Genomic DNA, 56953 nt, shown 5'->3' with positions numbered 1-56953 from the left:
CGCTGGTGGAAGGCAAGCGCAGTACCGGGCTGAATGCCAACACCGGCATCGATGAGGGATTGCGCAGCCTGCTGCGCGGTAGCGGGCTAAATGCGGTCGCCTCCGGGGACGGCTCCTACACGCTGTATCCATTGGGAGATGGGTCAAGCATTGAGCTGGGGGCCACCAGTATCACCGGCCAACAACTGGGCCAGACCACCGAAAACTCCGGCTCCTACACCACGGGCAGCACCAGCACGGCAACCAAATTGCCCATGTCCCTGCGCGAGACTCCCCAGTCGGTGACCGTCATCACCCGCCAGCACATGACTGACCAGGGCCTGGGTTCCATCGCCGAAGTCCTCGGGCAAACCCCTGGCGTGACGGTGATGCACGACGACAGTGAGCGTTACAACTTCTACTCCCGCGGTTTTGCCTTGGACAGTTTTCAGTACGACGGTGTGCCGACGTCAGACTTCACCACCAATACCAACGGCCTGGGCGTGCGCGACATGGCCATCTACGACCGCGTCGAAGTGGTACGCGGCGCCACGGGGTTGATGAGTGGCGTCGGCAGCCCGGCGGGGGTGGTCAACCTGGTCCGCAAACGTCCGACCAAAGACTTCCAGGGCTATGTCTCCGGCAGTGGTGGCACCTGGGATCGCTACCGCACGGAAATGGACCTGTCCGGGCCGTTGTCCGAAAACGGCGCGCTGCGTGGGCGCGTGGTGGCAGCTCATCAGGACAACCATTCATTTATTGATTACTACACGCAGAAAAAGGACGTGTTCTACGCCATCGGCGAGGCCGATATCACGCCGGACACCACGCTGTACGCCGGCATCGACTATCAGAAAATCGACGCCGACGGCTCCAGTTTTGGCCAGCTGCCGCTGTACAACGCCGATGGCAACCGCGCCAACTTCAAACGCTCGACCAACCCGGCGGCCAAATGGACCTATGCCGACAGCCAAAGCACCAAATACTTTGCCGGCATCGAGCAGCGCTTCGACAATGACTGGCTGTTGCGCGTAGAAGCCAGCCACTGGAAAGGCACCACCGATCAGTTGCAAGGCAACATCGTCGGCTGGGGGCCGTTCCCCGACGAGACGACCCACCTTGCCGAACTGCAGCGCAGCCGCGTGACCTACACGATCAACGCCGACTCCGCGGATGCCTACGCGACGGGGCCTTTTTCGCTGCTGGGGCGTACCCATGAGTTGGTGGTGGGTTTGAATGCGAGTAACCGCCGCTCGGACTATCAGTCACTGGACGGTGGCAGCCTCAACGTGAACTACGAGACCTGGGGCAACAACCCGCCTCAGCCGGATGCGTTCACCTTCCAACAGAGCCAGGGCTACAAGATCAAGGAGTCCGGTGGGTACGCGGCATTGCGCCTGAACCCGCTGGACGACTGGCATGTGATCCTCGGCAGCCGGGTCGTCAACTATGAGCGTGAAGGCACCCTGACCTACGGATGGAAGCCCAATGATCCGTCGGACGACAGCGCCAGGAAAACCGGCAAGCTGGTGCCTTATGCTGGCATCGTCTACGACCTCAATGACATCCACTCGCTCTACGTCAGCTACACCGACATCTTCACGCCGCAGTCGTTGTTCGACAAAAACGACAAGGCGCTGGAACCGCTGACGGGGCAAAGCTATGAAGCGGGCCTGAAGTCGGAATATTTCGACGGTGCGCTCAACACCAGTGTCGCCGTGTTCACCATCAAGCAGGACAACCTGGGGGTGGACGACGGCGTTCGCACGGGAGGCCTTACGGCCTACAAGGCCGTCAGCGGCACCACCACCAAAGGGTTTGAAATGCAGCTGTCCGGCCAACTGACGCCGGGTTGGCAGATGCTTGCCGGCTTCACCTACGCCCAACCCCGGGACAAGGACGGCAACCGCATCAACACCAACCTGCCGGAGCGCCAGTTCAAACTGTCCACGGCCTACAAGCTTGAAGGTGCCCTGCGTGACCTGACAGTGGGCGGCAATGTGACGTGGCAGAGTTCAACCTATTCGGCCATCACCTACCCGATGGATGCGCGCGCCGACGAAGGCAGTTTCGCCGTGGTGGGGTTGATGGCGCGCTATGATGTGAGCAAGAACCTCAGCGCGTCGCTGAACCTGAACAACCTCTTCGACCGCGAGTACTACGCCGGCTACGGTCTGTATAGCAGCGCATTCTACGGTGACCCGCGCAATATGACGGTGGGCCTCAAGTACCAGTTCTGAACCTGATACGTCGTGGCGAGGGAGCTTGCTCCCGCTGGAGTGCGAAGCGCTCCCAAGATTTTTGGGGCCGCTACGCAGCCCAGCGGGAGCAAGCTCCCTCGCCACAACAGGTTTGTTCCTGCAAAAATCGCAGACGAAAAAAAGCCCGCTCAATGAGCGGGCTTTCTTGTGGTGACCTGGCGTTCAGTGTTCCAGGTTACCGAATATGGCGCAGCGGACGGGACTCGAACCCGCGACCCCCGGCGTGACAGGCCGGTATTCTAACCGACTGAACTACCGCTGCGCGTAACACTTGAAGCGAATGGTGGGTGATGACGGGATCGAACCGCCGACCCTCTGCTTGTAAGGCAGATGCTCTCCCAGCTGAGCTAATCACCCTTCGTTTCGGTGTGGGCGCATCTTACACCAAAAATCCGCAATGTCTTGTTTTATATGCAATTTATTTGAAATATTTTTCAAAGGGGGACGCAAAGCCCGTAAATACGGGCTTTTCACCCCACAAACGCGAGTCTATTGCGTTTACCCGACACTTGGCCGCACAATTAAAAACCATTCTCAATAACGCTTGAGCCACGCCTATGTCTGTGGGTGAACCGCCCTTCCAACGGGAAATAACCGCGCTCTACAGTGAGCATCACGGCTGGCTGCTGGCGTGGCTGCGGCGCAAATTGGGCTGCCGGCAGAACGCGGCGGACCTGGCGCAGGACACGTTCGCGCGTATCCTCAACGCCCGCGAGTCGGTGGCAAGCATTCGCGAACCGCGGGCGTACTTGAGCACCACGGCGCGGCGCCTGCTTATCGACCAGGCCCGGCGCAAGCAGATCGAAAACGCCTACCTGCAAGAGTTGGCGCTGACGGTGGACGTCCTGGAAGGGTTCCAGTCGCCGGAGCAGATCCACACCACCCTTGAGGCCCTGGAGCAGATCGCGTTTATTCTCGAAGGCATGCACGTCTATTCGCGCGAGGCCTTCGTGCTGTATTACCTCGAAGAACTGACCCAGCAACAGATCGCCCGCCAGCTCAAGCTGTCGGAACGCACCGTGCGCAAGTACCTGATCCAGGCGCTCGTGCATTGCGGCCACAGCCTGGACACCTGAGCGCACATGCACGACGCCCGCCAACAGATCGAAGAACAAGCCGCCGAATGGCTGCTGCGCCTGCACGAAGGTGAGCTGAGCGAAGCCCAGCGCCTGGCGTTCGAATGCTGGAAACAACAAGGCCCGCACTACGCCGCAGCCGCCGCGCGCATGGAAGAAGTGATTGCGCGCATGCAGGCCCTGCGCGGTAAAAAAGCACCGGCGCGGGCCGCCTTGAATGCCGCGTTTGCCCAGCAGAAATCCCACCGTCGCAAGCGCGCCGTACGCGCCCTGCTGCTGGCGTGCAGCCTGGCGATTCCGGCCGCGGCGCTGCTCGTCAGCCCTTACCCGCAACAATGGATGGCCGATGTGCGCAATGGCCCTGGCCAATGGCAAACCCTGCAATTGGCGGACGGCTCGACATTGACTCTCAACGGCATCAGCGCGGCGAACCTGCATTTCGACGCCAAACAGCGCCGCATCGAATTGCTGCAAGGCGAGATCCTCGTGGAAGTGGCCCACGACAGCACGCGGCCGTTTATCGTGCAGACCGCCCAAGGCACTTTGCGCGCACTGGGCACGCGGTTTGTAGTCAAGCGTGAAGGCGATGTCACCGTGCTGAGCATGTTGCAGTCGCGCGTGGCGGCACAGAGCGCGAATGCCCAGCAGACCCTGGAAGTCGATGCCGGCTCCCGGGCGCTGGTCTCTGCCCACAGCGTGCAGCTGAGCGGCAGCATCGACCCCGCCAGCATCAACGAAGCCTGGCGCCGCCATCAGTTGGTGGTGGAAAACCGGCCATTGCCCGAGGTGCTGGATGAAATCTCCCGCCATCGAACCGGGCGAGTGCAGTTCGATCGTGCGGCACTGCAAAGCCTGCGTGTATCGGCCGTCATCCCCTTGGACGACAGCGATCACGCCCTGCAATTACTCGCGCAAACCTTACCGATCAAGGTCAGAAGTTTTACGCCCTGGCTGATCCTCGTGGACCCAGACGACAGCGCCAATAAATAATTATTCGCATTTGCTTCCGGTTTTCTCGCAGTTGCCCGTCAAGAGAGGTAATTCGACACGTAAAGGATTGCCTTCACCATGCACACCCCTTCCTACCCGCGTGGGCGCTTTGGCCTACTGAAACTCGCGCCGCTGTCCCTGGCCATGCTCAGCGCCTCGGTGCTGAGCATCAGCCCGGCACACGCGGACAGCGTCAACGTGGCCGCCCAGGCCTACGACATCCCGGCCGGGCCGCTGGGCAGCTCGCTCAATCGCTTTGCGCAACAAGCCGGCGTGGCCATCGTGTTCCAGTCCCACGAACTGGAAGGCCTCAACGGCCCTGGCCTCAAGGGCAGCTACGGCATCCAGGACGGTTTCGACCGGTTGCTGCTGGGCAGCGGTTATCGCGCGGTAAAAGGTGATCAGGTCTACGCCCTGCAACCGGCGCCCATCGCCAGCGATGGCAGCATGGAACTGAGCCCGACCCAAGTCAGCGCCACCCAACTGGGCAATATCACCGAAGGCACGGGCTCCTACACCCCTGGCACGCTCGCGACTTCGACGCGCCTGGTGCTGACGCCCAAGGAAACCCCGCAATCGGTCTCCGTGGTCACCCGCCAGCACATGGATGACTTCGGCCTGACCAACGTCGACGACGTGATGCGCCACACGCCCGGCATCACCGTGTCGGCCTTCGACACCGAGCGCAGCAACTACTATGCGCGCGGCTTCTCGATCAATAATTTCCAGTACGACGGCATCCCTTCCACTGCGCGCAACGTCGCCTATTCGGCGGGCAACACCCTGAGCGACATGGCGATCTACGACCGCGTCGAAGTGCTCAAGGGCGCCACCGGCCTGCTCACTGGCGCCGGCTCCCTCGGCGCGACGATCAACCTGGTGCGCAAGAAACCCACCGCCGACTTCCAGGGCCACGCCACCCTCGGCGCCGGTTCGTGGGACAACTACCGCAGCGAACTGGACGTCAGCGGCCCGCTGAACGACAGCGGCAACGTACGCGGCCGTGCGGTGGCGGCCTACCAAGACAAGCATTCGTTCATGGACCACTACTCGCGCAAGAGCCCGACGTACTACGGCATCATGGAGTTCGACCTGTCGCCCGATACCCTGCTGACCGTAGGCGGCGACTACCAGGACACGTTGCCAAAAGGCTCGTCCTGGTCGGGCAGCTTTCCGCTGATCAACTCCCAGGGCAATCGCAACAGCGTCAAGCGCTCGTTCAACGACGCCGCCGAGTGGAGCAGTTGGGAGCAATACACCCGCACCGTGTTCGCCATGCTCGAACATGACCTGGGCAATGGCTGGGTGAGCAAGCTGCAACTGGACCACAAGATCAACGGCTACCACGCCTTGATGGGCTCGATCCAGGGCGACCAGCCGCAGCCGGATGGCACCGCGCAACTGACCTCGGGCAAATACACCGGGGAAACCGTCAGCGACTCCGCCGACCTGTATGTCAGCGGCCCGTTCAGCCTCGGCGGGCGTGAACATGAGCTGGTGCTGGGCGGCTCGATCAGCGCCTCGGAGTGGAAAGGCAAAGGCTATTGGAACCTCGACCCCAATATCGTCGACTTCAATAACTGGCACGGCCACGCAACCATGCCGGACTGGGGCAAGGCGCAATCGCTGATCGACGATACCGTGCGCCAGACCGGCGCGTACGCGACCACACGCCTGAACCTCGCCGACGACCTCAAGGTGCTGCTCGGCGCGCGCCTGGTCAACTATCAGGTCACCGGTTACAACCCCAGTTACCGCGAGTCCGGGCGCGTCGTGCCGTATATCGGCGCGGTCTACGACCTGAACGACACCTACGCGCTCTACGCCAGCTACACCGATATCTTCATGCCGCAGGAAAACTACAACCGCGACCGCGACAACAAGCTGCTGGAACCGGATGAAGGCCAGAACTGGGAGCTGGGGATCAAGGCCGACTATCTCGACGGTCGAGTGAATGCCAGCGCCGCCTACTTTGAAATCCACGAGTCCAACCGTGCGCTGTCCGACGACGAGTACAACAACCTCAAGCCCACACCGAACAACTATGCCTATAAAAGCAGCAAGGCGGTGACAAAGGGTTATGAAGTGGAGATGTCCGGCGAAATCGCCCCTGGCTGGCAGCTGCAGGCCGGCTACACCCACAAGATCGTGCGCGACGACAAGGGCGTGAAGATCTCCACCTTTGAACCGGAAGACCAGGTCAAGCTGTACACCACCTACAAACTCAAGGGCAACCTGGACAAGTTGACCGTCGGCGGCGGCGTGCGCTGGCAGAGCGTGGGTTGGCAGGACATCTATAACAGCCCGCGTGGCGGCTATGAGGAGTTTTCCCAAGAGGCGTATTGGCTGGTGGACCTGATGAGCAAATATCAGATCAGCAAGAACCTGTCGGCGACGTTGAACGTCAACAATATCTTCGACAAGAGCTACTACACCAATATCGGCTTCTATAACTCCGCCGCCTACGGTGAGCCACGCAACGTCATGGTGACCACCCGCTGGGATTTCTAAAGGCCAACAAACCTTGTGCTGATGGAGCTTCCTCCCTCAGCACAAGGTTGCTCCTACACAAATCGCAGACGAAAAAAAACCCGCTCAATGAGCGGGCTTTCTGTGGTGACCTGGCGTTCAGTGTTCCAGGTTTCCGAATATGGCGCAGCGGACGGGACTCGAACCCGCGACCCCCGGCGTGACAGGCCGGTATTCTAACCGACTGAACTACCGCTGCGCGTAACACATGAAGCGAATGGTGGGTGATGACGGGATCGAACCGCCGACCCTCTGCTTGTAAGGCAGATGCTCTCCCAGCTGAGCTAATCACCCTTCGTCTCGGTGTGGCGCGCATTCTACGGAGCGACCCAAGGTCTGGCAAGCACTTTCTTAAATCTTTTTTTTGAGGCCTTCCAATGGCTTAGGCAGGGTTGGCCTCAGACGCTATCAAGACAATAATGCCCGCCTTTGTATAAAGGAGAGACTCACCCCATGTGGTTCAAGAACCTGCTTATCTATCGCCTGACCCAAGATCTGCCTGTTGATGCCGAGGCGTTGGAAACTGCAATGGCCACCAAACTGGCGCGCCCTTGTGCAAGCCAGGAGTTGACCACTTACGGTTTCGTCGCACCTTTTGGTAAAGGTGAAGACGCTCCCCTGGTTCACGTCAGCGGTGACTTCCTGCTGATCGCCGCGCGCAAGGAAGAACGTATCCTGCCGGGCAGCGTGGTGCGTGATGCACTGAAAGAGAAAGTCGAAGAGATCGAGGCCGAGCAAATGCGCAAGGTCTATAAGAAGGAACGCGACCAGCTCAAGGATGAAATCATCCAGGCCTTCCTGCCGCGTGCCTTTATTCGTCGCTCGTCGACCTTCGCCGCCATCGCGCCGAAACAAGGCCTGATCCTGGTGAACTCGGCCAGCCCGAAACGCGCCGAAGACCTGCTCTCCACCCTGCGTGAAGTGATCGGCACCCTGCCGGTGCGTCCGCTCACCGTGAAAACCGCGCCAACCGCGATCATGACCGACTGGGTCACCACCCAGAAACCGGCCGATGACTTCTTCGTCCTCGACGAATGCGAACTGCGCGACACCCACGAAGACGGCGGCATTGTGCGCTGCAAGCGCCAGGACCTGACCGGCGAAGAGATCCAGCTGCACCTGACCACCGGCAAAGTCGTGACCCAGCTGTCCCTGGCCTGGCAGGACAAACTGTCCTTCATGCTCGACGACAAGATGACCGTCAAGCGCCTGAAGTTCGAAGACCTGCTGCAAGACCAGGCCGAGCAAGACGGTGGCGACGAAGCCCTGGGCCAACTGGATGCGAGCTTCACCCTGATGATGCTGACATTCGGCGAGTTCATCCCGGCGCTGGTTGAAGCGCTCGGCGGTGAAGAGACCCCGCAGGGCATCTAACAACACCGTTCCCAAGTGGGCACAGTCAGTGTGGGAGCTGGCTTGCCTGCGATGCAGGCACCTCGGTCTTCAGTCAGGCCGCGGTGATGCTATCGCAGGCAAGCCAGCTCCCACACAAGCCCGGCTCCCACATTGATCTCATTGCCACTTCAAAAATCCAATAACAAGGACACCCCATGCGCGCACTCGCCGCCCTGAGCCGCTTCGTCGGCAACACCTTCGCCTACTGGGGTGCTGATTTTCGCGGTGCTCGCGTTCCTCGAACCCAGCTGGTTCATCGGCCTGAAAACCGCCATCGTGCCGCTGCTGGGCCTGGTGATGTTCGGCATGGGGCTGACCCTCAAGATGGATGACTTCGCCGAAGTCGCCCGCCATCCGTGGCGCGTGGCATTGGGCGTGGTCGCGCACTTCGTAATCATGCCCGGCGTGGCGTGGCTTCTGTGCCAGGCCTTCCACCTGCCACCGGAAATCGCCGTCGGCGTAATCCTCGTCGGTTGCTGCCCAAGCGGCACCTCGTCCAACGTCATGACCTGGCTGGCCCGTGGCGACCTGGCGCTGTCGGTGGCCATCGCCGCCGTCACCACCCTCCTCGCCCCGCTGCTCACGCCGGCGCTGATCTGGCTACTGGCCTCGGCCTGGTTGCCGGTGTCGTTCATGGAGCTGTTCTGGTCGATCCTGCAAGTGGTGCTGCTGCCGATCGTGCTCGGCGTAGTGGCGCAGCGTGTGCTCGGCGAGCGCGTGCGCCATGCGGTGGACGTACTGCCGCTGGTGTCGGTGGTGAGCATCGTAATCATCGTCGCGGCGGTGGTTGCCGCGAGCCAGGCGAAGATCGCCGAATCGGGCCTGCTGATCATGGCCGTGGTCATGCTGCATAACAGCTTCGGCTACCTGCTGGGCTACTTCACTGGCCGCGTGTTCAAGCTGCCGCTGGCACAGCGCAAATCGCTGGCGCTGGAAGTCGGCATGCAGAACTCCGGGCTGGGCGCCGCACTGGCCAGTGCGCACTTCTCGCCATTGGCGGCGGTGCCGAGTGCGCTGTTCAGCGTGTGGCACAACATTTCCGGGGCGTTGCTGTCGACTTACTTCCGCCGCATGAGCGAAAAGGAAGACCGTCGCATTCTGGAAAACACCCCGCAAACTTGATCGCCGGATGATTGTTCGGCACTCTAGCGAGCTTCGCGGGGACGACCCCGCGAAGCGCTCAAGCGCCTAATCCGGGGACGACCCCACGTCTATAGAGAGAGGGTCAGCATGTCCTGGATCATTCTGTTTTTTGCCGGATTGTTTGAAGTGGGCTGGGCCGTCGGCCTGAAATACACCGACGGTTTCAGCAAGCCACTGCCCACTGCGCTGACCATTGCGGCCATGGCGGTGAGCCTTGGGTTGCTGGGGCTGGCCATGAAGGAACTGCCGCTGGGCACTGCCTATGCGATCTGGACTGGAGTGGGTGCCGTGGGCACGGTGATTGCCGGGATTATCCTGTTTGGAGAATCCATGGCGTTGGTTCGGTTGGCCAGTGTGGCGTTGATTATCTGTGGGCTGGTTGGGCTCAAGATCAGCACCTAGGCCACTACCGCTATCGCAGGCAAGCCAGCTCCCACACCAGACCGCGCTCGACAGAACAACTCGGTCAACTGTGGGAGCTGGCTTGCCTGCGATGGCGCCAGCCCACTCAACACAACCCTACCTGACACTCCCCCGCAACCCACCCACAACCTCCTGCAACCTTGCCGGCGTCGGCTCTTGCACTGGCTCCCCCGCCACCAACACCACCCGCGACCAAATCCGGTGAAACAACCCTTTCTTCGGATCGCGACTGAAAAAACTCCCCCACAACCCCTGCAACGCCAGCGGAATCACCGGCACCGGCGTCTCCTCCAGAATCCGCGTCACCCCAACGCGGAACTCGTTCATCTCGCCATCGGCCGTCAACTTGCCCTCCGGGAAGATGCACACAAACTCGCCGTCCTTCAGGTACTGCGCAATCCGCGTGAAGGCCTTTTCGTAGATCTGGATATCTTCATGGCGCCCGGCAATCGGAATCGCCCCGGCCGTGCGGAAGATAAAGTTCAGCACCGGCAAGTGGTAGATCTTGTAGTACATGACAAAGCGAATCGGCCGACGCACCGCGCCGCCGATCAATAGCGCATCGACAAACGACACATGGTTGCACACCAGCAACGCCGCGCCTTCGTCCGGGATCGCCTCCAGGTTGCGATGCTCCACGCGGTACATGGAATGGCTGAGCAGCCAGATCATGAAGCGCATGGTGAACTCGGGGACGATGCGGAAAATGTAGGGGTTCACGGCGATGTTGAGCAGCGACACCACCAGGAACAACTCGGGGATCGACAGCTTGGCCACGCTGAGCAGCAGGATCGAGACGATGGCCGACACCACCATGAACAGCGCGTTGAGGATGTTGTTGGCGGCGATGACCCGCGCACGCTCGTTCTCGGCGGTACGCGACTGGATCAGCGCATACAGCGGCACGATATAGAAGCCGCCAAACACCCCCAGCCCGAGGATATCGAACAACACCCACCAGGCCTGGCCGTAACTGAGCACCGCCAGCCAATCGTTGGCCTGCACGTTTTGCGGGAAGCCGCCGGAGTGCCACCAGAGCAACAGGCCGAACACGGTCAAACCGAACGAACCGAACGGCACCAGGCCGATTTCCACCTTACGCCCGGACAGTTTCTCGCAGAGCATCGAGCCGAGGGCGATGCCCACCGAGAACACGGTAAGAATCAGCGTCACCACGGTTTCGTCGCCGTACAACCATTCCTTGGCGTAGGCCGGGATCTGCGTCAGATAAATCGCCCCGACAAACCAGAACCACGAGTTGCCGACAATGGAACGCGATACGGCCGGCGTCTGCCCCAGGCCCAGGCGCAAGGTGGCCCAGGATTCGCTGAAGATATTCCAGTTCAACCGCAGCCCCGGGGTCGACGCCGCCGCCCGCGGAATACTGCGGCTGGCGAGGTAGCCGAGCACGGCCACGCCGACAATCGCCACCGCCACCACCGGCGCGTAATGGGTGGACGACATCATGATCCCAGCGCCAATGGTACCGGCCAAAATCGCCAGGAACGTGCCCATTTCCACCAGGCCGTTGCCGCCCACCAGCTCATCTTCGTGCAGGGCCTGGGGCATGATCGAGTACTTCACCGGGCCGAACAGCGCGGAGTGGGTGCCCATGGCAAACAGCGCCAGCAGCATCAGTTCCAGGTGGTTGGTGAGGAAACCCGTGGCGCCCACGGCCATGATCACGATCTCGCCGATCTTGATCGCGCGGATCAATGCGTCCTTGTTGAATTTCTCGCCAAACTGCCCGGCCAGCGCCGAGAACAGGAAGAACGGCAGGATAAACAGCAATGCGCACAGGTTGACCCAGATCGAGCGGTCACCGTCGATGGTCAGCTTGTAGAGAATGGCGAGGATCAGCGATTGCTTGAAGATGTTGTCGTTGAAGGCGCCCAGCAACTGGGTAATGAAAAACGGCAGGAAGCGCCGTGTGCGCAGCAAGGTGAATTGCGAGGGGTGGCTCATCGTCCGTGTTCCTGCGTGGCCTGTTTTTTTGTAAAAGCATTCAGGCCACGACTTTACCTAATCCGGCTTACTTATTCGCTAGTCCTGCAATACACGGCGAAACAAAAAGCTCGCCTTTATAGGCACCCTGCACGGTGCGCTTGGCGACGATCGCCCACATCAGCGCCAATGCCAGCACCAACATGCTGCCAAACATGCTGAAGAACCCCAGGTGCAACAGGCTCGCCAGCTTCAACGTCGCCAAGGCATACACCCCCAGCGGAAAAGTAAAACCCCACCAACCAAGATTGAACGGGATGCCGGCGCGCAGGTAACGCAGGGTGATCAGCACCGCGATCAGCATCCACCACAAGCCAAAACCCCACAGGGTAATGCCGGCCACCAGGCCCAGGCCGTTGGCCATCTCGCCGACGCCGGGCAAGCCGTTGGCGGCGAAGATCGCGGGCGCGTCGCCGCCGAGCAGCAACATGCCGAGGGCACCGGTGCCGATGGGGCCAAGGGCCAGCCAGCTCGACGCGGCCATGTTGGCGTGGGGCAGTTTATGCAGGGCCATGCGCAACATCAGGATGGTCAGGATGCTGAACGCCACCGGCAGGGAAAACGCCCACAGCACATAGCTGGTCACCAGCATGATCAGTTGCGCGTGGGCATCCGCCAGATGGGGCGCCAGCAAACCACCACTGGCAGCGGCGACTTCGGCGGCCACCACCGGCAACAGCCACACGGCGGTCATCTGGTCGATGCTGTGTTCCTGGCGGGTGAACATCATGAACGGGATCAGCACGCCGCAGGCCAGGGCCATCGCCACGTCCAGCCACCACAGGGCTTCGGCCAGCGGGATCACATCGCTGCCCCAGCGCGGCAAGCCGAACAGCAGCAAGCCATTGAGAATGGTCGCCAACCCCATGGGGATGGTGCCGAAAAACATCGACACCGTGGAGTGCCCGAAGATCCGCCGCGCCTCATGGAAGAACATCACCCAACGGGCCGCGTACAACACGCTGAACAGCACAAACAGGCCGATGGTGAAAAACCACAGAGCCTCGGCGATGGCCTGCACGCCCGGCAGGTTGACCGGCAATTGCGCGAGGGCCAGCGCCAGCACGCCGGTGCCCATGGTCGCGGCAAACCAGTTGGGGGTGAACTGGCGAATCACTTCCCGGGGCCGGGTCAGGTGGCTGAAGGGTTTGTAGCTGATGGTATTCGAGCAAGTCATGATGGCAATCCTCCTCCTCGCATGAGGTTGAGACCATGGTAGAACCGAATCGAATATCTATATAACGGGTAATTTCTCTAACTGTTATCTGTTTTACCTATAAGCGGGTCGCGCGAGCCCTGCATCAGCAAACCGGCCAGGGCACTCAGGGCCAGCACGATCAGCACAACGCCGTAGCCGTCGGTGGTGGCGATCAGGCCGAAACTGCGGATCAGGTTGCCCGCCAGCAGCGACGGCAGGCAGAAGGCCAGGTAACTCAACACATAAAACGCCGACATCAAACCCGCCCGTTCGTGGGGCAGCGCCAGGGGCACCACACTGCGCAGTGCACCGAGGAAACCCGCGCCAAAACCACTGCCCGCAATCAGCGTGGCGATGAAAAACAGCGGCAGGCTGGCGCTGTGTACGGCAGTGAGGATCAGCGCTACGCCGACTGCCAGCAGGCCAGCGCCCAGCCGCAGAACCTTGTCGGCCGGGCGATTGCGCAGGCTGAAAATCATCAGCGCGCCGCTCAAGGTCAGCACCGCCACCAGCCCGCCACCGATCAGGTTCGAGGTGGAACCGGTCGCCGCCCGCACCAGCGACGGCGCCAGCGACAGATAGAACCCGCCCATTGCCCACACCGCCACGTCCACCGGCAACGACAGCCATAATGCCCGCCGCGCTTGAGGCGGTACATGCAAGGTCGGGCGCAACGAGGCCAGTGCGCCTGGGATGCGGCTGACGGTTTCCGGCAAGCGCCACACGTATATCGCCTGTAAGAACATCAGCGCGAACAGCGTCCAGTAGATCATCTGGGTCGGCAGCGGCGCGAACTCCACCAGCAGGCTGCTACCCATCGCCCCACACGCCATGCCCAGCAACGGCGCGACGCTGTTGACCAGCGGGCCTTGCTGGCGGTCGGTGTCGAGCAACGCCGCGCCGAGCACGGCAGTGGCCATGCCGGTGGCGAAACCTTGCAGCGTACGCGCAGCGATCAGCCAGGCCACGCTGCCTTCATTGATAAACAGCAACATCGCCAGCATATCCAGGACCAGCGCGGCGAAAATCACCGGCTTGCGCCCCAGGTGGTCCGACAGCGAACCCACGGTCAACAGCGCCGCCAGCAGGCTGATGGCGTAGACACCAAAGATCAGCGTGAGCATGCCTGCGGAAAAATGCAGGCCTTCCTGATACAGGTGATACAACGGCGTCGGCGCGCTGGAAGCGGCGAGAAACGTCAGCAAGGTGATCGCCAGGAACACCAGGCTGGAACGATGAGTAGTGTGGCTGGACATGGGCACGCTCCGCTAAAGCTAATATTTTGCTTTTGCGCAGTGTGCGACTGGCCAGCGCTTAAAGCAAATTCTTTGTGTTAAGGTCGCAAACATGGCGATAAAAGAAGGCCTCCGCCCGGGGGGCCGTAGTGCCCGGGTGCAAGAATCCGTCCATTCGGCGGTGCGCGAACTGCTGGAAGCCCACGAGCGTTCCAGCGTGACCGTGCCCATGATTGCCGCGCGCGCAGGCGTCACGCCATCCACCATTTACCGGCGCTGGGGCGACCTGTCCGCCCTGCTGGCCGACGTGGCCTTGGCGCGCATGCGCCCCGACAGCGAGCCGGCCACTACCGGCAGCCTGCGCGGCGACCTGCAAGCCTGGGCCGAGCAGTATCTGGATGAGATGAGTTCAGAACCGGGGCGCAACATGATGCGCGACGTGCAATGCAGCCAGACGCCGGGGTATTGCGTGGCGCTGATTGGCGGGCAGTTGCAGGTGATTGTGGAGCGTTACCCCGACAGCCCGGCGCCCAGCGTGGAGCGGCTGATCAACCTGCTGGCGGCGCCGACGGTGTTCAGGATTCTGTTTGCGGATGCGCCGTTGCAGGTCGGAGAGTTGCATGCGCTGATCGAGTTGGCGCTGAAGCAATAACAGCCCCGCACAAAACCCAATGTGGGAGCGGGCTTGCCCGCGATAGCGGTGTATCAGTCAACCTTTTGCTAACTGACACATCGCTATCGCGGGCAAGCCCGCTCTCACATTTTTTACTGCATGCGTTCAGTAAGTTAAGTACGCATCCCACGCCCACTCACCAGCAGCTTCGCGCAACCGATATACAACACCACCGTTGCCACCAGCATGAAGGTGATCGCCACGCTGATCTTGATATCCGACACACCCAGAATGCCGTAGCGGAACGCGTTGACCATGTGCAACACCGGGTTGGCCAGGGACACGGTCTGCCAGAACGGTGGCAGCAGCGTGATGGAGTAGAACACCCCGCCCAGGTAGGTCAGCGGTGTCAGCACGAAGGTCGGAATGATCGAGATGTCATCGAAGTTGCGCGCAAACACGGCGTTGATAAACCCCAGCAGCGAGAAGATCGTCGCCGTCAGCACCACCACCAGGATGGTGACCCCGAGGTGATGCACCTGCAGGTGGGTGAAGAACAGCGACAGCAACGTCACGATCACCCCGACCATCAGGCCACGCAGTACGCCGCCCACGGTGTAGCCGATCAGGATGGTGTGCGGCGACACCGGCGAGACCATCAGTTCTTCAATCGAACGCTGGAACTTGCTGCCGAAGAAACTCGACACCACGTTGCCGTAGGCGTTGGTGATCACCGACATCATGATCAGCCCCGGCACGATGTACTCCATGTAGGTGAAGCCACCCATGTCGCCGATCTGCCGGCCGATCAGGTTACCGAAGATCACGAAGTACAGGACCATGGTGATCGCCGGCGGCAGCAGGGTTTGCGGCCAGATCCGGGTAAAGCGCTTCACTTCGCGATAGATGATGGTTTGCAGCGCGACGAGGTTGGGTTGCAGTTCGGAACTCATACCGCCACCTTCGCCAGATTTTTCTCCACCAGGGACACGAACAACTCCTCAAGGCGATTGGTTTTATTACGCAGGCTCAACACTTCGATGTTCTGCGTCGCCAACTGGGTGAACAACGCGGTGATGCCCATGGCCTTGTCCACCTGCACTTCCAGGGTGTGGCTATCCACCAGGCGGCTCGGGTAGCCGAGCAATTGCGGCGGCGCCGACAGATTGTTCTTCAAGTCGAGCAAGAAGGTTTCCACATGCAACTGGCCCAGCAGGTTACGCATGCTGGTGTTCTCGACGATGGTGCCGTGGTCGATGATGCCGATGTTGCGGCACAGCTGCTCAGCCTCTTCCAGGTAATGGGTGGTGAGGATGATGGTGATGCCCTTCTCGTTCAGCTCGGTGAGGAAGGTCCACATCGAGCGACGCAGCTCGATGTCCACGCCAGCGGTAGGCTCATCGAGGATCAGCAGGCGCGGCTCATGCACCAGCGCGCGGGCGATCATCAGCCGGCGCTTCATGCCGCCGGACAGCGAGCGCGACGGCACGTCGCGCTTGTCCCACAGGCCCAGCTGGGTCAGGTACTGCTCGGCGCGTTCCTTGGCGATCTTCGCCGGGATGCCGTAGTAACCGGCCTGGGTCACGACAATGTCGAACGTCTTTTCAAACTGATTGAAGTTGAATTCCTGGGGCACCACGCCGATGGAGCGCTTGAGCGCCGCCGGGGATTTGTCCAAGTCATGCCCGAAGATATTCACCGTGCCGCTGGTCTTGTTGACCAGGGTCGAGAGGATACCGATGGTGGTGGATTTGCCGGCACCGTTGGGGCCGAGCAAGGCGAAGAAGTCACCTTCGGCAACGTCCAGATCGATACCACTCAGGGCCTGGAAACCGTTGCCGTAGGTTTTGGTTAGCTGCCGGATGGACAGAGCGGAACTCATATCGGAATACGCACCAAAGAAGGGAATAGGAAGAATAGATGAAGGCGCACGCCACGAAGTTCAACGGCGGCGCATGACAGGCATGGTGGCTGCCTGCGCCGCACAAGTACAGTCACCTGTATTAATAGTCAGTATTAAGTCAACGCGGTCATGACCGCTTTGCGGTACGCCGGGCGTTGTTGCAGGCGCTGGTACCAGGCCTCTAGATGGGGCATTGCCGGCCGTTCGATGGGCATTTCGAACCAGGCGTAGGCAAAACAGCCCAAGGGGATATCGCCCATGCCGATCTCGTTGCCCGACAGATACGGCTGTTCGGCGAGGGCCTTGTCCACGGTGGCGAGTGCATCGATGCAGGCTTGGCGCCCCGCGTGGATGCTGTCCCAGTTCTGTTTTTCCGCGGGGGTGCGCAGGATGCCCCAGAACACGGCCTTGAACGGTTCGGCGAGGGTGGACGTGGTCCAGTCCATCCATTTTTCCGCGCTGGCCCGGGCTTTCAGGTCCGTCGGGTACCAACTGGACGCCTGCTTGGCGCAGAGGTAACGCACGATGGTGTTGGATTCCCACAACACAAAGTCGCCGTCTTCGATCATCGGCACCCGGCCGTTGGGGTTCAACGCGCGGTACTGCGGCGTGTCGACCACACCAAACGCGCCGCCCGCGTCGATGGCCTCGTAGTCCAGGCCGAGTTCCTCGGCGCACCACAGTGCTTTCCTGACGTTTGACGAATTTTTACGACCCCAGATCTTCAGCATGACCGTGCCTTATTGTGTGGTGAGCGCAGCAGCATACGCCGGTTCAGGCACGGCTTAAATCGGTCTGCATATCACCGAGCAAGGGCGGACTGTCATCGGTGAACAGGTGTGGGTAACAGCTGCGGATATGCTCGAAGAAAAACGCCTCGGGCACGTCAGGAAATTGCCCGTGATCCACCACGTACTCCATCGAACGCCGGCCCTGGCGATTGAACGCGTGGAACACGCTGTCGTTGACCCCATCGAACTCCAGCGCCGGCACATCGAACACATCGCACAGCTGCTGATTGAACGCCGGCGTGGCCTTGACCCAACGCCCCTGCAGGAACAGCTCGGTGTAACCGTGCATGGCAAACACATCGCTTTTCAGCAGCGCGAGCAGGCGCGGCGTGGACAGGTGGTTGCGCACATCCGCCAGGCCGATGCGCGCCGGGATGCCGCAGTGGCGGGCGCACGCGGCGAGCAAGGTGGCCTTGGGCACGCAATAGCTTTCGCCGGCGGCCAGGGCGAAGCTGGCGCTCAGGGTGTCGGGGTCGCGGCTGAAGGTGTAGGGGTTGTAGCGAATCGCCTCACGCACGGCGTAATAAAGGCTGACTGCCTGGTCATTTAAATCCCCACGGGTACCGCGGTGTTTTTCGGCGAACTCCACCACCGCAGGGTGGTCACTATCGATGAAGCGGCTGGGACTCAGGTACGTATCCATGAGCGTTATCTCCGAAGGAAGCCTGGAGTCTAGCGACAGGCCTGCCCGAGGGATAACGACGAATCGGCCAAATCTCGTAACACCCCAATCACCCCGCTTGTTCGGATGCCGACTAAGCTCCACGGTGGTTTCGCCCCTGGTTTCACGGAGGATTGAATATGCTGTTGTTGTGGATACTGGTTCTGGTCGCTGGCATTGCCTACCTGGCACACCGTCGCACCGCGCCCCTGCCCGCCCTGGGCGTCGTTGCCGTCTACCTGCTGGCGATGGGGGTATGGAGTCACGCGCCAGGATGGTTGCTGCTGATCTTCTGGGTAGTGCTGGCCGCCGTCGCCGCGCCTTTGCTGCTGCCCGACCTGCGCCGCCAATACTTCACCAAACCGCTGTTCAGCTGGTTCCAGAAAGTCCTGCCGCCGATGTCCGAGACCGAGCGCGACGCCATTGATGCCGGCACGGTGTGGTGGGACGGCGAACTGTTCAGCGGCCGCCCCGACTGGGACAAGTTGCTGGCCTATCCCAAGGCCCAACTGACCGCAGAGGAACAGGCGTTTATCGACGGCCCCACCGAAGAACTCTGCGCCATGGTCAGCGACTGGGAGATCGGCCAGGCCATGGACCTGCCGCCCGCCGCCTGGGCGCATATCAAGACCCACGGCTTCTTCGCCCTGATCATCCCCAAGGAATACGGCGGCAAGGGTTTTTCCGCCTATGCCCACTCCCAGGTCGCGATGAAACTCGCCACCCGCAGCGGCGACCTCGCATCCACCGTGATGGTGCCCAACTCCCTCGGCCCGGCCGAACTGCTGCTGCACTACGGCACCGATGAACAACGCAACCACTACCTGCCACGCCTGGCCCGTGGCGATGACATCCCCTGCTTCGCCCTCACCGGCCCGCTGGCCGGCTCCGACGCCGGCGCCATGCCCGACACCGGGATCATTTGCAAAGGCGAATGGGAAGGCAAGGAAACCCTCGGCCTGCGCCTGAACTGGGAAAAACGCTACATCACCCTCGGCCCGGTCGCGACCCTGTTGGGCCTGGCCTTCAAGGCCCACGACCCGGATCATCTGCTGGGTGACGAGGAAGACCTGGGCATCAGCCTGGCGCTGATTCCTACGAATACGCCCGGCGTGGACATCGGCCGTCGCCACCTGCCCCTTGGCGCCGCCTTCATGAACGGCCCCAACTCCGGCAAGGATGTGTTCATCCCCCTGGAGTTCCTCATCGGCGGCCAGGAAATGCTCGGCAAGGGCTGGATGATGCTGATGAACTGCCTCTCGGTGGGCCGTTCGATCTCCCTGCCTGCGGTGGGCACCGGCGCGGCCAAGTTCACCAGCCTGGTGACCGGCCAGTACGCCCAGGTGCGCGAACAATTCAACGTGCCATTGTCCGCCTTCGAAGGTATCCAGGAAGCCCTCGCGCGCATCGGCGGCAACGCCTGGCTGATGGACAGCGCGCGCATGCTCACCGCCAATGCGGTGGACCTTGGCGAAAAACCCTCGGTGTTGTCGGCGATCCTCAAGTACCACCTCACCGAACGTGGCCGCGAGTGCATCAGCCATGCCATGGATGTGCATGGTGGCAAGGGCATCATCATGGGCCCGAACAACTACCTGGGCCGCAGCTGGCAAGGTGCGCCGATCTTCATCACCGTGGAAGGCGCGAACATCCTCTCGCGCAACCTGATGATCTTTGGCCAGGGCGCGATCCGCTGCCACCCCTTCGTCCTCAAGGAAATGGCCCTGGCCGGCCGTGAAGACCACGACCAGGCCCTCAAGGAGTTCGACGGCCTGCTGATGCAACACATCGGTTTTGCCGTAAGCAACGCGGCCAGCACCCTGGTGCTGAACTTCGGCGTGGGCCACTTCGAGAAGGCACCGGGCAACCGCTTGAGCCAGGGTTACTTCCGCGCGCTGAACCGCCAGGCAGCTGCCTTCGCCCTGCTTGCCGACCTGAGCATGATGTTGCTCGGTGGCGAGTTGAAGCGCCGTGAACGCCTGTCCGCGCGCCTGGGTGATGTACTCAGCCACCTGTACCTGGCCTCGGCGGCACTCAAGCGCTACCACGACCTGGATTCACCGGAGCATCTGGAACCGCTGTTCACCTGGGCCATGGAAGAAAGCCTGGGCGAGTCGGAGCGCGCCCTGGATGAACTGCTGAGCAACTTCCCGAACAAGGTGCTCGGTTGCCTGCTGCGGGTGATCGTGTTCCCGTTCGGCCGCCGCCACACCGGGCCGTCGGATGCGTTGGATGCCGAAGTCGCGGCGGTGCTTGGCCGCGCCAAAGGCGACCCGACCCTGGAGGAACTGCTCGCCGGCTGCTACCGCCCACAATCGGCGGACGATCCGGTCGGTGCCCTGCAACAGGCCTACGACCTGCTCGGCGCCAGCCATCCGCTGCAGAAAAAACTGCATACCGCGCTCAAGAGCGGCCAGGTCAAACCGGCCGCCGGCGAGCATGCCATCGACGCCGCGCTGGAGGCTGGCGTGCTGCAACCGGCCGAAGCGCAAACCCTGCATGACGCCGAAGCGGCGCGGCGCAAGGTGATCGACGTGGATGATTTCAGCAAGGAAGAGCTGACGCAGGCTGAGGGTAAAGTCCGCTGATCCCAGCGGCCATATAAAAACGGGCGCTTGAGCTATATACTCTCGCGCCCGTTTTTGCTTTAGAGGACTTATCTCGTGTCCAACGTCGTTGCCGATCATCTCGTCTTGCTCGACCACCTGCGCAGCATCCTGGTTGCCGTCGGCGAAGCCGAACAGGTGCCCGAGGAAAGCCACACCCTGTTCCTGGAGCGCTTCGACGAACTGCGCGCCCTGCTGCCCATCGACCCGATCGAAAGCCAGTACCTGGGCCAGGACCTGATGAGCCAGGTCATCCTGCGCTACCCGCAAATCGCCCACCTGGTCCCGCGCGACCTGCTGTGGTTCTTCGGCGGTGACTGCCTGCACTTCATGCCCGATGAAGAACTGGACATGTACCAGGCCCTGGAAGAGCGTCGCTTCGAAGCCGAACAGAACGACGAACCGTTCGACTGGAACCAGGAAAAGCAGTTGCTGGCCATGCCGGTGGACCAGAGCAAGCACTGATCCCCAGTACACCACAAAGCCTGCTTACCTGTGGGAGCTGGCTTTTCTGTGGGAGCTGGCTTGCCTGCGATGCAGACAACTCGGTCTGTCAGTAGTACCGAGGTGATGCTATCGCAGGCAAGCCAGCTCCCACAGTAAGTCCTGCTCCCACAGAAGCCAGCCCCAAGCACTACCGCCGACGAAGTGTTGGCTCCCGCGCCATGCACTCCACCAGATAATCAATAAACACCCGCACCTTCGGCGGCAGGTACCGCGTCGGTGAATGCAACAACCACACCTCACCGTGATACGACGCAATAAAATCCCACTGCGCCAACACCTGCACAATGCTCCCCGCCTCCAGATCATGGCGCGCCGTAAAGTACGGCAGGCTGCCAATCCCCACATGCTGCAACACCGCGTCCAGACGCACCCCGGTATGGTTCGCCGCATAACGCCCACGCACCCCGACCGTTACCGTCTTGCCGGCCTGGCGAAACTTCCAGCGTGCATCCGCCGGTGTTTCCCCCAGGTAAATGCAACTGTGTTCCAGCAGATCATGAGGGTGTTGCGGCGTGCCGTGTTCGGCCAGGTACTGCGGCGTGGCGCACAACAGGTGTTCGATGGGAAACAACGGCCGCCCCACCAGTCCCGGTGGCGGGCTTTCGGAGATGCGCAGGATCAGGTCGAGGTTGTCGTCGATCAAGTCCACCGGCCGATCCTCGAGGATCAACTGCACATCCACCTTGGGATAGCGCCGCAAGAACTCCGGCATATGCGGATGGATCACAAACCGCCCCACCGCCTTGGGCACGCTGACGCGCACGCGGCCTTCGGCTTCGTGGGTGAATTGGCCGCTGACCTCCATCACCGCGCGCGCCGCGTTGACCATGTCCTGACACCGTTTGAACACCTCCTCGCCGCCTTCGCTCAAACGCAATTTGCGCGTCGTGCGTTGCAGCAAGCGGGTGGCCAGGGCCTTTTCCAGATGGGAAATGCTGCGGCTCACCGATGAAGGTGAAACGCCCATCTGCCGCGCGGCTTCGGAGAAGCTGCCGGTTTCCACCACCTTGACGAAAATCGCCATTTCGCCCAGCAGTGGCAAAGGAAGATTGATGCTCATGACGCACAGGTCCTTTGATAATTGAGCGGATTATCACCCATCTACGCACTATTTATACTGCCCGCAGAACCCTGATGCGGATGTAGAGAATGACCGAGCGCCTGTTTTTCACCCATGACCACCTGACCGCCGAACTCGAAGTGCTGGCCTGCACGCCCCACGAAGGGCAGTTCGCGGTGACCTTGCAATCGACGATTTTCCACCCGCAGGGCGGCGGCCAGCCGTTCGACACCGGCCGGCTCGGCGACAGCCAGGTACTGCGCGTCACCCAGGAGCCCGACCGTGTCGTGCACTACGTCGATCAGCCCGTCGCGCTGGGACCGGTTACCGCGCAGGTCGATGCGCAACGCCGCGCCCTGCACACGCGCCTGCATTCCGCCGGGCACTTGATCGGCAACGCCGGCGAACGGCTCGGCTGGATGCCGATCAAGGCCCATCACTGGCCGGGCGAAGGCAAGATCAGCTTTATCCGTGGCGAAGCGGCGCAAGACATGGACGCCGACGCAATCCAACAGCAGATCAACCAATGGATCGCGGCGGACTACCCACGCCACATGAACCTGGAAGACGGCAGCCGTGAAGTCGGCTTTGGTGAGTTGCCGGCCTATGCCTGCGGCGGCACACACGTCCAGGCCTTGGGCGAGCTGGGCCAGGTGACAATCCTGGCCTTGTCGGAAAAAAAGGGCACGTTGTCGGTACGCTACAGCCTGGACTAAACCGCTATCGCCCCCGCCCGACCCGACTCCACCACAAACGATTTGAGCGTCGCCACCGTGGCATTCGGGTCGCGCGGATCGGTGATCACACGCAAGTTCGTCAGCATCTTGTCCGCCTCAATCTCCACCGACACATACCCACGCTGGCGACTGTCGAAAAACTTCACATGCGGGTTGAGCGGCAGCAGTTTGCTGAACGCCTCAAAGGGCGGTCCATCCGAGGTCACCGACGTGCCGACAAACTCCGTGGCGACAACCGGCGAGTCGGGCTTGTTGCCATCCGCGTGCAGGTCCGTGACCCAGAACGAATGAATATCCCCGCCCCAGAACACCGGATTCTTCACCCGGTTGCGCTGGATGGACGCGAGCATCCGCGCGCGGTTGGCCATGTAGCCATCCCAGCCATCGGTCCAACGTCCGGGCTTGTGGTCAGTCAGGTCACGCTGGATCAGCGGCGCCACCAGCAAGTCCTGGGCGATCACGTTCCACTGCGCCTGCGACTGCGCAAACCCCTGATCCAGCCAGGCCTCTTGCTGCCAGCCGAGCATGGTGCGGCCGGGGTCGCGCAGGTCGTGGCAGAGATTGTCGGCGAGGTGCCCTTGGTGGCTGCCGTTGGCCGGAATGCATGGTTGCTCGGAGCGGTACTGGCGGCCGTCGAGCACATGGAAACGCGCCAGTGGGCCGTAGTCCAGGCGCCGGTAGATGCGCATGTCCGGACCTTTCGGCAGGCTGCTGGCACGTAGCGGCATATGTTCGTAATAGGCCTGGTAAGCCGCTGCGCGCTGTAGGAGAAATTTCTGCACCGGGATCTTCGGGTCCTGGGACCATTGGTTGGCGTAGTCATTCTGCACTTCGTGATCATCCCAGGTCGCGACGCTGGGGGCTGCGGCGTGCAAGGCCTGCAAGTCGGGATCGGTCTCTTGTACAGGGCGTAGCGGTTGCGGTAGTCGCTGAGGCTTACTGCATTGCCACTGCCATGGGAGCGAATGACTTTGCCCGACGACGGCGCGTAGGAACTGTCGTAGATATAGTCACCGAGAAAAAACACCAGGTCCGGCTGCTCGGCGGCGAGGTGACGATAGGCGCTGAAATATCCGCGCTCCCAATGCGAGCACGATACAAACCCCACCCGCGCCGCCACGTTGGCGTGCAACGGCGGCGCCGTGCGCGCCTGCCCCACCGGGCTCTGCGCGCCAAGGCCATCGAACTGATACCAATACGGTCGGCCCGCCTCCAGCCCCGCCACTTCAACGTGTACCGAATGGGCGAACCGCGCGCTGGCCATCACCTCGCCCTGGCGCACGATGCGTGTCATCGCCGCATCGCTGGCTACTCGCCAACGTACCGGCACCCGCACGGCTCAAGCCGCCACCGCCATCGGCGGCGTTGAACAACGGCGCCAGCCGCGTCCAGATCACAAAGCCGTCCGGCAGTGGGTCGCCGCTGGCGACGCCGAGGGTGAACGGATAATCCACCCCGGCACTGCGCGCAAACGGGCTGAGGATCGCAAAGGCCGAGCCCACCGCCAGCCCGGTCAATATCCGGCGGCGGTCATGGTCCACCAAGCCACTCACGAGGGACGCTCCCAGTCCTCACGCACCACGGCAAACCCGAGCAAGTCCTCGAACACGCCGTTCTTGAGAAACGCCTCGCGCATGCAGCCCTCAAAGCGCAGGCCGATTTTCTCCATCACCCGCGCCGATTCCTGGTTGCGGCCAAAGCACTGGCTGCCGACCCGCTGCAAGCCCAACTCAGCGAAGCCAAAATCCATCACCGCCCGCGCCGCCTCGGCGCCGTAGCCCTGATTGCGGCAGTGCGCCGCCACCCAACCGCCGAGGTGCCCGTAGCGATGCCGCGTGTTGAGTCGCAGGCTGACGATGCCGACCAATTCGCCCGTTTCGGACACATGCATGCCCAGGCTGAGCAAATCGCCCGCACGGTATTTCGCGGCCATGTTGTCGATGAAAGTGTGCGCGGTTTCCAGGGTATAGGGCGACGGAATGTTGGCCGTGTTGTCGGCGATTTTCGGCCCGTTGGCGAGCGTGGACAGGGTCTCGGCCTGGTGTGTTTCCAGGCCGCGCAATAGCAGGCGCGGGGTGGACAGATGTGGCAATTCGCTACTCATTCCTCGGGGCCCTCGATGTAAAGTTTCTGAGAATGCCCCTGCTGGATTTCAATTCTGTTACGTCGCAAAAATGACTACGGAGTCGCCTGCAAGACCCATCCTAGAGCCCTCAAAACGTCAATTAAAGTTAACCAATCGGTCATTTTTGGTTGTTAGCGTGTCGCCCCTAATTCAATAACGGGGTAGCGGAATGAGAACCTGGGACGAACCGAAAAAACGCAAGGCGCACATCGAATTGATCCCGATGATCGACGTGATGATGTTCCTCCTGGTGTTTTTCGTACTCGTGAGCCTGAACGTGATTCCGGCCCTCGGCATGAAGACCCAATTGCCCAGCGCCAGCAGTTCGCAGCAGCTCAAGCCGCAGAACAAATTCATCCTGACGCTGGGTTTGGCGGGCCAGTTGCAACTGGACGGCAAGGACCTCACCGTCGAGGCCTTGGTGCCGGCGTTGAAGGCCGCCGAAAAGCCCGATACCAAGTCGACGATCATCGTCAACAGCGACAAGGGCGTGGAGGTTTCGCGCCTGGTGGAAGTGATGGACACCCTGCGCCTGGGTGGCTTTACCTCCGTGTCCATTGCCACGCGTAAGTCCTGATCATGTACGTCCTGTTTCGTGCACGTCAGTTGCTGGGCAGCGTCCCGGCCGTGATCGCCCTGGTGCTGATTGCGATGGGCATCCAGTCGCAAACCTTGAAGGTCGAGCCGGTGTATGACGAGTCGGCGGTGGAGCTGGCGTTGGTCGAGCCGGAGCCGGAAGTGGTCCCGGAACCGGTGGTCGAGCAAGAGCCGCCACCGCCGGTGATCGAGGACGAAGAGGCCGAGCCGGCGCCGCCGCCACCGCCGCCCAAACCGCAGCCAAAACCTGAGCCCAAGCCCAAGCCGGTGCCCAAGCCCGTGGTCGCCAAGCCCACGCCGACGCCCACCCCGCCACCGGTGGCCGCCAAACCGGCACCCGCCGCCGTGGCCCAGGTTGCGCCGACACCGGCACCGCCCGCGCCGCCGAAGGTCGATGGCCAGGCCCTGGAAGGCGGTTACCTCAAGGGTTTGCGCAACGAGTTGGACAGCTACAAGCAATACCCCACCGGCCGCCAGGCGTCCCTCGAACGCCCGACCGGCGAGGTGGTGGTGTGGTTGCTGGTCGATCGCCAGGGTCGGGTTCTCGACTCCGGCGTGCAGACCCAGGCCTCGAGCATGTTGCTCAACCGGGCCGCCGCCAACAGCTTGCGTCGCATCAAGCAAGTCAAACCGTTCCCCGAGCAAGCGTTCGGGGGGAGCAATGAGCATCGCTTCACCGCCACCTTCAACTACAGCGTGCAATAAGCACCCGACACCAGGACGACACTGATGAGGTTCACACGGATTCATCTGGCACTCGTTGCCGCAAGCATGGGCCACGGCATGGCCATGGCCGACACCAGCGGCAGCGACGTCGGCACGATCGGCGTACAGGGCAAGGCCACGGCAGGTGGCGGCTATATGGTGCAGGAAGAAAGCATCAAGGGCCGCTCCACGGTGACCAAGGAGGCGCTGGATAAACAGACCGCCACCGGTAACGCCGTGGACAAGCTCAAGTACACCCCGGGGCTGAACATCTCCAGCGAAGACAACACCGGCCTGTCGGGCTTTCGCTTCACCATGCGCGGGCTCAACTCCGACCAGGTGGGCATGTCGGTGGACGGCATGCCGATCAACGACTCGGGCAACTACGCGCTGTATTCCAACCTGCTGGGCGACCCGGAAAACATCGACCAGATCTTCGTCACCCAGGGCTCGGCAGAAGCCGACGGCCCGCATATCGGTTCCAGCGGCGGCAACATCGGCATCGTGACCATCCGCCCGACCAAGGAAACCGGGGCGTTCGTCAAACAGGTCATGGGCAGCAACGCCACGCGCAAGACCTTCGCGCGGCTCAATACCGGCGAGATCAACGGCCTGAGCAACTGGCTGTCGGCGTCCCACACCGAAGGCCAGATGTGGCGCGGCTCGGGCGCGGTGCGCGCGGACAAGGTGGAGTGGAACAGCTTCTTCGACGCCGGCAATGGCAACACGGCCAACCTGATCCTCAAGTACCACGAGCAGGACAACAACAGTTACAGCCAGTTGACCAAGGCCCAGTACCAGCAGAACGGCCGCAAGTACGACCCCTACCCGGCCACGCCGACCGTGGGCAGCAACGGCAAGCTCAACAGCTACTACGCCCTGGCGCAGAACCCGTTCCAGACCTTTACCGGCGTGCTCAACACCCAGTTCAAGCTGGCCGATAACCTGGCCCTGTCGGTGATCCCGTATTACTACTGGGGCAATGGCAGCGGCGTCGGTTCCTCCAGCTATGCGCTCAACCGTGGCTCCAACGCCGGCGGCGTGTTCGACCTGAGCAACCTGCCGACCGCCGCGCAATACAACGCCGACGGCTCCTCCACCACCGGCGTGTACTACCGCCCTTCGCGTACCCAGACCTGGCGCCCGGGCATCACCACCAAGCTGAACTGGGACCTGGGCGAACACAGCCTGCAATTCGGCTACTGGTATGAGCGCGCACGCCAAAGCCAGACCCAGCCGTTCATTGCCCTGAAAAACAGCGGCAAGCCCACCGACACCTGGCCAGACGCCGACTCGGTGGTCGATGCCAACGGCAACACCGTACAGGGTCGCGACCGCTTCACCGTGACCCCGGCGCAAAAGGTCTGGGCCCAGGACACCTGGTACATCAACCCGGACTGGACCCTGGTGGCGGGCCTGGCCTACATGAACGTCAAGCGTGACGGCACCAACCACGGCAGCCTCACCGAGCAGCCGGAAAAACGTAACCAGACCTACAACAAACTGCTGCCCAACGTCGGCCTCAAGTACCAGCTGGACGAGCAGGACCAGTTGTTCTACAGCCTGTCGCGCAACATGCGCATCCCGCAGAACTACGTGCTGTACGACAAGGGCCTGGACTCGATCAACTCCAAGCCGGAAACCAGCTGGAACCACGAGTTGGGCTGGCGCTTCACCGGTGACGACATGACCGTGGCCGCCACCTTGTTCTACATGCAGTTCAAGGATCGCCAGGTCTCGTCCAAAGACATCAACGGCGACTTCGCCGACATCAACGCCGGCTCCGTCAACAACAGCGGCCTGGAACTGGAGTGGAGCGGCCTGCTGCCCAATCACTTCAACTACTACACCTCCTACACCTACACCAAGGCCGAGCAGCAGGATGACCTGACCGTCTACAACGCCGGCAAGGCCATCGTGTTGCCCACCAGCGGCAAGCAGTTCGCCAACGTGCCGAAAAACATGCTGGCCGCCAACATCGGCTACGACGACGGCCGCTTCTACGGCACCTTCGGCGGCAAGTACACCAGCAAGCTCTACGGCGACCTGACCAACGACGAAGCCATTTCCGGGCGCACCGTGTTCAACGCCGGCGCCGGTATCTACCTGCCGGTGGACAAGAAGGTGGTCAAGGACGCGACCCTGCGCCTGAACGTCGACAACCTGTTCGACAAGAAGTACCTGGACGGCGTGTACACCACCAAGACCAACGCCGCCAGCTACAGCGGTTTCCGCGACGGCGACCCAGCCTACATCGTCGGCCTGGAACGCACCGTGACGGTGTCCCTGGAAGCCAATTTCTAACAGCGAGGTAACGGAACATGGACATGAATGTGCTTCACGACATCACCTTCTATGTGATGTATGCCGCGATGGCCATCGCCATCTTTATCGCCATCGAGCGTGGCCTGTACTTCGCCTATGTGCGCCGCCAGGCCCGCGCCTTGACCGAGGTGCTCGGCGCCAACGTGCACAGCGAACGCGACTTGCCGGAAAACCTGACCCGTCGCGACAGCCTGCCGTTGAGCATGGTGTTGCCGGTACTGGCACAAAAGGCCAGCCATGGCTCGCGCAAGGACCTGGATGACGTCATCGAAACCCAGTATCTGACCACCCGCGCACCGTTGGCCCGCAGCCTGTGGATCATCGAAACCATCACCACCGCCGCGCCGCTGTTGGGCCTGCTGGGGACCATCCTCGGCATTATCGACACGTTCAAGGCGCTGGCGTCGGCCGGTGTGTCCGACCCAGGGCAGATTTCCGGTGGCATCGGGACGGCGTTGTTTGCGACCGGCCTGGGGATCGCCATCGCGCTGTTCTGCGTGGTGTTCCACAACTTCTTCCAGGACAGCCTGGAGCGCATCAACGACCAGCTGAAAATCCTGCTGATCCGCGCTGCCACCGGTGCCCGTGTGCAAAGCGAAGTACCGCACCTGGTGCCGACGCCGCTGCATAGCCGCACTGCATGATCGTTTGAGCGGGCGCGCAATGCGCCCGCTTTTTTCCTGGTAGGAAGACCTATGCCCATCTCCTTGAAATTGCGCATCGCAGGCCTTGCCGGCTTGCTCCTCAGTCCGCTGGCCCAGGCGGACTTTTCAATTGCGGGGTTTGAACTGGTGCACACCGTGCCGGTGGACACCGCCCTCGGCACCGACGACTTGCGCCAGCCCGGCCCGGTGTGGATCGAACTGTTTGACGCGGCCAAGAGCAGCATTGATATCGGCCAGTTCTACGCCGCCGACCATCCCGGCTCGGTGATGGACACCGTCATCGAGCACCTGGAAGCCGCCGGCAAACGCGGTGTGAAGATTCGCTTCCTGCTCGAAGAAAAAGGCCTGAAGTTGTCGGAAGCTTCCACGCTGGAACGCTTGCGCGCGATCCCCAACCTGACCTTCCGCGTGCTGCCCTACGGCCAACTGAGCGGCGGCATCATCCACGCCAAATACCTGGTGGTGGACGGCAAGCAGGCGTTTGTCGGCAGCCAGAATTTCGACTGGCGCTCCCTCGAACATATCCACGAAACCGGGCTGCGCATCAGCGATACCGCGGTGGTTGGCCAAGTGCAGGCGATCTTCGACCAGGACTGGCAAGCCCAGGCGGCGCTGGCCGCCAACCAACCGGTGCCGCTGCCCGCCGCCGGTAAAGAACCGCCGCGTACCGGCAATTACCTGGTGGCCAGCCCGCAACGCTACAACCCGCCCGGCGTCGGCGATTCACAGCTGGAACTGCCGCGCCTGCTGGGCGAAGCGAAACAGGAAGTACGCGTACAACTGCTGGACTACGCACCGCTTTCCTACGGACCTGATCGCACCCGTCCGTACTACGCGGTGATCGACAACGCCGTGCGTGCAGCGGCGGCACGGGGGGTGTCGGTCAAGCTGATGGTGTCCAACTGGAACACCGACAAACTGGAACTGCCCTACCTCAAGAGCCTGGCGGTGCTGCCCAACGTGCAGGTCAAGATCGTCACCCTGCCGCAAGCCAAGCAAGGCTTTATCCCCTACGCGCGGGTGATCCACAGCAAGACCATGGAGATCGACGGACAAGTGGCGTGGATTGGCACCAGCAATTGGCTGGGCGGCTACCTGGATAATTCGCGCAACCTGGAGGTGGTGATGCGCAGTGAAGCGATGGCCAAGCGCGTAGGACAACTGCACGAACAGTTATGGGATGGGCCTTACGCTAGAGCCTTGGAGATAGACAAGGATTACCCCGAGCCCCACCCTGGCCAGCATTGACGATGCGCACCTGAGTAATGGTAGTGTGTGGAAATGTTTCTGACGCTTTAGTCAGAAACCTCTTACTCACTACCTGCAAAGGAATGCTCCAACAATGCACTTCCCTCTCAAGCAACTGGCGGCTGCCACCCTGTTCGCGGCCAGCCTCTCGGCCATCGCCACCCCTGCGCTCGCCAACATCAGCGCCGAGCAAAGCACGGCGATTCTGAAGAGCTTCAACGAAACATCCGTCACTGATTTCCGTGGTTTCCTCGGCACCCTGGCCAAGGGCGACCTGGGCAAGACCGCCGACGTGGGCCCGGCGATCAGCGCTTTTCTTGATAACAAACCCCTGAGCGCCGACCAGCAGAACGAAATCAATCGCTTGCTGGGCATCTATACGCGGGTGAAATACGGCAAGGCCGCCACCGAAACCCTGCGCGAACTGGTGGAAATCCCCACCTTCAATATCGACGGCCTGCCGCAGTACAAAAACCCGGAATTCCTCAAGATCGCCGCGAAGATCCAGGACCTGGCCAAGGCCTTCAACCTGAACTTCCGCAATATCGACAACCGTGTGTATGAAATTTCCCTGGAAGGCGCCAGCGACGAAGTGGTGGGTATTCATGCCCACGCCGACGTGGTGCCGGTCACACCGGAAAACTGGGTACTGAAGGACGGCACCAAGCTCGATCCGTTCAAGGTCACGCTGATCGGCGACCGCATGTACGGCCGTGGTACCGAGGATGACAAGAACGGCATCGTCGTGGCGATGTATGCGATGAAGGTGATCAAGGAAGAGAAACTGCCACTGGCGCGCACGTTCAAGCTGTTGGTGGACACCACCGAGGAAACCTCCGGCGACGCGATTCCCTATTACTTCGAACACAACCCCACGCCGCAGTACAACCTGGCGCTGGACGGCGGCTACCCGGTGGTGATCGCCGAGAAAGGCTACGGCACCGTGATGGCCACTTTCCCGCGTCGCAAGGGCGAAGGCAAAGGCGCGGAAATCATCGCAATGACCGGCGGCATGGCCACCAACCAGATCCCATCGGCCTCGGTGGCGACTTTCGTCAGCGACAAGCCCGCCGAACTCGCCACCAGCCTGCAACAGGCGGGCACCGAGTACGCCAAGAATAATGGCGGCGACTTCGAGGTGACGGCCAAGGTGGTCGGCAAAGAGGTCAAGCTGACGGTGACCGGCGTTTCGGCGCACTCTTCCGAGCCCGAGTCCGGCATCAACCCGGTGGCGCGCATGCTGGAGCTGATCCACAGCGTCGATGGCAAGATCGCCCTCAAGCACAACCACATCACCGACGCCGCGCGGTATGCGTCCGACAACTGGGGCCTGGATTACCTGGGCGGCAAGTTGGGCGTAGGGTTCGCTGACGATTTCATGGGCCCGCTGACCACCTCGCTGACCTTTGTCGGCCTGGATGACAAGGCGTTCAAGCTGGCGGTGAACCTGCGGGTGCCGAAGGGCAAATCCCCGGAGACGCTGAAAAAGGAAATTGCCGACAAGCTGAGTGCGTGGGACAAGCAGACCAAGGTCAAGGTGAGCTTCACCTACTCGGTGGCCGAGCCGATGTACCGCAACCCGGAAGGTGAGTGGGTCAAGGCGCTGTTGGCGGTGGCCAGTGAAAACCTGGGCATGGAGCACAAATTCGGCACCTCGGCCGGGGCGACGTCCGTGCATGAGCTGCCCAATGGCGTGCAGTTCGGCCTGGCACGGCCGGAGGTGAAGTACACCGGGCACACCGACAATGAGTTCAAGACGGTGGAGCAGTTCTTGTTGGACCTGCAGATCGTTACGGAAATGATGGGGCGTGTGGGGCAGTTGCCGAAGCTCTGATCCTGATGGGCTAGATCGTTCCCACGCTCTGCGTGGGAATGCTCCTTGTGACGCTCTGCGTCACGCGGGACGCGGAGCGTCCCAAGAGGCGTTCCAACGCAGAGCGTGGGAACGATCAATCGCGCACAAACAAAAACGCCGATCATCGCTGATCGGCGTTTTTGTTGAATATGGAGCGGGAAACGAGACTCGAACTCGCGACCCCGACCTTGGCAAGGTCGTGCTCTACCAACTGAGCTATTCCCGCAAATGGCGTCCCCTAGGGGACTCGAACCCCTGTTACCGCCGTGAAAGGGCGGTGTCCTAGGCCACTAGACGAAGGGGACACGCTACTGGAACACATGGTGTGTCTTCCAGTGCCCAGAGGTTAGATCCGAAGATCATGCCCTGGTTTCACTCAGTGCCGCCCGAAGGCAACACTGCTTAAATTGGAGCGGGAAACGAGACTCGAACTCGCGACCCCGACCTTGGCAAGGTCGTGCTCTACCAACTGAGCTATTCCCGCAAATGGCGTCCCCTAGGGGACTCGAACCCCTGTTACCGCCGTGAAAGGGCGGTGTCCTAGGCCACTAGACGAAGGGGACACACAACTGAAACACATGGTGTGTATTTCAGTGTCCAGAGATTAGATCCGAAGATCATGCCCTGGTTTCACTCAGTGCCGCCCGAGGGCAACACTGCTTAAATTTGGAGCGGGAAACGAGACTCGAACTCGCGACCCCGACCTTGGCAAGGTCGTGCTCTACCAACTGAGCTATTCCCGCAATATGGCGTCCCCTAGGGGACTCGAACCCCTGTTACCGCCGTGAAAGGGCGGTGTCCTAGGCCACTAGACGAAGGGGACACACGTACAACTTCACTCCCTAACTGCGTTTTGCTGTGTGCTTTCCGCGTTAAGTGGCGCGCATTCTATGGATGGATTGAAAGGTCGTCAACCCCCAAGGATAAATTTATTAAAATCAATGACTTCGCCCTGCTTTCCCGGCCGGTGCAGGCAAACTGTCCGTCTGCGCCTTGGCGCCTATATTCTGGCGCACGACAAGGCGTTATAGTTCGCCGCAGCAAATGATGGCAATGTGCATCTATGCAGGGAAGGATGACCTATATAGAAGAATCTACCCGGGCAACTGGTCGATCAGTCCTATCCGCCAGATGCCCCAATCACTACACTCCACTGCAAACCCTACAAAGAGGTCACACCGGTGACACCACTCCTGATCACCCTGCTGGTAATAGCCGGGATCGTAATCCTGATCGCCATTGGCTACATGAACCACGTGGTGGAAAACAACAAACTGGAAAAGCAGCGCACCGTGATCGAGCTCAATGATCGCCTGCGTCGCTGCGGTGAAATCACCGAGACGTTCCCGGGCCAGTTGATGAACCCGGCGCTCAAGCTGCTGATGACCCGCCTGGAACTCAACGTCAACCAGCGCCTGCTCAACCTCAACAAGACCAGTGCAGCGCTCAAGGCCCGCATCACCGAACTGAACGCATTGATTGCCCAGGGCGAATCGATCCCGGTGAATAACCCACCGGCACCGATCCAGACCGAAGCCAAGGCCAAGGACGTTCGCTTCCTGCTCGAAGCCCTGCACGGCCAGGTCACCCGAGCCGCCCAGGATGGTTTCCTGCCGACCAACGAAGCCAAGCACTGGATCAAGGAAATCCGCCACATCCTCGTGCTGCTGCACATCGAGTTCTTCAACAACCTCGGCCAGCATGCCCTGCAACAGGGCCAGCCAGGCCAGGCGCGCCTGGCGTTCGAGCGCGGCGTGCAGTACCTGCGCAAACAGCCGGAGCCGGTGATCTACGCCGCGCAACTGCAATTGCTGGAGTCACAACTGGCCCGCGCCAACTCCACGGTATTGACCAACAGCAAGCCGGCCGAGGACGAGGTCAACGAACTGACCGAAGGCCTGAAGGTGGTCGACGCCGACGCCGAGTGGAAAAAGAAAGTCATCTACGACTGATCGTCCCCGCTCCCCTGTGGCGAACCCGGTTCGCCACATGCCATCACTTTGCACCTATCGCCCCGCCCCCTTCTCGCGTAAAAAAGTGCCCCTCACTCCGTGAAGTCAGAGGCCTGCTATGCCTGTCACCGTGATAGATGGACAACCGTTGCACTATATCGACCAAGGCCGCGGCCCCGCCGTGCTGCTGGGGTCGAGCTACCTGTGGGACCACACCATGTGGACGCCGCAGATCGAAGCCCTGTCGCAACAATACCGCGTCATCGTCCCCGAGCTGTGGGGCCACGGCGAATCGGGCCCGCTGCCCACCCGCACCCGATCCCTCGATGACCTTGCCCGCCAGGCCCTGGCGCTGCTCGACCACCTGGACATCGCCCAGGTCAACCTGGTGGGCCTGTCGGTCGGCGGCATGTGGGGCGCACGCCTGGCGCTGCTGGCGCCCGAGCGCGTCAACAGCCTGGTGCTGATGGATACCCACCTCGGCGCCGAGCCAGAAGCCACGCGCCAGTACTACTTTTCGCTGTTCAAGATGATCGAAGACGCCGGCGCCATTCCCGAGCCGTTGCTGGATGTGATCGCACCGATCTTCTTCCGCGCGGAGGTCGACCGCGAGTCCGCGCTGTATCAGGATTTTCGCCAGACACTGCAGGACTTTCCCCGCGAGCGCCTGCTGCAAAGCATCGTGCCATTGGGCCGCCTGATCTTCAGCCGCGAGGATGTACTGGACCAACTGCCGCGCCTGGACGCCGACACCACCCTGGTGATGTGCGGCGAGCAGGACAAACCCCGGCCACCCGCCGAGTCCCGGGAAATGGCCGAGCTGATCGGTTGCAGCCTGATCCTGATCCCCGACGCGGGGCATATCAGCGCCCGGGAGAACCCGGACTTCGTCAATGAGGCGCTGCTGACCTTCCTCGCCAACCACGCCTGACCACCCTCCTCCTGGGTCGCTACCGGCGTGTAGCGATCACAGGCGGAAGTGCCCGACCATACCCTTGAGTTCCGTGCCCAACTGCGCCAACTGGATGCTCGACGCGGCATTGCCCTGCATGCTCAACGCCGACTGATCGGCGCTGGCGCGAATGCTGGTGACACTGCGGTTGATCTCTTCGGCCACCGAGCTTTGTTCCTCGGCCGCTGCGGCAATCTGCTGGTTCATCTGCTGGATCAACGACACCGCCGTGGCGATGCTGCCCAGGGCGCTTTCGGTTTCCAACGCATCGCTGACCGCCAGCTTCACCAACTCGCCACTGTGCTGGATCTGCTGCACCGACGACTGCGCCGCGCTGCGCAAGGTGCTGACCAGTCGCTCGATTTCTTCGGTGGATTGCTGGGTGCGTTTGGCCAGCGCCCGTACTTCATCGGCCACCACCGCGAAACCACGGCCTTGTTCCCCGGCGCGCGCAGCTTCGATCGCGGCATTAAGGGCCAGCAGGTTGGTTTGCTCGGCCACGCTTTTGATCACCCCCAGCACCGTGCCGATGTTCTGGATTTCGGCACTGAGGCTATCGATGCTGGCACTGGCGCTGGTACTGGAGCTGGCGAGCAACTCGATCCGCTGCAAACTCTGGCGCACCACCTGCTGGCCGCTGTCCACCTTGCTGTCGGCGGTCTGCGCGGCCTGGGCGGCTTGCTCGGCATTGCGCGCCACGTCGTGCACGGTGGCGGTCATCTGGTTCATCGCCGTGGCCACCTGCTCGGTTTCTTCCTTCTGGCTACTGACCTCGACATTGGTCTGCTCGGTGACGCTGGACAGCGACTGCGCCGAACTGGCCAACTGCTCGATGCCCGCCTGCAAGCCGCTGACCATCTGGCTCAACCCATTGCCCATCTGCTGCATCGCCAGCATCAACTGGCCGATTTCATCGCGCCGGCTGACCTCCATCCGCCCGCTCAGATCACCCGCCGCAATCTGCTGCGCGACGGCGATCACGCTGCGCAGCGGTGCGACGATCAAGCGCGTGATCACCAGCGCCGCAATCAACCCCACCAACAGGGCCAGGGCGGACGAACCGATGATCAGCAAGGTGCTTTTCTGCAGTTGCGCCTGCATCGACTGGTCTTCGGCGGCATAGGCCTGGTTGACCCGGCTGACCACCTGTTCGGCGCGCTCATGCAGCTGTTTGTAGACAACCTTTTCCTGCGCCAACAGGCCGGTGTATTCACCGAGTTTCTCGCTGAACGCGGCGATATGCCCGGAGACCTCATTGAGCACCGTCTGGTAGCCAGGGTCCTTGACCGCGGTTTTCAATTGCTCGACCTGGGCCAGCGCCTGGTCGGCCTGCTCGATCTTGCCTTGCTCGCCGCTGTCTTCTTCACCCTTGCGGCTCTGATCCAGGCGCACATGGGCCTCGTTCATCGCCTGCAACATCAGGCGCGACACCTGGCTGACCTGCCCCGCCTGCTCGATAAACTCCGCGCCCTCCTTGCCTTGGCTTTCCTTGAGGCCATAGGCGCCGTCATCCGCCAGGCCAGCCTGCAACACGTCAAGGTTGTTGGCCACGCTGGACACCGACCAACTGGCCATTTCCAGCGCCAGGTCCTTGGTCTGGGTCAGCTCGACAAACTCGTCGAACGCCTTGCGGTAGGCGGCCAGGGCTTGCTCGACATCAGTCATGGCCGGCACATTGGCTGGCGACTGAGCCTTGAGGCTCGCTGCAAGGGCCGCCAAGGCCTCGACGCTGGCATGCAAGGCGTCGACGGCCTTGGGGCCGGCGTGCAGCGCGTAGTCCTGCTCGATCAGGCGCACCTTGAGCAAGCCGCTGTTCAGCGAAGACATGCTGTTGAGGCCGGCGAAACGCTGCCCAACGGTTTGCAGCGACCACACCCCGATCGCCGCCACCAGCGCCGTCAGCAACAGCACCAAGAGGAAGCCCAAGCCCAGTTTCTTCGCCATACCGAGGTTGGCGAAACGTCGTTGCACGCCTGAAATCATTGCACTTGAACCCTCTTGCAAGGGCAGCTGCCAGCCCGCCCGATTGACCAGCAACGAGATTCGCAACCACGGGCCAGCGACACAAGGCATTGGCGCCACAATAATGGCAAAAAGCTACATGCTCGTCGTTTTCAGAATGGTCGAGGTCGATCTGGCAGGCCCCATGCTGCGGAACAACGCCAAGGCACGCTGATCAGCCGCATAGGCCACATTGATCCGCAGCCAATCGCTGGGCTCCCCGGCCGGACTGAACAGCGCCCCCGGCGACAGCAGCACGCCCAGTCGACGGGCACAGGCCGGCAACCGCCCACGATCCCCCACCCCAGGGCGTGCCCACAGGAACATGCCGCCAGCGGGCACGGCAAACACCTCCCACTCCTCGTCCTCCAGCACTTGCAGGGTGGCGGCCATTTGCGTGTTCAGGCGCTTGCGCAGGCGCTGCACCCATTTGCGATAGGTGCCGTTGGCCAGCAGCGTCGCCACCACCGCCTCGGCGAATCGGGACGTACCGATGCCGGTCAGGGTCTTGAGGTTGACCAACTGCGCGATGATCGCCGTGCTGGCACTGAGATAGCCCACCCGCAGCGCGCTGCTCAAGGTCTTGGAGAAACTGGAGATGTAGATCACCCGATCATCATGGGGCAACGCCGCCAGACGCGTGCAGCTGGCATGTTGCAGGTCGCCATAGACGTCTTCTTCAATGATCAGGAAATCTCTGGCCTGGGCCAGTTGCAGCAAGCGCTCGGCCACCGGGCGGCACAGGCTGGTGCCGGTGGGGTTGTGGTACAGGCTGCTGATGAACAGGCATTTGGGCCGATGCACCTGCAACAGTGCCTCCAGCACCGCGATGTCCGGGCCGCCACGGGTACGGGGCACCTCCAGCAGCTTGACGCCGTGGAAGGCCAACTGGCGATAGAGGTTGCCGTAGCCAGGGGTTTCCACCACCACCGTGTCGCCGGCCTTGAGCAGCGTGCGTATCAGCAGGTCCTGGGCCTGGCTGGCACCCTGGGTGGTGAGAATGCGGTCAAGGCTGCTGGCCACGTGCATGCGGGTCAGGCACTTGAGCAACTGTTCGCGCAGCACCGGCAACCCCAGCGGCGTGCTGTAGTTGAACACTCCACCGGTGTCGGTGCGGCTGACTTCGCGGATCGCATAGCTGATGTCATCGCTTTCGCGCCAGGCATCCGGCAGCCAGCCACACCCCAGTTTCAGCTCACCCAGCGGGCTGTCGGTAAATGCCCCCCAATCTTGCTCTGCACCTTCATACCAATGACGCTCGTGGTGGGCCGTGGGCTCGGCCACAACAAAGCCTGAACCCGGCTTCGAGGCCAGCAGTCCCTGGGCCACCATGCGCTCAAAAGCCTCGATGACACTGGACTGGCTAAGCAGGTTGTCGAGGGCCAATTGGCGGATGGAGGGCAGACGCGTGCCAGGGCTCGCCTCGCTTTTGCGAATCCATTCAGCCACCGCGCTGATGATCTGTTGCACCACCGGTACAAGGGCTTGTCGATCGATCCCTAAATCCATGAGCCACTCACTTCACTGTCTGTTATTCAACCCGCAAGAGTTAAGCACAGAAGTCCATCACAACCGGTCGCCAAGTTTTACTAAAGTATTGATTTTATTGAGTTATTTACCTACTGATACACATTAGGACGCGGCGTTTTGCCAGCTATGGAAAAACCCCACAGCGCCCCAAACCTTTTCAGGTGAGGTGCGTTTGCAGGTCCTAGATGGCCGTCGCGCCACCGTCCACCGCCAACGCCTGGCCGGTAGTAAAAGCGGCACCGTCGCAGCACAGATAAAGCACGGCTGCGGCGATTTCCTCGACCTTGCCGATGCGCCCGACCGGGTGCATGGCCGCAGCGAAATCGGCCTTGCGCGGGTCGGCTTCATAGGCGCGGCGGAACATATCGGTGTCGATCACCGCCGGGCATACCGCATTCACGCGGATGTGCTTTTTTGCGTACTCGATGGCCGCCGACTTGGTCAGGCCGATCACCGCATGTTTGGAGGCCGCGTAAATGCTCATCTTCGGCGCCGCACCCAACCCCGCCACCGACGCGGTGTTGACGATCGCCCCGCCGCCCTGGGCCAGCAACAGCGGCAGTTGATACTTCATGCACAACCACACGCCTTTGACGTTGACGCCCATGATGGCGTCGAACTCATCCAGGCTGCCGTCGGCCAGCTTGCCCTTTTCAATCTCGATGCCGGCATTGTTGAAGGCGTAGTCCAGGCGACCATAGGCGGCGACCGTGCGCGCCATCAGTTGCTGCACATCCGCTTCCAGGGTGACGTTGCAGCGCACAAACAGCGCTTCACCGCCCGCCTGCTGGATCAGCGCCACAGTGCCCTCGCCGCCCGCCGCGTCGAGGTCGGCAACCACCACCTTCAAACCTTCGGCGGCGAACGCCAACGCGGTAGCGCGGCCAATACCGGCGGCGGCACCAGTCACCAGGGCGACCTGGCCGGAAAACGTCATGCTCATGGGGGATGTCCTTTGGGAGAAATTGCCGTGGGCCGAGTCTAGCCAACGCAGCGACGGGCGCGTCAGCACTATCAGAAGGCCAGTTGGCGCTGCATGGATCACAATGATAAAGCCACCGGCCTGACTATCAGCCTTGTCTATCGATGGGCATTCGCACTGGCCGGTGAACCTTGCTCGCAAGCCGTTCTGGGTCTATCAATCATGGTTCATTTCTAAAAGAGTCCCTGCCATGACTGCCCAGACCAACCGCCAATTCCTGCTCGCCAAACGCCCGGTCGGTGCCGCCACGCGGGACACCTTCATCTATCAGGAAGTCCCGGTGGGCACGCCGCAGGACGGCCAAGTGCTGGTGCGCAATGAATACCTGTCTCTCGACCCGGCCATGCGTGGCTGGATGAATGAAGGCAAGTCCTACATCCCACCGGTGGGCATCGGCGAAGTGATGCGCGCGCTGGGCGTGGGAGAAGTGATTGCGTCGAACAACCCCAAGTTTGCCGTCGGCGACTACGTGAACGGTGCCTTGGGCGTGCAGGATTACTTCCTCGGTGAGCCGCGCGGTTTCTACAAGGTTGATCCGAAACTGGCGCCGTTGCCGCGCTACCTGTCGGCACTGGGCATGACCGGCATGACCGCCTATTTCGCCCTGCTGGACACCGGCGCGCCCAAGGCTGGCGACACCGTGGTCATTTCCGGCGCGGCCGGTGCAGTGGGCAGCATTGCCGGGCAGATCGCCAAGATCAAAGGCTGCCGCGTGGTGGGCATTGCCGGCGGCGCCGACAAGTGCAAATTCCTCGTGGATGAACTGGGGTTCGACGCGGCCATCGACTACAAAAACGAAGACGTGCCCGCTGCGCTCAAGCGCGAGTGCCCCAAGGGCGTGGACGTGTATTTCGATAACGTCGGCGGCGACATTCTCGACGCGGTGCTCAGCCGCCTCGCGCTGAAGGCGCGGGTGGTGATTTGCGGTGCCATCAGCCAGTACAACAACAAGGAAGCGGTGAAAGGCCCGGCCAACTATCTGTCATTGCTGGTCAATCGTGCGCGCATGGAAGGTTTTGTGGTGATGGATCACGCGGCCAACTTCGCTGCCGCCGGACAAGAGATGGGTGGCTGGATGGCCCAGGGCAAGCTCAAGAGCAAGGAGGATATCGTGGAGGGGCTGGAGACGTTCCCGGAGACGCTGATGAAGCTGTTCAACGGTGAGAACTTTGGGAAGTTGGTGCTGAAAGTGAACTGAAACACCCTGGTTCTGAATGTTTGAGAGCTAAATGTGGGAGCGGGCTTGCCCGCGATTGCGGCGGATCAGTTATGAATGTATCAACTGACACTGCGCCATCGCGGGCAAGCCCGCTCCCACATTTTTAACCGTGCTGACTCCAGATATCAGGCGATCTCGGCAACCACTGCCGCCAACGCCTGCGCCGGGTCCGCCGCCTGGCTGATCGGGCGACCAATCACCAGATAGTCAGAACCTGCATCCAGCGCCTGACGCGGCGTCAGGATTCGGCGCTGGTCATCCTGCGCACTGCCCGCCGGACGAATCCCCGGGGTCACCAGTTGCAGCGACGGGTGCGCGGTCTTCAGCGCCTGGGCTTCCAACGCCGAACACACCAGACCATCAAGGCCGGCTTTCTGCGCCAGCGCCGCCAGGCGCAACACTTGTTCCTGTGGCTCGATGTCCAGGCCGATGCCGGCCAGGTCTTCGCGTTCCATGCTGGTCAGCACGGTCACACCGATCAGCAGCGGTTTCGGGCCGCTGCGCTGTTCCAGCACTTCACGGCAGGCGGTCATCATGCGCAGGCCACCGGAGCAGTGCACGTTGACCATCCACACGCCCATCTCGGCCGCGGCTTTCACGGCCATGGCGGTGGTGTTGGGAATATCGTGGAATTTCAGGTCGAGGAACACTTCGAAGCCTTTGTCACGCAGGGTGCCGACAATTTCTGCCGCGCAGCTGGTGAACAGTTCCTTGCCGACCTTGACCCGGCAAAGCTTCGGGTCCAACTGGTCAGCCAGCTTCAGTGCGGCGTCACGAGTGGGGTAATCCAGGGCGACGATGATAGGAGTCTGGCAGACGGACATTGGAATGGGCTCTCAGGCAAGTCGAAATCGGCGCGGATTGTAGCGCAAGCAGCGCCGTTGCGGGATCCGATGATCGGTAAATACTGACAGAGCGCACGGCAACGGGTGTTTCAGGCAATTATTTCAAAGCTGATACATTCACGACATGCCCCCAACACGCCCCACCGCTAGCCTCGCCCGCACGACCCACCGTCCAGCACTTCCAGCCATGGGGCTGGGCGCCTATGCTGACCGTCACAACCAGGCAGATGATCGCACTATGCATACCCCTCCCGTCTCTATGAACGACGAGCACAAAGGTTCGGTGATCGCCGATGAAAAGCGCTGGAACACCCGCGCGCTGATTGTCGATGACGACGTGCCGATCCGCGAACTGCTGATCGACTACCTGGCGCGCTTCAACATCCTCGCCACCGGCGTCACCGACGGCGCCGCCATGCGCGTGGCCATGCAGGCCGAAACCTTCGACGTGGTGGTGCTCGACCTCATGCTGCCGGGGGAAGACGGCCTGTCGCTGTGCCGCTGGCTGCGCGGGGAGTCGGACATCCCGATCCTGATGCTCACCGCCCGCTGCGAACCCACCGACCGCATCATCGGCCTGGAACTGGGCGCCGACGACTACATGTCCAAGCCGTTCGAACCCCGTGAACTGGTGGCGCGCATCCAGACCATCCTGCGCCGCGTGCGCGATGACCGCACCGAGCAGCGCGCGAATATCCGCTTCGACAACTGGCGCCTGAACAGCGTGCTGCGCCAACTGGTGGCCGACGATGGCCTGGTGGTGCCGCTGTCCAACGCCGAATTCCGCCTGCTGTGGGTGTTTATCGAACGGCCACGCCGCGTATTGAGCCGCGAACAGTTGCTGGACGCGGCCCGGGGTCGCTCCATCGAAGCCTTCGACCGCAGCATCGACCTGCTGGTCTCGCGCCTGCGCCAGAAACTCGGCGATGACCCCAAGGCACCGCAACTGATCAAGACCGTACGCGGCGAAGGCTACCTGTTCGACGCCCGGGATATCGGCTGATGCGTGCCACCTTCAATACGTTGTTCGGGCGGCTGTTCGGCGTATTGCTGGTGGCGATCATCCTCGCCCACGTGCTGGCCATCGCCTGGTTCCGCTATTACGGCCCCCCTCCGCCGCCGCCCCAGGAAACCTTTGTCGAGCAGCCGGACGGCAGGATGGTGCCGTTGAACAAGGAACACCGTCGCCCTTGGTTTGGCGGCCCGGTGGTGCCGCTGACGTTCCAGTTCATCTCGCTGATCATCGCCGCCTGGTACGGCGCCAAGCTGCTGAGCCGGCCGATCCAGCGCCTCAGCGAAGCCGCCGAGCGCCTGAGCCTGGACCTCGACAGCCCGCCCCTCGACGAATCCGGGCCGCGCGAGGCGAAACAGGCCGCTTCGACCTTCAACCTGATGCAACGGCGCATCCGCGAACAGGTCAGCCAGCGCGCGCGCATGCTCGGCGCGGTCTCCCATGACCTGCGCACGCCGCTGTCGCGCCTCAAGTTGCGCCTGGAGCAGATCGAAGACCCCAAGTTGCAGGGCCAGATGCGCCAGGACCTCAACGACATGATCGGCATGCTCGACGCGACCCTGAGCTACCTGCACGAACAACGCACCAGCGAAACCCGGCACTGGCTCGATGTGCAGGCGCTGGTGGAGTCCATGAGCGAGAACGCCCAGGACCAGGGCTCCGATGTGCAACACGGCGGCACCTGCGCGCCATTGCAGGTGCAACCGATGGCCTTGCGCTCGTGCCTCAACAACCTGATCGACAACGCGTTGCGCTATGCCGGCACGGCGCGGGTCGAACTGGAGGACAGCCGCGAGGCCCTGATCATCCGCGTGATCGACCACGGCCCGGGGATTGCTGCGGATCAGCGTGAGGCGGTGTTCGAACCGTTCTTTCGCCTGGAAGGTTCGCGCAACCGCAATTCCGGTGGCGTTGGCTTGGGCATGACGATTTCCAAGGATGCGGCGGAGCGCTTGGGCGGGAAGCTGAGCCTGGAGGAAACCCCAGGCGGCGGGTTGACTGCTGTCATGTGGCTACCCCGAACGTAACAGACTGACACCGCTCCATGTGGGAGCTGGCTTGCCTGCGATAGCAGACTGTCAGTTGATGCATGTGTGGCTGACCCACCGCTATAGCAGGCAAGCCAGCTCCCACAATGATCTCCACTCGCTCAGTTATAAGGGTTTGTCTTCCCGACGGCCCTGGGCCTGGGTCGCACTCCAGTCCATCAGCAAGCTATACGCCACCGCCAACAACGTCGGGCCGATAAACAAGCCGATAAACCCGAACGCAATCAACCCGCCAAACACCCCGAGCAGCACGATCACCAGCGGCAGGTTGCCGCCGCGGCTGATCAGGTACGGCTTGAGCACGTTGTCGACGCCGCTGATGATGAACGTGCCCCACACGCCCAGGAACACCGCGTAGGTGTAGTCGCCCTTCCACGCCAGCCAGGCCGTGGCCGGGATCCACACCAGCGGCGGCCCCATGGGGATCAGGCTGAGCAGGAAGGTGACGATCCCCAGCACCAGCGCGCCCGGCACGCCGGCGATCAGAAAGCCGATCAGCGCCAGCAGCGCCTGGGCGGCGGCTGTGCCGATCACGCCGTTGACCACCCGTTGCACGGTGCCCGCCACCAGTTCGATGTAGTAACCGGCACGGTCACCGATCAAGCGCTCCAGCAGGCGGTGCACGAACATCGCCAGGCGCGGGCCGTCACGGTAGAAAAAGAACACGAACACCAGGCTCAGGGTCAGTTCCAGGATGCCGCCGCCGATCTGCGCACTGCGCGCCAGCAGCCAGTTGCCGACCTGGCCCAGGTAGGGTTTGAGCGTGACCATCAGCGCAGCGCCTTGCTGGTCGATGGTGTCCCACATGCCCACCAGCCGCTCGCCAACAAACGGGATCGAACCCAGCCAGGTCGGCGCTTCGGGCAGGCCGTCAACCTGGATGTCCTTGATCAGCGCCACCGCATCGCGCACATGATCCGCCAGGTTGAACCCCAGCCACACCAGCGGCACCGCCACCAGCAACATCCAACCCAGGGTCAGGATGCCGGCGGCCAACGATTCACGGCCACCCAGCGCACGGGTCAGCAAACGCATCAGCGGCCAGCTGGCAAACGCCAGCACCGCGCCCCAGAACAGCGCCGACCAGAACGGCGCCATGACCCAGAAGCTGGCACCAAACAGCACCAGCAGCAGGATTTGCACCAGCAGGCGATCGTTATTGAGCATGGGGTATCTCTAGCAGAAGGCGTTAGGAAGACAGCTTAGGCGAACGGCGCGGGGCCGTTCGCCCGATAACGCCTAGCGTATCAGATGCAGGTGCAAGCCCTTGGTGCCGCCGGTGCCGGTCTCCAGGCGCGCGGCACGCACGCCCTTGTCGATCAAGGCCTGGCGCCAGGCTTCGGCATTCGGCCCGGCGAGGCTGACACGCAGGGTGGTGTCGAGGTTGAGCCCACGGGAAATCAGGGTTAGCCAGGTGTCATCCGGCTCGGCGGCCAACTTCGGCAAGTCCAGCTCGCCGGTGCTTTTAAGCTCGCGCAACAGCGTGGCCGAGGTGGGCAGCAGGTCACCCAGCGGCGCACCGGCATCCAACTGCTCCACGTGCAGGTAGGCACGGCGGTTGCCACGGGTAATGGCGTACAGCGCGATCAGGCTGTTGGCTTGCGGCTCGGCCAGGCGCAGCAGCAGGTATTCCTGCTCACTGTCGGCGCCCACCAGCTTGGCGTTGCCGAAGATTTCGTTGGCCCACAGGCTGCTTTCGCCGCAATCACGGGCTTTGCACCAGAACAGCAACTGCGCGCCTTTGGCCTGCAACGCCTCGCGCGTCACGGTAAACGCAGTGCTGGAACTGTGCTCGGCGGGCAACTCATAGGTGATCGCCGTGGCCTGGCCGCGTGCGGTGGCCTGGCCTTCGTAGCGCAACTGGCCGCTGATCTTGCGGATCGCGCCCATGGGGTAGATGCGTTCCTTTTCTTCGGCGGGGCGGTAATCGACGATTTGCGCGTCGACTTGCCGGGCCACGGCCGGCAGGTCCTGGCTTCCCGGCACGTCGGCGGCGAACACCAATGGGCTGAGCAGGCTTAGCCCGAGGATACGGATACAGCCGTTACGCACGCTCATAGGATCAACGCGCCGTGGCCAGCGGAGGTCATAGCAGTGTTGAGATGGTTCATGGTTGGCTCCCTTTCAATCCGCCCAGCCTCGGCAGTTGACCCCGCCAAGTCAAGGCGCAGAGAAGAAGCGATTGAAACAGTCTGCAACAAGAGCTGCGCCGGGCTGGTCATTCAGGTGCAAATGATGGCCGCCTGGCAGCGTGGTCACGGTGAAGGGCAGTTGGGAAAGCAATTCTGGATGTTTCGCCAGCATGCCGTCGGCGGCGACCACCAACTGCGTAGGGCAACCCACCCGCCGCACGAAGGCCATGGCTTGTTCGTCGGTCAGGCGCATCGGTGATGCCAGGGTCAAGCGACTGTCGGTACGCCAGGTGTAACCGCCCGGCACCGGCATCAAACCGCGCTGGGCCAGCAGTTCGGCGGCTTCGCGACTGACCGCCACCAGGCCTTTCATGCGCACTTCCACGGCACGCTCCAGGGTGGCGTAGACCGGCTTGCGTTTGTCCTGCAAATCCAATTGCGCCTGCAACGCCATGCCCAGGCGCTCGGCGGCGTTCTCGCCGCTGGCGGTCGGCGGGATCACGCCGTCGATCAATCCCAGGTGCGTCACGCGCTCCGGCAACGCGCCGGCCAGCACCAGGGACACGATGGCGCCCAGTGAGTGGCCAAGTAATGCAAAACGTTTCCAGCCCAATTGTTCGGCGACGTGCAGCACGTCGTGGACGTAATCCCACAAGGCATAACCGGCCCCTGCAGGGCGATGCGCCGAATGCCCATGCCCCGCCATGTCCAAGGCGACGATGCGCAAGCCCTCAAGCTTTGGCGCCAGCCGCGCAAAGCTGTTGGCGTTGTCCAGCCAGCCATGCAGGGCGATCACCGGCAAACCGTCTTCGGGCCCAAACAAGTGAGCCGCCAACTCTATATGGGGCAGGCTCAGGCGCACTTCTTCCACCGCCGCGCTCATGGGCAGTTGCCCTCACGGGCGGCCCAGCGGGAGAACAGGTTCTTGATCAAGGTCGCGGTGTCCTGGGGGCGTTCGAGGGGGAACATATGACCGCCGGGCATGGTGAGCATTTCGCCCATCGGCAGGCGATCGACACCGCTGGCGTGGTGACGCATCACCACCCGGCTCTGGCGGCCGCGCACCACCGCCAGCGGCACTTTCAACTGGCGCACCTGACCGGGGCTGGTGTGGGGCACGCCGCGGTAGATGCTGATTTCGGTGGCCGGGTCGAAGCGCAGGCGCAGGCGGTCGCCAACCTGGTGCAAGCCGTGTTGCAGGTAGGCGTCGAAGCATTCCGGGTCGAAACCGCGAAACAGGGTTTTACCGGCGAAGTAGCTGCGCGCGCTGTCCAGGTCATGGAACTCTTCACGCCGGCCCAGGGTGCGCCCGGCGGGGGTCAGGCGGTCGATAAAGCCCAGGCGCTTGGCGGCGCGGATCACCCAGCGGTCGGCACGGGTCAGCACCGGCGAGTCGAGCATCACCACGCCGCGATATAACTGTGGGCAACGCATGGCCGCATGCAGATGCAGCACGCCACCGAGGGAATGGCCCACGCCCCACACCGGTTCCGGCTGCTGCTCCAGGTGGTGGATCAACTCGTCCACCAGGTTCTGCCAGTTATCGTCCACCGGGAACCTGGGGTCGTGACCGTGCTGCGGCAAATGAGCCACGGCGTATTCCGGGGCCAGGGCGGCAAACAACTTGCCGTACGTAGCCGAAGGGAAACCATTGGCGTGGGCAAAAAACACGTGCTGCGACATACCGGACTCATCTACAAAAACAGAAATCGATTGTCACCACGCCTGGCCGCAACAGCAATGACTGTAACTGCCAGGAATGATGACACTCACGCCACGCCTATCGCGCCGGCGGCTGCTCGCCCAGCGGCACCACGGCCATGGTCAGGCGCGAAACGCAGCTGGCTTTGCCGTCATCATTGGTCAAGCGGATATCCCACACCTGGGTGGTGCGGCCGATATGAATCGCCCGCGCCACCGCCGTCACCCGCCCGCTGCGCACACCGCGCAGGTGGTTGGCGTTGACCTCCAGGCCCACGCAATAGAACTTGCTGGCGTCGATACACAGGTACGCCGCCATGGAGCCGACGCTTTCCGCCAGCACCACCGACGCGCCGCCGTGCAGCAGGCCGTAGGGCTGATGGGTGCGATGATCGACCACCATGCTGGCGGTCAGGGATTCGTCGTCGAAGCTTTCGAAGCGAATGTCCAGCAGTTCACCGATGGTGTTTTTCTGGATCGCGTTGAGTTGTTCGATGTTCGGTTGGGTGCGCCACAGGCCCATGGGATAGTCCTTTGTTGGTTTTATGATGAGCCTAATCCTGCCACAGAACGGATTCGGAACGCTCGCTCCAAGTCTGCAAATATGCACCGTAAGTCGATTCGATCACGTTGCGCTTGATCTTCAGGGTCGGCGTCAGGAAGCCGTTTTCCACCGCCCAGCTGTCATTGACCACCACCAATTGGCGCAGGCGCTCATGTTTATCCAACGTCTGGTTGACCGCCTCCAGCCAGCGCTCAAGGCTGCCTTGCAGGGCTTGGCGGTCGTGCGCCAGCGTCGATAGCACACACAACGCAATCGGCGCGCCGAGGCCATCGCCGACCACGCACACCTGTTCGATGTGCGCATGTTCGGCCAGGCGGTTTTCAATCGGCGCCGGGGCTACGTATTTGCCTTTGCTGGTCTTGAAGATTTCCTTGAGCCGCCCGGTCAGGCGCAGGCGGCCATCGGCGTCCTGCTCGCCCTTGTCGCCGGTGCGCAGGAAGCCATCGGCGGTGAGCGTCTCGGCGGTCTTCGCGGGGTCCTTGAAGTAACCGAGCATGGTCGCACCGCTGCGCACCTGCACTTCGCCCGAGGCGTCGATGCGCACTTCAACCCCCGGGCATGGCAGGCCGATCCAGCCGATGGTCTGCTGGCCGGGGCGGCACACATGGGAGTAGCCGCAACTCTCGGTCATGCCGTACACCTCCAGCACATCCAGGCCCAGGCGTTGATACCAGCGCAGCAGCGCCTCGGGCACCGGCGCCGCGCCGGACAGGGCGATGCGCAATTCATCCAGCCCTAGGCCGGCGAGCACTTTATGGCCCACACGCTTGCCGATAAACGGCAGGCGCAACAGGGTATCGAGGCGTTTTTGCGGGATCTTGGCGTAGACCCCCAGCTGGAATTTGGTCCAGATGCGCGGCACGCCAAACAACGCCGTCGGCCGCGCCCGACGCAGATCGGTCAGAAAGGTGTCCAGGCTCTCGGCGAAAAACACGGTTTGCCCGGTATAGATCGCGGCCATCTCGACAAACATCCGCTCGGCCACATGGCACAGCGGCAGGTACGACAACAACCGGTCGCCCTCCCCCAGGCCAAACACTTCGGTACCGCGCGTGGCAGCAAAGCCCAGGGCGCCGAAGCTGTGCATCACGCCCTTGGGCAGGCCGGTGGTGCCGGAGGTGTAGATGATGGTCGCAAGATCCGCGGCCGCAGGCTCTGGGTTGTCTTGAATGGGCGAGCAGGCTTGCAGGTCGGCCCAGCTGAAATCAAACGTGCCGGGCGGGCACAGCGGCAGGCTGATGGTCGGCACACCGGCGGGCACACCGGGCGCCATCGCCGGCCAATCGTCGAGCTTGCCGACAAACACCAGCGCCGCCTCGGAATGGTTGAGCACATGGGCGACGGAGTCGGCAGTAAGGTTGGGGTACAAGGGCACCGAGACATGCCCAGCCATCCAGATCGCCAGGTCGGCGATGATCCAGTGCGCGCAGTTTTTCGAAATCAGGGCAATGTGCGAACCACGGGGCAGTTCACGGGCACGCAGCCAGTGCGCGGCGCATCGGGCCTGGTGGCCGACATCGCCCCAGGTGAGGCTGTGCACCTCGCCCCCGCCGACAGGCTGGACCAGAAAGGTTTTGCGCGGATGGCGCGCTTCACGTTCAAAGAAGACCTGCAACGGCAAACGAAAAGCGACGGGCATGGGACGCGCTCCTGTGTGGTCCGATCATAGCCAACCAAGCACTTGCTTGGCTGACTATATAGCACACACAAAGCAGCGATCCAGCCTACGGATTCTTCACGCTGACCAGGCTCATCAGCCCCGCCAGCGGAAAATCCCCTTCCAGTTCCGCGAGGCTCGCGGTGTGCATCGGTTGCGGTTGGCGCTGATGGCCATGCTGCAAAAAGCTGATCAGGCTGCCCACCAACGGCTGATGGCTGACCAGCAGCACGTTGTCGTCGGTGTCGAGCTGTTCCAGCACTTGCAGCGGGCTGCCCTCGGGGGTCAGCCACGGCACCGTGCGGATTTCCGGCTCAAAGCCCAAGGCCTGGCGCACCAGTTGTGCGGTCTGCTGCGCCCGCACATAGGGGCTGGCGATGATCGCACTGAGGGGCTGGGCCGATCAGGTGCGCGGCACTGCGCAAGACTTCGCCACGGCCATGTTCGGTGAGGTTGCGCTCGGCATCCGTGCGGGCATGCCCTTCGGCCTCACCGTGGCGCAGAATCCACAGCTTCACAGTTTTGGCTCTTCATCGCGCACCGGGTGCGGCGCGGGCGGCACGCTGTGGGCGGCTTCGCCCTCGGGTGCGCGCGGGGTTGGCCAATCGGCGAATGGCCACGGCTTTTGCTCGGTGTGGAAGCTGCCGAAGCGGCCGATCTGCGCGAGGAACTGGCTGAGGCTGTCGCCAAAGTTCATCAGGCCCAGGTTCGGCGCGCCGTACACCAGGCGGTAGATCAACTGCACCACCACCAAGGCGCCGAGCAGGAACTGCGCGACCTGCCACACCAGGGCAAACACCAGCATCCAGAGGATGCGCAACACAATGGATTCGTACTTGGGCGCTGCTTTCGGATCGTTCATGACGCGTTCCTCAGTTGAAACCACTGGTGGAAATAAAATCGACATCGGTTTTCGGTTCGGCGCGCATCAACAACTCGATGACCTGGTTCAAGGTGCGCCCTTCAAACAGGATCGCGTGCAACCCGGCGACCAACGGCATATACACGCCGACTTCCTGGGCCTTGGCCTTCAGCACCTTGAGGGTGTTGACGCCTTCGGCCACTTCGCCCAGGCGCGTCACCGCGTCCTCCAGGCTCAAGCCCTGGCCCAGGGCGAAACCGACCTGGTAGTTGCGGCTTTTCGGCGACGAGCAGGTGACGATCAAGTCGCCCACGCCGGCCAGCCCGAGGAAGGTCATCGGGTTGGCGCCCTGGTTCACCGCAAAGCGGGTCATCTCGGCCAGCGCGCGGGTAATCAGCATGCTCTTGGTGTTTTCACCCATGCCCAGTGCCACCGCCATGCCGGCAATGATCGCGTAGACGTTTTTCAACGCGCCGCCCAGTTCGACACCAAAGCGGTCGCCACTGGCGTAGACGCGGAAGGTGCGGCCATGCAGCACGGCCTGGACCCGCTCGCACAGCTCTTCGTCTTCACTGGCGATGACCGTGGCGGTCAACGCGTGCTCGGCGACTTCCCGCGCCAGGTTCGGCCCGGACAACACGCCAATACGCGCCTGAGGCGCGATCTCGGTGAGGATTTCACTCATCAGCATAAAGGTCTGCGCCTCGATGCCCTTGGTCAGGCTGACCAGCAGCTTGCCGGCCAGGCGTTCGGCATGGGGCGCCAGGACCGAGCGTAGGGCGCTGGACGGCAGCGCGACGAAGCACAGGTCGCAGTCCGTCAGGGTCGCCAGCAAGTCCGTCACGGGTTCGACGGCCGCGTGGATTTTGATGCCTTTCAGGTAACGAGGGTTTTCGCGGTTTACCCGGATGGCCTCGGCCTGCTCGGGATCACGCATCCACTGGCGCACCGCGTGGCCGTTTTCGGCCAGCAGGTTAGCCACGGCGGTGCCAAAACTTCCGCCTCCGAGGACCGCAATAGGGCGCTGTTCAGTCATATGCAATCCGTTAATCCATACCAGTGGCGATGGCCGCATTATACGGAGCGACCCGCTTGCGGCCAGCCCCCGCGTCAATTCGTGGGTTTGTCAGAAAATGCCACGTTTGTGTGAAGTAATTGCAAGTCCTACGACTGGCAAATGGCCCGACCTCAGTTAACATGGGCGGCTATCCGCAATTATCAAGGCCGTTCCGTGCATTTGGGCCCCTCTCCCCGTTCATCTCTGCTGTTGATGCTGCTGTGCAGCGGCACGGTGCTGGCCGACGATCTGTTCCTCGACAGCCAACCGCTGCCACAGGTCCTGACCGCCACGCGCCTCAAGCAATCGGCCGCCGCCGTGCCGGGCAGCATGACGGTGATCGACAGCGAGTTGATCAAGGCCAGCGGCGCGCGGGACATCAGCGAACTGCTGCGCCTGGTGCCGGGGATGATGGTCGGCTACACCACCGGCAATCAGGCGGCGGTGAACTACCACGGCACCAGTGCCAGCGATGCGCGGCGCATGCAGGTGTTGATCGACGGGCGCTCCGTGTATCGGGCGGGCCTGGCGACCGTAGACTGGAGCGACATTCCAGTGGCCATGGAAGATATCGAGCGCATCGAAGTATTCCGCGGCCCCAACACCGTCAGCTATGGCGCCAACGCGCTGATGGCGGTGGTCAATATCCTTACGCGCTCACCGGCCAACAGCCAGGGCGCGCGGGTGAAAGTCATCCGTGGTCAGCGTGGGATCAACGACTACTACGCCAGCCAGGGCGTGCGCTGGGACACCGGCGACTTGCGTTTGTCCCTGTCGGGGCAACAAGACGACGGCTTTGACAGCGATGCCGCCGGCGCCGACCGCCGTGACAGCCGCCGCCTCAACCGCTTCAGCCTGGCCGTGAGCCAGACGTTGAACGCGCAGCAAAGCATCGACTGGCAACTCAACGCGAAGGAAGGGACCAACCAGCGGCCCTATACCTACACACCGGTATTCGCCGGGATTACCGAAGGTGGCAACAATTCCGACGTCGCGGCCAAGGACTACGCCGCGTCCCTGCGCTGGAACTTCGATTTCAACCCCGAGCACAGCCTGTATATCCAGGGCTCCGCCCAACAGTGGGATCGCCAGCAGATCTGGAAGGCCTGCGACGCCAAGGTCTCGTTCAGCCCCGAGCTGACCCGATTGTGGCAACTCAACCCCAACTACGCCGAACAACTGGCGCGGCACATGGACAGCTACAGCCAGGGCGTCGCGCCACCGGGCAGCGCCGACGAGCAAGCGCTGGGCAACCAGGTCCTGGACCAGTGGCGCAACGGCGCCAACCAGAGCGTGTGCGGCGACATCAACCAAAGCACCCGCGAAAGCCGCTACGACCTGGAGATTCAGGACACCCTGAGCCTGTCCGACAGCCTGCGCCTGGTCAGCGGTGTGAATTATCGCTATGACCGCGCCGACTCCGACACCTACTTCAACGGCACCCTGGACGACACCACCTGGCGCCTGTTCGGCCAACTGGAATGGCGCGCCAGCGAGCACTGGCTGTTGCAGGGCGGGGCGATGTTCGAAGACACCCACCTGAGCGGCAGCTCGCTGACGCCACGGGTGGCGGTCAACTACCTGATCAACCCGCGCCACGGTTTGCGCGCGGTGTATTCCGAGGCGATCCGCTCGCCGGACATGTTCGAGAACAACGTCAACTGGAGCTACCGCGTCACCAACCTCAGTTCACCAGCCTACGGGCAGAACACCGGCCAGTACTTTGTGGTGACACGCGGCCCGGGCAACCTCGACAAAGAGCTGATGCGCTCGCGGGAACTGGGCTACAACGGCTTCTTCGCCGACCTCGGGCTGAACCTGGACGTGAAGCTGTTCTACGACGAGATCACCGAGATGATCAGTTCGCCGCTGCGCAATAACCAGTACATTGCCAGCAACGCCAACAGCTCGCGGTTTACCGGCGCCGAATCCCAGTTCGATTGGCGCATGAGCAACGCCGACCGCCTGCGGCTGACCTATGCTTACGTCGACGCCACCACCAGCAACCCCAGGGACAAGGCCCAGACCGCGCGCAACAGTGGCTCGGCCGGCTGGCTGCGGGAATGGGGCCGGGGCTGGTCCAGCGCGCTGTTCTATTATGGCGACGATGCGCTCAACCAATATCGCTTCGAACGGGTCGACCTGCGGGTGGCCAAGCGCATTGCCCTGGGCAAAGCCAACGTGGAGCTGGCCGGCATGTTGCAAAAACGCCTCGACAACCAGCCCACCACCTGGGCCGACAACCACTACGACTCGCGTCACGTGCTCTATTTCAGTGCGGAGCTAGAGTTCTGACATGGGCGCTCAGTCAAGGATGACCCACGTCTGCACGCCACGGCCATGGCAGCGCGCCTTGCTGTTGCTGTGCCTGCTGTTCACCGCACCGACCTGGAGTGCCGAGATCCTGCTGACCGCGGCCGAAGGCAGCGCGGGTGTGCAAGCCTTCACCGAGGCGCTGGCCAAGGAACGTCCGGACGACCACGTGACCTTCGCCCCGCTCAAGGACTTGCCTGCACCGAGCCACCTGCCGTCCGGCACGCGCCTGATCCTGCTGGACCTGGCCAGCCTCGACTGGCGCCTGCAAGACGCCCAGGGCCCGCCGACCCTGGTGCTGCGCATCAGCCGCCTGCAAGCCCGGCAACGCCTCGGCAGCCACGTGCCGGCGAGGATCAGCCTGCTGTGGAGCGACCCACCGCTGGCGCGCCAGTTGCACCTGATCGCTAGCATCCTGCCCCAGGCCCGGCGCATCGGTGTGCTCTACGCGGCCGACAGCGAATTCCTGCTGCGAGAGCTGATTGAATACGCCACGCCCATGGGCCTGGAAGTGGTGCCGCAGCTGTGGGACAACACCAACGACAGCCGCCCGTTGCAAAACCTGTTCAAGAGCAGTGATGTGCTGCTCGGCCTCGACGACCCGCAACTCTACAACCCGAAAACCGCGAAGAACCTGCTGCTGAGCAGCTACGCCCGGCAATTGCCGCTGGTGGGGCCCAATGCCGGATTCGTCCGCGCCGGCAGCCTGGCCAGCACCTACAGCGACCAGAGCGATTGGCTGGCAGTGCTCGACCGCCTGCTCGACCAGCCACCGGCCACCTGGCCCCGCACGCTGTACCCGGAACACTTCAAAGTCGCGGGCAACCCGCAAGTCGCACGCTCGCTGGGGCTCGAAGAGGTGGATGAAGCCCACATCGCCGCCCGGCTGGCCGAAGGAGAAAAACGCCCATGACCCTGCGTCGTCGTTGGGATATCAACACCCGCACCCAGCTCATCACCCTGGGCCCGGCGCTGTTGCTGACGTTGCTGTTGATCAGCTTCTTTACCTTCGTGCGCATCCAGGATTTGCGCCAGGAGCTGGACCACACCGGCCAACTGATCGCCAACCAGCTGGCGCCCGCCACCGAATACGGGGTGATCTCCGGCAACAACGATGTGCTGGAGAGCCTGTTGCGTGCGACATTGGCGACGCCCCATGTGCGCTTCCTGGAGATCCAGGACAGCGCCGAGAACATCCTGGTGTATGTCGAACAACCGTCGGAAACCCATGACCGGTCGCTGTCGGTCAAAGTCTTCCAGGCACCGATCCGCCTGCAACACATCCAGCTGGGCAATGATTTCTTCCAGGACAACCTCAACGAACCCAAGGCGCCCCGCGCGGATTACCTGGGGCGGGTGATCGTCGGCATGTCCAACGACGCGTTCAGCCAGCGCCAGCAGGAAATCCTCTTCAAGGCGGGCATCCTGGCGCTGTTTGCCCTGCTGTTTACCTTTCTGTTGGCGCGACGCCTGGCCGCAAGCCTGTCGCAGCCGATCAGCGCCATGGGCCACGCGGTCAAGGCGATCCAGCAAGGCGACTACAAGACACCGCTGCCGATTGTCGATGACTCGGAGCTGGGCGACCTGTCGCGGCATATCAACAACCTCGCCGAAGGCCTCAACCAGGCCAGCCGCGAGCAACACCAGGCCATGGCCCAGTTGATCCAGACCCGCGAAGAGGCGGAACGGGCGAACAATGCCAAGTCGGATTTCCTGGCGATGATGAGCCATGAGCTGCGCACGCCGATGAACGGCGTACTGGGCATGTTGCAGCTGCTGGAAACCACCGAGATGACCGAGGAGCAGACCGAATACGCGGCGCTGGCCTCCGAGTCCACCGAGCATTTGCTCAAGGTTATCAACGACATCCTCGACTTCTCGCGCATCGAGCGGGCTGCCCTGGAGCTGGAGCACATTCCGTTCAACCTGGCCGACCTGATCAACAGCTGCGCCCAGGCCTTCCAGCACAGTGCCGTGCAGCGCGGGCTGGTGTTGGAGCTGCTGATTCCGCCAGGCATGGCCGCCCTGCAAGTGCAGGGTGACCCGACCCGCATCCGGCAAATCCTGGTGAACCTGATCGGCAACGCCTTGAAGTTCACCGAGCAGGGCAACGTGACCATCGAGCCGCAGTGGCAACCCCTCGACCACGAACTGCTGTGGTTCACCTGCACCGTGCGTGACAGCGGCATTGGCATTTCGGCCGAGCGCCTGGAGCTGATGTTCGACGCGTTCCAGCAGGCCGACAGCTCCATCTCCCGACGCTACGGCGGCACCGGCCTGGGCCTGCCCATCGCCCGCACCCTGGCCGAACGCATGGGCGGCACGTTGCGCGCGCAAAGCGAAGAAAACCGTGGTTCGGTGTTTACCCTGGAAATCCCCCTGGCCATCGACCAGCAATACTTGCCGCTGACCACCGCCGACGCCGACGGCAAAAGCAGCGCCGGCGATGGCCGCCATGTGCTGCTGGTGGAGGACAACCCGGTCAACCGCACC

General features: G+C 62.3%; 44 protein-coding genes, 10 tRNA genes and 5 pseudogenes (2 of these 59 running past the window's edge). 25 read left to right on the top strand and 34 right to left on the bottom strand.

All coding sequences use genetic code 11. The features are described 5' to 3' along the window. Positions 1-2219, top strand: the 3' portion of a protein-coding gene (locus tag PSH87_RS09475; RefSeq protein WP_305433258.1) for a TonB-dependent siderophore receptor. 136 nt of this gene lie to the left of the window's left edge; only the last 2219 of its 2355 coding nucleotides appear in the window; its start codon lies beyond the left edge, outside the window; the stop codon is at positions 2217-2219. A 206-nt stretch (positions 2220-2425) separates the two neighbouring features. Here the strand turns inward: PSH87_RS09475 and PSH87_RS09470 are convergent. Next, a tRNA-Asp gene (locus PSH87_RS09470) sits at positions 2426-2502 on the bottom strand. Between the two features lie 19 nt (positions 2503-2521). Next, positions 2522-2597, bottom strand: a tRNA-Val gene (locus PSH87_RS09465). A 200-nt stretch (positions 2598-2797) separates the two neighbouring features. On the opposite strand from PSH87_RS09465, the gene PSH87_RS09460 reads away from it, so the two are divergent. From PSH87_RS09460 to PSH87_RS09450, 3 genes are all read left to right on the top strand, one after another. Continuing rightward, on the top strand, positions 2798-3316 hold the full coding sequence (locus PSH87_RS09460; RefSeq protein WP_305433257.1) for a sigma-70 family RNA polymerase sigma factor: 519 nt from the start codon (positions 2798-2800) through the stop codon (positions 3314-3316). Between the two features lie 6 nt (positions 3317-3322). After that, on the top strand, positions 3323-4306 hold the full coding sequence (locus PSH87_RS09455) for a FecR family protein (RefSeq protein ID WP_305433256.1): 984 nt from the start codon (positions 3323-3325) through the stop codon (positions 4304-4306). 78 nt (positions 4307-4384) lie between these two features. Beyond that, the gene (locus tag PSH87_RS09450) at positions 4385-6817 is read left to right on the top strand and encodes a TonB-dependent siderophore receptor (protein WP_017738331.1); all 2433 of its coding nucleotides are present in this window, start codon (positions 4385-4387) and stop codon (positions 6815-6817) included. A gap of 140 nt (positions 6818-6957) precedes the next feature. Here the strand turns inward: PSH87_RS09450 and PSH87_RS09445 are convergent. Together PSH87_RS09445 and PSH87_RS09440 are read right to left on the bottom strand one after the other, a co-directional pair. Next, positions 6958-7034 (bottom strand) — tRNA-Asp (locus PSH87_RS09445). 19 nt (positions 7035-7053) lie between these two features. Then, a tRNA-Val gene (locus tag PSH87_RS09440) sits at positions 7054-7129 on the bottom strand. Positions 7130-7288: 159 nt separating this feature from the next. On the opposite strand from PSH87_RS09440, the gene rdgC reads away from it, so the two are divergent. The 3 genes and pseudogenes from rdgC (at position 7289) to sugE (ending at position 9775) form a co-directional block, all read left to right on the top strand. Next, a complete protein-coding gene (rdgC, locus tag PSH87_RS09435) occupies positions 7289-8209 on the top strand; it encodes a recombination-associated protein RdgC (protein ID WP_122489196.1) in 921 nt (306 codons plus the stop codon). A gap of 176 nt (positions 8210-8385) precedes the next feature. After that, positions 8386-9352, top strand: a pseudogene (locus PSH87_RS09430) (bile acid:sodium symporter family protein). A 108-nt stretch (positions 9353-9460) separates the two neighbouring features. Further along, a complete protein-coding gene (gene sugE, locus PSH87_RS09425; RefSeq protein WP_305433253.1) occupies positions 9461-9775 on the top strand; it encodes a quaternary ammonium compound efflux SMR transporter SugE in 315 nt (104 codons plus the stop codon). 117 nt (positions 9776-9892) lie between these two features. On the opposite strand, the gene PSH87_RS09420 is transcribed toward sugE, so the two are convergent. The 3 genes from PSH87_RS09420 to PSH87_RS09410 all read right to left on the bottom strand — a co-directional run bounded on the left by PSH87_RS09420 (position 9893) and on the right by PSH87_RS09410 (position 14254). Continuing rightward, entirely contained in the window at positions 9893-11761 is a 1869-nt protein-coding gene (locus PSH87_RS09420) for an MFS transporter (RefSeq protein WP_305433251.1), read from the bottom strand. Positions 11762-11828: 67 nt separating this feature from the next. After that, positions 11829-12977: a TDT family transporter gene (locus PSH87_RS09415; RefSeq protein WP_017737223.1), complete on the bottom strand. Its 1149-nt coding sequence runs from the start codon at positions 12975-12977 to the stop codon at positions 11829-11831. Between the two features lie 77 nt (positions 12978-13054). After that, on the bottom strand, positions 13055-14254 hold the full coding sequence (locus PSH87_RS09410) for an MFS transporter (protein ID WP_305433248.1): 1200 nt from the start codon (positions 14252-14254) through the stop codon (positions 13055-13057). A 91-nt stretch (positions 14255-14345) separates the two neighbouring features. Between PSH87_RS09410 and PSH87_RS09405 the strand changes: the two genes are divergently transcribed. Next, complete coding sequence (locus tag PSH87_RS09405) at positions 14346-14885, top strand: TetR/AcrR family transcriptional regulator (protein ID WP_026136834.1); 540 nt, start codon at positions 14346-14348, stop codon at positions 14883-14885. Between the two features lie 134 nt (positions 14886-15019). Here the strand turns inward: PSH87_RS09405 and PSH87_RS09400 are convergent, their stop codons facing one another. From PSH87_RS09400 to PSH87_RS09385, 4 genes are all read right to left on the bottom strand, one after another. After that, on the bottom strand, positions 15020-15799 hold the full coding sequence (locus tag PSH87_RS09400; protein ID WP_017737220.1) for an ABC transporter permease: 780 nt from the start codon (positions 15797-15799) through the stop codon (positions 15020-15022). After that, the gene (locus PSH87_RS09395; RefSeq protein WP_017737219.1) at positions 15796-16728 is read right to left on the bottom strand and encodes an ABC transporter ATP-binding protein; all 933 of its coding nucleotides are present in this window, start codon (positions 16726-16728) and stop codon (positions 15796-15798) included. Before PSH87_RS09395 ends, PSH87_RS09400 begins: the two co-directional genes overlap by 4 nt. Positions 16729-16862: 134 nt before the next feature. Further along, positions 16863-17480, bottom strand: a complete 618-nt coding sequence (locus PSH87_RS09390; RefSeq protein WP_017737218.1) for a glutathione S-transferase family protein — start codon at positions 17478-17480, stop codon at positions 16863-16865. Positions 17481-17523: 43 nt separating this feature from the next. Next, complete coding sequence (locus tag PSH87_RS09385) at positions 17524-18183, bottom strand: transglutaminase family protein (RefSeq protein WP_305433245.1); 660 nt, start codon at positions 18181-18183, stop codon at positions 17524-17526. 158 nt (positions 18184-18341) lie between these two features. Between PSH87_RS09385 and PSH87_RS09380 the strand changes: the two genes are divergently transcribed. Together PSH87_RS09380 and PSH87_RS09375 are read left to right on the top strand one after the other, a co-directional pair. Then, positions 18342-20789 carry an acyl-CoA dehydrogenase gene (locus PSH87_RS09380; RefSeq protein ID WP_305433243.1) on the top strand — a complete coding sequence of 816 codons (2448 nt, stop codon included), beginning with the start codon at positions 18342-18344 and terminating at the stop codon, positions 20787-20789. A 75-nt stretch (positions 20790-20864) separates the two neighbouring features. Then, a complete protein-coding gene (locus PSH87_RS09375) occupies positions 20865-21272 on the top strand; it encodes a PA2817 family protein (protein ID WP_017737215.1) in 408 nt (135 codons plus the stop codon). Positions 21273-21441: 169 nt separating this feature from the next. Here the strand turns inward: PSH87_RS09375 and PSH87_RS09370 are convergent, their stop codons facing one another. Then, positions 21442-22374: a LysR family transcriptional regulator gene (locus PSH87_RS09370; protein WP_017737214.1), complete on the bottom strand. Its 933-nt coding sequence runs from the start codon at positions 22372-22374 to the stop codon at positions 21442-21444. An 89-nt stretch (positions 22375-22463) separates the two neighbouring features. Here PSH87_RS09370 and PSH87_RS09365 point away from each other — a divergent pair, with 89 nt between their 5' ends. Further along, positions 22464-23090 carry a hypothetical protein gene (locus PSH87_RS09365; RefSeq protein ID WP_017737213.1) on the top strand — a complete coding sequence of 209 codons (627 nt, stop codon included), beginning with the start codon at positions 22464-22466 and terminating at the stop codon, positions 23088-23090. On the opposite strand, the pseudogene PSH87_RS09360 reads toward PSH87_RS09365, so the two are convergent. Then, positions 23087-24664, bottom strand: a pseudogene (locus PSH87_RS09360) (alkaline phosphatase). The gene PSH87_RS09365 and the pseudogene PSH87_RS09360 sit on opposite strands and share 4 nt — an antisense overlap. Next, positions 24661-25215: a GNAT family N-acetyltransferase gene (locus PSH87_RS09355; protein ID WP_305433240.1), complete on the bottom strand. Its 555-nt coding sequence runs from the start codon at positions 25213-25215 to the stop codon at positions 24661-24663. The pseudogene PSH87_RS09360 and the gene PSH87_RS09355 overlap by 4 nt, the downstream one beginning before the upstream one ends. Before the next feature lie 190 nt (positions 25216-25405). Between PSH87_RS09355 and PSH87_RS09350 the strand changes: the two genes are divergently transcribed. The 6 genes from PSH87_RS09350 to PSH87_RS09325 all read left to right on the top strand — a co-directional run bounded on the left by PSH87_RS09350 (position 25406) and on the right by PSH87_RS09325 (position 32610). Beyond that, the gene (locus PSH87_RS09350) at positions 25406-25813 is read left to right on the top strand and encodes a biopolymer transporter ExbD (protein ID WP_017737210.1); all 408 of its coding nucleotides are present in this window, start codon (positions 25406-25408) and stop codon (positions 25811-25813) included. A 2-nt stretch (positions 25814-25815) separates the two neighbouring features. Continuing rightward, entirely contained in the window at positions 25816-26538 is a 723-nt protein-coding gene (locus PSH87_RS09345; RefSeq protein ID WP_305433237.1) for an energy transducer TonB, read from the top strand. 24 nt (positions 26539-26562) lie between these two features. Beyond that, complete coding sequence (locus tag PSH87_RS09340; RefSeq protein WP_026136832.1) at positions 26563-28842, top strand: TonB-dependent receptor; 2280 nt, start codon at positions 26563-26565, stop codon at positions 28840-28842. Positions 28843-28859: 17 nt separating this feature from the next. Next, on the top strand, positions 28860-29507 hold the full coding sequence (locus PSH87_RS09335; RefSeq protein ID WP_305433235.1) for a MotA/TolQ/ExbB proton channel family protein: 648 nt from the start codon (positions 28860-28862) through the stop codon (positions 29505-29507). Between the two features lie 51 nt (positions 29508-29558). Next, positions 29559-30776 (top strand): phospholipase D-like domain-containing protein, encoded by a 1218-nt coding sequence (locus PSH87_RS09330; protein WP_305433233.1) that lies wholly within the window; start codon positions 29559-29561, stop codon positions 30774-30776. A gap of 94 nt (positions 30777-30870) precedes the next feature. Beyond that, positions 30871-32610: a dipeptidase gene (locus PSH87_RS09325; RefSeq protein ID WP_305433232.1), complete on the top strand. Its 1740-nt coding sequence runs from the start codon at positions 30871-30873 to the stop codon at positions 32608-32610. Positions 32611-32781: 171 nt separating this feature from the next. Here PSH87_RS09325 and PSH87_RS09320 read toward each other — a convergent pair. The 6 genes from PSH87_RS09320 to PSH87_RS09295 all read right to left on the bottom strand — a co-directional run bounded on the left by PSH87_RS09320 (position 32782) and on the right by PSH87_RS09295 (position 33454). Continuing rightward, a tRNA-Gly gene (locus tag PSH87_RS09320) sits at positions 32782-32857 on the bottom strand. A gap of 3 nt (positions 32858-32860) precedes the next feature. Next, positions 32861-32936, bottom strand: a tRNA-Glu gene (locus PSH87_RS09315). 103 nt (positions 32937-33039) lie between these two features. Then, positions 33040-33115 (bottom strand) — tRNA-Gly (locus tag PSH87_RS09310). A gap of 3 nt (positions 33116-33118) precedes the next feature. Further along, positions 33119-33194 (bottom strand) — tRNA-Glu (locus PSH87_RS09305). 104 nt (positions 33195-33298) lie between these two features. Then, positions 33299-33374 (bottom strand) — tRNA-Gly (locus tag PSH87_RS09300). Between the two features lie 4 nt (positions 33375-33378). Then, a tRNA-Glu gene (locus PSH87_RS09295) sits at positions 33379-33454 on the bottom strand. A 358-nt stretch (positions 33455-33812) separates the two neighbouring features. On the opposite strand from PSH87_RS09295, the gene PSH87_RS09290 reads away from it, so the two are divergent. Both PSH87_RS09290 and PSH87_RS09285 read left to right on the top strand, forming a co-directional pair. After that, entirely contained in the window at positions 33813-34583 is a 771-nt protein-coding gene (locus tag PSH87_RS09290; RefSeq protein WP_017734300.1) for a hypothetical protein, read from the top strand. Between the two features lie 118 nt (positions 34584-34701). After that, entirely contained in the window at positions 34702-35514 is an 813-nt protein-coding gene (locus PSH87_RS09285) for an alpha/beta fold hydrolase (protein WP_305433230.1), read from the top strand. A 36-nt stretch (positions 35515-35550) separates the two neighbouring features. On the opposite strand, the gene PSH87_RS28800 is transcribed toward PSH87_RS09285, so the two are convergent. From PSH87_RS28800 to PSH87_RS09270, 4 genes and pseudogenes are all read right to left on the bottom strand, one after another. Next, on the bottom strand, positions 35551-36255 hold the full coding sequence (locus PSH87_RS28800) for a methyl-accepting chemotaxis protein (protein WP_370695315.1): 705 nt from the start codon (positions 36253-36255) through the stop codon (positions 35551-35553). Positions 36256-36456: 201 nt separating this feature from the next. Further along, positions 36457-36636 (bottom strand): annotated as a pseudogene (locus tag PSH87_RS28795) (HAMP domain-containing protein); the annotation flags it as partial. A gap of 996 nt (positions 36637-37632) precedes the next feature. After that, positions 37633-39045: a PLP-dependent aminotransferase family protein gene (locus PSH87_RS09275; protein WP_305433226.1), complete on the bottom strand. Its 1413-nt coding sequence runs from the start codon at positions 39043-39045 to the stop codon at positions 37633-37635. A gap of 202 nt (positions 39046-39247) precedes the next feature. Next, a complete protein-coding gene (locus PSH87_RS09270) occupies positions 39248-40009 on the bottom strand; it encodes an SDR family oxidoreductase (RefSeq protein ID WP_305433224.1) in 762 nt (253 codons plus the stop codon). A 229-nt stretch (positions 40010-40238) separates the two neighbouring features. On the opposite strand from PSH87_RS09270, the gene PSH87_RS09265 reads away from it, so the two are divergent. Next, a complete protein-coding gene (locus tag PSH87_RS09265) occupies positions 40239-41246 on the top strand; it encodes an NADP-dependent oxidoreductase (RefSeq protein WP_305433222.1) in 1008 nt (335 codons plus the stop codon). 146 nt (positions 41247-41392) lie between these two features. Here the strand turns inward: PSH87_RS09265 and pyrF are convergent, their stop codons facing one another. Beyond that, complete coding sequence (pyrF, locus tag PSH87_RS09260; RefSeq protein ID WP_257781975.1) at positions 41393-42091, bottom strand: orotidine-5'-phosphate decarboxylase; 699 nt, start codon at positions 42089-42091, stop codon at positions 41393-41395. Between the two features lie 259 nt (positions 42092-42350). Here pyrF and PSH87_RS09255 point away from each other — a divergent pair, with 259 nt between their 5' ends. Together PSH87_RS09255 and PSH87_RS09250 are read left to right on the top strand one after the other, a co-directional pair. Further along, a complete protein-coding gene (locus PSH87_RS09255; RefSeq protein WP_032864664.1) occupies positions 42351-43115 on the top strand; it encodes a response regulator in 765 nt (254 codons plus the stop codon). Continuing rightward, the gene (locus PSH87_RS09250) at positions 43115-44152 is read left to right on the top strand and encodes a HAMP domain-containing sensor histidine kinase (protein ID WP_017734308.1); all 1038 of its coding nucleotides are present in this window, start codon (positions 43115-43117) and stop codon (positions 44150-44152) included. The genes PSH87_RS09255 and PSH87_RS09250 overlap by 1 nt, the downstream gene beginning before the upstream one ends. Before the next feature lie 126 nt (positions 44153-44278). On the opposite strand, the gene PSH87_RS09245 is transcribed toward PSH87_RS09250, so the two are convergent. The 9 genes and pseudogenes from PSH87_RS09245 to PSH87_RS09205 form a co-directional block, all read right to left on the bottom strand. Beyond that, positions 44279-45340 (bottom strand): AI-2E family transporter, encoded by a 1062-nt coding sequence (locus tag PSH87_RS09245; RefSeq protein WP_017734309.1) that lies wholly within the window; start codon positions 45338-45340, stop codon positions 44279-44281. A 72-nt stretch (positions 45341-45412) separates the two neighbouring features. Further along, on the bottom strand, positions 45413-46231 hold the full coding sequence (locus PSH87_RS09240) for a DUF4892 domain-containing protein (protein ID WP_305433219.1): 819 nt from the start codon (positions 46229-46231) through the stop codon (positions 45413-45415). 102 nt (positions 46232-46333) lie between these two features. After that, positions 46334-47188 carry an alpha/beta hydrolase gene (locus PSH87_RS09235; RefSeq protein WP_305433218.1) on the bottom strand — a complete coding sequence of 285 codons (855 nt, stop codon included), beginning with the start codon at positions 47186-47188 and terminating at the stop codon, positions 46334-46336. Next, positions 47185-47988 (bottom strand): alpha/beta fold hydrolase, encoded by an 804-nt coding sequence (locus PSH87_RS09230; RefSeq protein ID WP_305433216.1) that lies wholly within the window; start codon positions 47986-47988, stop codon positions 47185-47187. Before PSH87_RS09230 ends, PSH87_RS09235 begins: the two co-directional genes overlap by 4 nt. Before the next feature lie 97 nt (positions 47989-48085). Continuing rightward, positions 48086-48529 carry a hotdog fold thioesterase gene (locus PSH87_RS09225; RefSeq protein WP_017734313.1) on the bottom strand — a complete coding sequence of 148 codons (444 nt, stop codon included), beginning with the start codon at positions 48527-48529 and terminating at the stop codon, positions 48086-48088. Between the two features lie 31 nt (positions 48530-48560). Next, positions 48561-50210 (bottom strand): AMP-binding protein, encoded by a 1650-nt coding sequence (locus PSH87_RS09220; RefSeq protein ID WP_305433214.1) that lies wholly within the window; start codon positions 50208-50210, stop codon positions 48561-48563. An 85-nt stretch (positions 50211-50295) separates the two neighbouring features. Beyond that, positions 50296-50746, bottom strand: a pseudogene (gene sixA, locus PSH87_RS09215) (phosphohistidine phosphatase SixA). Continuing rightward, positions 50743-51090 carry a DUF4389 domain-containing protein gene (locus tag PSH87_RS09210; RefSeq protein ID WP_017734316.1) on the bottom strand — a complete coding sequence of 116 codons (348 nt, stop codon included), beginning with the start codon at positions 51088-51090 and terminating at the stop codon, positions 50743-50745. Before PSH87_RS09210 ends, sixA begins: the two are co-directional and overlap by 4 nt. A 10-nt stretch (positions 51091-51100) precedes the next feature. Continuing rightward, positions 51101-52126: an NAD(P)H-dependent glycerol-3-phosphate dehydrogenase gene (locus tag PSH87_RS09205; protein WP_017734317.1), complete on the bottom strand. Its 1026-nt coding sequence runs from the start codon at positions 52124-52126 to the stop codon at positions 51101-51103. A 234-nt stretch (positions 52127-52360) separates the two neighbouring features. On the opposite strand from PSH87_RS09205, the gene PSH87_RS09200 reads away from it, so the two are divergent. The 3 genes and pseudogenes from PSH87_RS09200 to PSH87_RS09190 form a co-directional block, all read left to right on the top strand. Continuing rightward, the gene (locus PSH87_RS09200; RefSeq protein WP_305433211.1) at positions 52361-54442 is read left to right on the top strand and encodes a TonB-dependent siderophore receptor; all 2082 of its coding nucleotides are present in this window, start codon (positions 52361-52363) and stop codon (positions 54440-54442) included. Between the two features lies 1 nt (position 54443). Then, positions 54444-55373: an ABC transporter substrate binding protein gene (locus PSH87_RS09195; RefSeq protein ID WP_305433209.1), complete on the top strand. Its 930-nt coding sequence runs from the start codon at positions 54444-54446 to the stop codon at positions 55371-55373. After that, positions 55370-56953, top strand: a pseudogene (locus PSH87_RS09190) (ATP-binding protein); it runs 319 nt beyond the window's last position. The gene PSH87_RS09195 and the pseudogene PSH87_RS09190 overlap by 4 nt, the downstream one beginning before the upstream one ends.

Source organism: Pseudomonas sp. FP453, from assembly GCF_030687495.1.
Taxonomy (GTDB): domain Bacteria; phylum Pseudomonadota; class Gammaproteobacteria; order Pseudomonadales; family Pseudomonadaceae; genus Aquipseudomonas.
Note: the sequence above shows the minus strand (reverse complement) of the source record. Positions and strands in the feature narration are given on the sequence as shown.

What these genes read in the sequence shown, in the direction of transcription:
- PSH87_RS09335 (WP_305433235.1), top strand. Translation starts at nt 28,860, where the DNA reads ATGGACATGAATGTGCTTCACGACATCACCTTCTATGTGATGTATGCC.
- PSH87_RS09385 (WP_305433245.1), bottom strand. Translation starts at nt 18,183, where the DNA reads ATGGATACGTACCTGAGTCCCAGCCGCTTCATCGATAGTGACCACCCT.
- PSH87_RS09355 (WP_305433240.1), bottom strand. Translation starts at nt 25,215, where the DNA reads ATGAGTAGCGAATTGCCACATCTGTCCACCCCGCGCCTGCTATTGCGC.
- PSH87_RS09460 (WP_305433257.1), top strand. Translation starts at nt 2,798, where the DNA reads ATGTCTGTGGGTGAACCGCCCTTCCAACGGGAAATAACCGCGCTCTAC.
- PSH87_RS09380 (WP_305433243.1), top strand. Translation starts at nt 18,342, where the DNA reads ATGCTGTTGTTGTGGATACTGGTTCTGGTCGCTGGCATTGCCTACCTG.
- PSH87_RS09420 (WP_305433251.1), bottom strand. Translation starts at nt 11,761, where the DNA reads ATGAGCCACCCCTCGCAATTCACCTTGCTGCGCACACGGCGCTTCCTG.
- PSH87_RS09225 (WP_017734313.1), bottom strand. Translation starts at nt 48,529, where the DNA reads ATGGGCCTGTGGCGCACCCAACCGAACATCGAACAACTCAACGCGATC.
- rdgC (WP_122489196.1), top strand. Translation starts at nt 7,289, where the DNA reads ATGTGGTTCAAGAACCTGCTTATCTATCGCCTGACCCAAGATCTGCCT.
- PSH87_RS09270 (WP_305433224.1), bottom strand. Translation starts at nt 40,009, where the DNA reads ATGAGCATGACGTTTTCCGGCCAGGTCGCCCTGGTGACTGGTGCCGCC.
- PSH87_RS09365 (WP_017737213.1), top strand. Translation starts at nt 22,464, where the DNA reads ATGACCGAGCGCCTGTTTTTCACCCATGACCACCTGACCGCCGAACTC.
- PSH87_RS09410 (WP_305433248.1), bottom strand. Translation starts at nt 14,254, where the DNA reads ATGTCCAGCCACACTACTCATCGTTCCAGCCTGGTGTTCCTGGCGATC.
- PSH87_RS09265 (WP_305433222.1), top strand. Translation starts at nt 40,239, where the DNA reads ATGACTGCCCAGACCAACCGCCAATTCCTGCTCGCCAAACGCCCGGTC.
- PSH87_RS09405 (WP_026136834.1), top strand. Translation starts at nt 14,346, where the DNA reads ATGGCGATAAAAGAAGGCCTCCGCCCGGGGGGCCGTAGTGCCCGGGTG.
- pyrF (WP_257781975.1), bottom strand. Translation starts at nt 42,091, where the DNA reads ATGTCCGTCTGCCAGACTCCTATCATCGTCGCCCTGGATTACCCCACT.
- PSH87_RS28800 (WP_370695315.1), bottom strand. Translation starts at nt 36,255, where the DNA reads ATGACCGCCACCGTGCACGACGTGGCGCGCAATGCCGAGCAAGCCGCC.
- PSH87_RS09455 (WP_305433256.1), top strand. Translation starts at nt 3,323, where the DNA reads ATGCACGACGCCCGCCAACAGATCGAAGAACAAGCCGCCGAATGGCTG.
- PSH87_RS09200 (WP_305433211.1), top strand. Translation starts at nt 52,361, where the DNA reads ATGCTGCTGTGCAGCGGCACGGTGCTGGCCGACGATCTGTTCCTCGAC.
- PSH87_RS09285 (WP_305433230.1), top strand. Translation starts at nt 34,702, where the DNA reads ATGCCTGTCACCGTGATAGATGGACAACCGTTGCACTATATCGACCAA.
- PSH87_RS09450 (WP_017738331.1), top strand. Translation starts at nt 4,385, where the DNA reads ATGCACACCCCTTCCTACCCGCGTGGGCGCTTTGGCCTACTGAAACTC.
- PSH87_RS09210 (WP_017734316.1), bottom strand. Translation starts at nt 51,090, where the DNA reads ATGAACGATCCGAAAGCAGCGCCCAAGTACGAATCCATTGTGTTGCGC.
- PSH87_RS09275 (WP_305433226.1), bottom strand. Translation starts at nt 39,045, where the DNA reads ATGGATTTAGGGATCGATCGACAAGCCCTTGTACCGGTGGTGCAACAG.
- PSH87_RS09230 (WP_305433216.1), bottom strand. Translation starts at nt 47,988, where the DNA reads ATGTCGCAGCACGTGTTTTTTGCCCACGCCAATGGTTTCCCTTCGGCT.
- PSH87_RS09325 (WP_305433232.1), top strand. Translation starts at nt 30,871, where the DNA reads ATGCACTTCCCTCTCAAGCAACTGGCGGCTGCCACCCTGTTCGCGGCC.
- PSH87_RS09340 (WP_026136832.1), top strand. Translation starts at nt 26,563, where the DNA reads ATGAGGTTCACACGGATTCATCTGGCACTCGTTGCCGCAAGCATGGGC.
- PSH87_RS09205 (WP_017734317.1), bottom strand. Translation starts at nt 52,126, where the DNA reads ATGACTGAACAGCGCCCTATTGCGGTCCTCGGAGGCGGAAGTTTTGGC.
- PSH87_RS09370 (WP_017737214.1), bottom strand. Translation starts at nt 22,374, where the DNA reads ATGAGCATCAATCTTCCTTTGCCACTGCTGGGCGAAATGGCGATTTTC.
- PSH87_RS09195 (WP_305433209.1), top strand. Translation starts at nt 54,444, where the DNA reads ATGGGCGCTCAGTCAAGGATGACCCACGTCTGCACGCCACGGCCATGG.
- PSH87_RS09220 (WP_305433214.1), bottom strand. Translation starts at nt 50,210, where the DNA reads ATGCCCGTCGCTTTTCGTTTGCCGTTGCAGGTCTTCTTTGAACGTGAA.
- PSH87_RS09240 (WP_305433219.1), bottom strand. Translation starts at nt 46,231, where the DNA reads ATGAGCGTGCGTAACGGCTGTATCCGTATCCTCGGGCTAAGCCTGCTC.
- PSH87_RS09395 (WP_017737219.1), bottom strand. Translation starts at nt 16,728, where the DNA reads ATGAGTTCCGCTCTGTCCATCCGGCAGCTAACCAAAACCTACGGCAAC.
- PSH87_RS09390 (WP_017737218.1), bottom strand. Translation starts at nt 17,480, where the DNA reads ATGCTGAAGATCTGGGGTCGTAAAAATTCGTCAAACGTCAGGAAAGCA.
- PSH87_RS09400 (WP_017737220.1), bottom strand. Translation starts at nt 15,799, where the DNA reads ATGAGTTCCGAACTGCAACCCAACCTCGTCGCGCTGCAAACCATCATC.
- PSH87_RS09330 (WP_305433233.1), top strand. Translation starts at nt 29,559, where the DNA reads ATGCCCATCTCCTTGAAATTGCGCATCGCAGGCCTTGCCGGCTTGCTC.
- PSH87_RS09250 (WP_017734308.1), top strand. Translation starts at nt 43,115, where the DNA reads ATGCGTGCCACCTTCAATACGTTGTTCGGGCGGCTGTTCGGCGTATTG.
- PSH87_RS09350 (WP_017737210.1), top strand. Translation starts at nt 25,406, where the DNA reads ATGAGAACCTGGGACGAACCGAAAAAACGCAAGGCGCACATCGAATTG.
- PSH87_RS09245 (WP_017734309.1), bottom strand. Translation starts at nt 45,340, where the DNA reads ATGCTCAATAACGATCGCCTGCTGGTGCAAATCCTGCTGCTGGTGCTG.
- PSH87_RS09415 (WP_017737223.1), bottom strand. Translation starts at nt 12,977, where the DNA reads ATGACTTGCTCGAATACCATCAGCTACAAACCCTTCAGCCACCTGACC.
- sugE (WP_305433253.1), top strand. Translation starts at nt 9,461, where the DNA reads ATGTCCTGGATCATTCTGTTTTTTGCCGGATTGTTTGAAGTGGGCTGG.
- PSH87_RS09235 (WP_305433218.1), bottom strand. Translation starts at nt 47,188, where the DNA reads ATGAGCGCGGCGGTGGAAGAAGTGCGCCTGAGCCTGCCCCATATAGAG.
- PSH87_RS09255 (WP_032864664.1), top strand. Translation starts at nt 42,351, where the DNA reads ATGCATACCCCTCCCGTCTCTATGAACGACGAGCACAAAGGTTCGGTG.
- PSH87_RS09345 (WP_305433237.1), top strand. Translation starts at nt 25,816, where the DNA reads ATGTACGTCCTGTTTCGTGCACGTCAGTTGCTGGGCAGCGTCCCGGCC.